Below are 50,723 nucleotides of genomic sequence, written 5' to 3' on the forward strand. Positions count from 1 at the left end.
GCCGCCGGCGCCTGCTGCGCCACCGCGTCCGCCGGCGCCCGCCATCGCCGCTGCGCCGGGACCATCATCGGCCGGGCCGCGATGGGTCAGGTACCAGGCCAGGCCGCCCAGGACCAGCATTCCGGCCAGGGCAGCGGCACCGCCGATCCAGCGCGCACGGCGGCTGGCCTGCGGTTTCGTACGTGCATCAGGTGTTGTTGGAGTCTCCATATGGCGACCCTTTCTTATTGGAGTGATATCTGAATTGACTCTAGCACACGCCTGTTGCCCGAATAAGTTAGGCACGAAACATCAGAAACAATTCGGCTACTTCGAGAGCAGCCCGCGCCGCTTGCAGGGGGCGTGTCTGACCCTGCGGGTCAGACATGGGGTTACCGGTTTTCGTGGGTATGTGGACAAAAACCGGCAAGGCGGTGTCTCACCCACAGGGTCAGGCGCCCGGCAGGGCCGGCGGCGCGGGCCGGCAAAAGAAAAACCGCCGGACGGGCCGGCGGTTTTTTGGGCTGTAACAACTGCTTACAACGCTGCTACAAACTAGTCAGGTGAACTGCAGAGGCAATGGGTCAGCGCCATGAACGGCTTGCGCTGTGCAGTCATTTCATTCAGCCAGCCCAGGTCCTGCACCACTTCGGTCGCCACGCCGGCAGGCACGCCGGCCGGCAGCAGCGAACCGCGCGCCTGCTCGCCGAAGGCCTTGGCGGCAGCCGCCTTGGCCGACGAAGCACCGAAGAATTCCAGTACCTTGTCGAAGCGCGTCTGTTCACGCTCGATGTACACCACGCGCGGCTCGCCCGTGATCTTGGCGCGGCGCGCCGCAGCCTTCAGCGCATCCTTGTAGCCGCCCAGCGTATCGACCAGGCCGCGTTCCTGCGCCTGGGCGCCGGTCCACACGCGGCCCTGGCCGACGGCATCGATCTTGTCCGCGGTGGTATTGCGCGCCTTGGCCGCCTTGCTGGTGAATTCCTCGTAGGTGTGGCCGATTGCGCCCTGGATCAACTGGCCGAAGCGCGGGTCCATCGGACGCAGCGGATTGGCCGCATCGCCCAGCCAGGTGGTGGTCTGGCCGGCGGTGTGGATGCCCAGCTTGTCGATCACCTTGTCCACGGTCGGGAATAGTGCGAAGACACCGATGGAACCGGTCACGGTGGCCGGATCGGCAATCACCTCGTCCGCCGCCATCGAAATCCAGTAACCGCCGGATGCCGCCACGTTACCCATCGAAACGATCACCGGCTTGCCCGCTGCGCGGGTCAGTTCCAGCTCGCGGCGAATCAGCTCCGAACCGAAAGCGCTGCCGCCAGGTGAATCGACACGCAGCACGACTGCCTTGATCGAGCTGTCTTCACGGGCCAGGCGCACCAGGCGTGCAGTGGACGTGCCGCCGATCTGGCCGGCCGGCGCGTCGCCGTCGCTGATCTCGCCCACCGCCATCACGACGCCGATCGCATCGCCCGTCAGTTTAGGGAATACGCGGGCCAGGTAATCGTGGTAGCTGACCTGGCGGAAGGACTTGACCGAAGGATCGTCCACGCCAAGCTTGGTCATCATCACGCGCAGTTCGTCCTTGGTCTTCAGCCCGTCGACCAGTTTCGCATCCAGCGCCACCTTGGCCAAGTTGCCCTTGGCCTCGGCCACCAGGGCCGGCAGGTTGTCGATCGCCTTCATCAAGGAGCCTTCCGGCATCTTGCGCGATTTCTCCACCTGGGCGGTGTAGCGCGCCCACAGGTCGTTGTACAGGAAGGCATCGGCTTCCGCCGCCGCCGGCGACGGGCCGTTGGCAATGTACGGTTCGGCGAAGCTCTTGTAGGTACCGACCTTCATCAGGTTGACGGTCACGCCCACCTTGTCCAGCGCATCGCGGTAGTAATTGCGGTATTTGCCGAAGCCTTCCAGGAACACCGCGCCCATCGGGTGCAGGTAGACTTCATCGGCATGCATGGCGATCTGGTACTGGCGCTGGTTGTAGCTCGAGCCCCACGCCACCACCTTCTTGCCGCTGGCCTTGAAACGGTCCACCGCGGCGCCGATCTCGCGCAGCATGGCCTGGCCGCCGCCCTGCATCTCGTCCAGCACCAGCACGGCGCCGCCGATTTGCGGGTCCTTGGCTGCCGCATCGAGCACGTTCAATACGTCGCGCAGCTGCACGGACTTGTGCACTTCGCCGCCGGCCAGTCCGGCCATCAGCGCATCACGGCTGCTGCCGGCCGATTGTTCAACCAGCGCGCCTTCCAGGTTCAGCACCAGCATGGTCTTGTCGCCAAGGGGCTTGACGCCGCCGCCGGCGATGGCCGCGATCAGGAAAATCACCACCAGCAGGAAGATGAAGTTCATGGTCGCGCGGCGGCTGCTGTCGACCGCACGCCAGAACCAGGCGAAACCACCTCGGATATACGAGAAAACAGAGCAAGACATCACTACTCCTAATGCAAAAAATGTAACTACCTCACACTATAAGCGACATTCGCCTTATCGGGTGAAGAAATGAGATACAGCCCAGCCATGACCAGCATCCCGTTGATGACCAGCAGTTCCAGGCCAATGCGATAGCTGCCGAACAGCGCCTGCTGGTTGAAGTCGGCCAGTGCGCACAGCAAAGGTCCCGCCAGCGCCACCCACGGCACCCGCTTGTCGTTCACCGCCCGTTTGCTGAGCAGGCCGAAGGCAAACAGGCCAAGCAGCGGCCCGTAGGTGTAGCCCGCAAGCTTCAGGATCACGCCGATCATGCTGGCGCTGTCGATCCATTTGAAAGCCATCACCAGCAGGAGGAACAGCGCGCAGAACCCAAGGTGCACGCGGTGGCGGATGCGCAATTGCGCGCCCTCGCCCAAGTCAGTGCGCCGTTTCAGGCCGAGGATGTCGATGCAGAAGGATGAAGTCAGCGCGGTGATCGCCCCGTCCGCGCTCGGGAACAAGGCGCTGATCAGGCCGAGCATGAAGACCAGCTGCAATGCGGCCGGCAAATGGCCCATCGCCACGGCAGGGAAAATCTTGTCGCCGCTGGCGCTCACGCCCACTTGCGGCGCATACAGGTGCAGCAGCCCGCCCAGGAACAGGAACAGCGCCAGCACGCCCGCCAGGATCAGGTTCAGCGCCAGCATATTCTTTTGCGAATCGGCCAGCGTACGCACCGAGATATTCTTCTGCATCATTTCCTGGTCCATGCCGGTCATGGTAACCACGATGAAGGCGCCCGCCAGCACCTGCTTCCAGAAATAGGCCGGGCTGTCGATATCGCTGGTGAATACGCGCGCCAGTCCGCTGGAGCGCATATGCTCCAGGCTTTCCAGCACGCCCAGGTTCATTTCGTGCAGCAGGAAGACGGTGCACGCCACCAGCCCAAACAGCATGCCGATGGTCTGCAGGGTGTCGGTCCAGACGATGGTCCTGACGCCGCCTTCGTAGGTGTACAGCAGGATCATGGCCAGGATCACCAGGCTGGTGAGCCAGAACGGCACGCCCAGGCTATCGAGGATGGTCGCCTGCAGGATGTTCACCACCAGGTAAAGGCGCGCCGACGCACCCAGGGTGCGCGACAAAATGAAGAACGCCGCCCCGCTCTGGTAGGAACGGCGGCCGAGGCGTACGTCAAGATAATGGTAGATTGAAGTCAGTTTCAGGCGGTAGTACAGCGGCAGCAGCACATAAGCCACCGCGATATAGCCGATGAAATAGCCGATCATGATCTGCAGGTAGCCAAAGCCGTCGCGCCCCACCGCGCCCGGCACGCTGATGAAGGTCAATCCGCTCAGCGTGGTGCCGACCATGCCGAAGGCCACCAGCATCCAGTTCGAATTCTTGTTACCGATGAAGAAGCTGTCGTTATTGGCGTTGCGCGAAGTGGTCCAGGCGACGCCCAGCAGCAGGCCGAAATAGGCCAGCACCACAATGAAGAGTGAAACAGGTGACATGTTTTATCCAGCGATGAAACAAATTTGGGCTGCAATATACACCCGAATGTACAATCGCCCTCATGTACGATCAAACCACCATCGATTTTGCCCGCGCCCAGGAGGCGCTGGTACTGCCGCTCGAATACCGCGTCCACAGCCAGGCCGACGGCCGCAGCGAGGGCCGCGAGGAATGCATGCGCGATTACGCACGCGTGCTGTATTCGTCCTCCTTCCGCCGCCTGCAGGGCAAAATGCAGCTGCTCGGGGTCGACGCCAACCGCTTCAACCGCAACCGCCTGACGCACAGCCTGGAAGTGGCGCAGATCGCCCGCTCCATCGCCGCCGACCTGGGCCTGGAGCGCAGCGTCGTGTCGGAAACCTGCTCGCTGGCGCACGATATCGGCAATCCGCCCTTCGGCCATTACGGCGAAAAGATTCTGGACGAACTGGTCGCCGAACATGGAGGCTTCGAAGGCAATGCCCAAGCCTTCCGCACCCTGCGCACGCTGGAGAAAAAGCATCACGCCTACGCGGGCCTGAACCTGACCGTGCGCTCGCTGCTCGGCATCACCAAGTATTTCCAGCGCCGGGCCGACAATCCGAAGAAATTCCTGTACGACGAGGATTACGATTTCCTGTCGGCGCAGCTCGCCGCGCACGGCGTCTCGCTGCGCAAGAGCATCGACGCCCAGATCATGGACCTGGCCGACGAAATCGCCTACGCCGCACACGACGTGGAAGACGCCCTGAGCTTCGGCATCATCACCTGGGGCGAGATCGTCCACGAATTCAGGATCAGCAAGGACTTCTCCGCTGCCTACGAGCAGTTCGCCAGCATCGCCAACCACGCCCACGAAGAAGCACTCAAATGCGATATGCAGGAAAGCTCGGAAGAATATTCCATCGTGCTGCGCAAGGAGTTGACCTCGCAGATCGTGCATGAACTATGCCGCGACATCGCCGTGACTGAGGGCAAGCATGGTCCGGAACTGGGCTACCGCAGCAAGGGCCTGCTGGCGCGCGGCCTGAAAAGCCTGCTGTGGCGCGCCATCCTGCGCAAGAAAGACGTGCAGCTGTACGAAAAGCGCGGCGAGAAAATCATTCGCGGCCTCTTTGAAGTCCTCACCGACAAACACTACAACAAGGGCGGCATCCTGCTGCCACCCGCCATCCGCAGCCTGAAGGATTCGCGCGAGCGCCTGGTGGCCGACTACATCTCCGGCATGATGGATTCCTACGCCGCCAAGGAATACGAAAAGTATTTCGGCCCCGGCAGCCTCGATCGCATCTACCCGCTGGCATGAACGATCCGCGCAGCGAATACGAGCGCCGCATGAACCGCGTGCTCGACTACATCGACCGCAACCTGGACGGCCAGCTGGACCTGCCCGGCCTGGCCGACATCGCCAACTTCTCGCGCTACCATTTCCACCGTCTGTTCGCGGCATGGATGGGCGAGACGCTGGGCGACTATGTGCGGCGGCGCCGGCTGGAAGTGGCTGCGCACAAGCTCGCCGCCGGCGGCGCCGTGCTGGAGGTCGCACTGTCGACCGGTTTTGGCTCGGGCGAGGCGTTCGCGCGCGCATTCAAGCTCCGCTTCGGCAGCACCCCGACCGAATGGCGCAACAATACGCCGGCGCGCATCGCCGCCTGGCTGGCGGAGATCGACGCGCAACATAGCAATCCTGATCAGGCGAACAGCAAACACGATCAGGACGGCGGTGGCGCGGCGGGCGAACATCTGGGCTCCAACAACCACCATGGAGCTCGAAAAATGGAAGTCAAAGTCATCGACCTGCCGCCAGCCCGCATCGCCTACCGCCGCCACATCGGCCCGTACGGCCCGGCCATCGGACAATTCTGGGACGCCACCATCATGCCCTGGATCCTCGGCAACGGCCTGGCCCACGCCACCTGCTACGGCATCGGCCACGACGACCCGAGCGTCACGCCGGCCGACAAATGCCGCTACGACGCCTGCGTTGAAATCCCGGAAGGCTTTGAGCCGGGCGGGCAATTCAGCGTCGCCAGCCTCCCAGGCGGACGCTACGCGGTCACCCGCTACACTGGATCGCCGCGCGATATCGGTCCGGTGTGGAACCGGCTGATGAACGAATGGCTGCCATCCAGCGGCCTGCAATGCGACGAACGCCCATGCTTTGAACGCTATGAAAGCCTGGCCACGCAGACCGGCGGCAGCTTCACCTGCGACATCTGCATCCCTGTGAAAGCACTGTAATGAACCCTGAATACCTGGCAATGCTGGTGGCGCGCGATATGCCTTACGGGAAGTACAAAGGCCGCAAGCTGGCGGACTTGCCAGGGCATTACCTTGGCTGGATGGCGCGCGAAGGCTTTCCGAAAGGAGAGCTGGGCGCGCTCCTGGCCCTGATGTACGAGATCGACCATAACAACCTGCGCGCCCTGCTCGATCCGCTGCGCTGCGGGCGGCGCTAAGCCGCCGCTAAGCCGCCGGAGCCGGCCGTATCGCCAGTTCCGCAAAACCGGTCAGCGGATCGTGCTCGCGCGAGAAGCTGTGCGCAGGCAGCAGCACCAGCAGCAATTCCGCCGTCGTACGCACGATGCAGCCGCGCCCCACGTGCCCGCCGAACACGCGGCCGCGCGCATCGGACAGCATCATGTGCAGGTGCGCCCCATCGGGCGCCACCGATCCGGCCAGCGTCAGGATCTCAAGGTCGCCCAGCAGCTCAGTCGGCTGCGCCAGGCCCGCATAGCGGATCTGCGCCACCGACAGGCTGCCGATGCCCTGCACCAGGTAACCCGCCATGGCGCCCGCATCGCGCAAGGCCTGCTCGACGGCGCCGCGCAGGTCGTCGCCTGGATTCAGGCGCAACGGCAGCGCCTCCATCATGCCGGCAGGCGCGGCGCCACCATGGCAGTGAACTCGCCCGTTTCGACCAGGCGTTCCAGGTCGGAGAAGCCGCCGATCAAGACGCCGTCGACGAAAATCATCGGGAGGGTCGGCCATCCAGTCCACATCTTCAAAGCCGTACGGCGGCGCCACATGCTGAAGTAGCTGCCGTATTCCAGGTAGGCATGCGGCACGCCTTGCGCATCGAGCAGCTTGCGCGCTTTTTTCGGGAACGGATTCCCGCGCATGCCCACCACCACTACGCGGTTGGCCGCGACGGCAGCCTGCACCTCGGCCACGATATCGGCGTGGTTCCTGGCCACGCGCTCGCGGATGGCCGGATGCAGGTGTGCGTCGTCGAGAATCTTTCGGGTCATTGTCTTTCCTTGTCCAGTAAATCAAGCGTGGCCTGGTCGGGCACGCCGCCAAAATATTTGTCGAGGCAATCGCGGAACAATGCGTCCCCGGGCGACGCCTGTGCAAACAGCGTCATCGAGGAATGGAACTTCATATTGTCCGGCGACCCGAAGATACCATGGACCGTGGCTCCCTGGACAGCCAGCACCAGCGCACTGCATTCACGCAAGCGCGGCCCGAGCACGGAATGCGCCAGGTAAGCGCGCGCCTCGGCCAGCCCACTGATCGCGTAATGCTGCGCTGTGGCGCTGTAACCCAGGCCGGCCAGCTGCGGAAAGATGAACCACATCCAATGGCTGCGCTTGCGTCCAGCCGACAGTTCCTTAACCGCCTGTTGGTAGACGCCTTCCTGTGCAGTGACAAAGCGCTCGAGGCCGAACATGGCGCCTCCTGAAAAATTTCATTTCAATTAGCCATTGTCCTACAAACACTGGTAGCGTGTTCTGATTAATTGGCGCCGCCTGCGCGCCTACCATGACGACTCCTTGAACCGAAATGGGAGATGATCATGGCATCCAGTAACCAAGACAACCGCGGCGGCAATAAACAGTCGGGCGACACCAGCAACCGTGGCTTCGCTTCGATGGACCCGCAAAAGCAGCGTGAGATCGCCAGCGAAGGCGGCAAGGCAGCCCATGCTTCCGGCAATGCACACGAGTTCACCTCGGAAGAAGCACGCAAAGCCGGCAGCATGAGCCACAAAAATGACGGCAACCGCCAGTCCGGCTCCTCCGACTCCGGCAGCCGCCAGAGTGGCAGCGGTGGCAGCAGCGGCGGTACCCGCGGCGGCACGCCTGAACAGCATGCCGAAGCTGGCCGTCAGAGCCACAAAAACGATGACAAGCGTTAAACGCGCCGCGTCATGAACGGGACCGTCCAACGCGACGGTTCCGGCAGCAGCCCGGTGGTCAGCGCACATCCCGCGAGGATCACCAGGCAGCTCCCCGCCATCTGCCACGTCAGCGACTCACCCAGGAACAGACACCCCCACAGCACGCCGAACGCCGGAATCATGAACAGCGCGCTCATCGCCTTGCTGGCGCCCAGCCGGGCAATCAAGCCAAAGAACAGCACATACGCAAAGGTCGTGCACAGCGCCGCCAGCGCCAGCACAGCGCCCCAGGCCTTGGCCGAAGGTGCCTCGGCAGGCCACAAGGCCAGCGCCGGACCGGCGAGCAGGATGGCCGCCACCACCTGGCTGCCTGTCGCCACCGCCAGCGGCGGCGCTTCCGACAGATAGCGCTTGCTGAAATTACCCGAGATCCCGTACAGCAGCGTCGCCACCAGGCAAGCCAGCGAAGCCAGCGCGGTGTTCAGTACATCGTGCTGTGGCAGGAAATGCAACTTGCCCGCCACCAGCAGCACCACGCCGCCAAAGCCCAGCGCCAGCCCGGCCATGCGGCCCAGGGTCAGGCGATCGCCCAGCCAGATCGCGCCGAGCAGCGCCGCGAACAAGGGCGTGGTCGCGCTCAGGATGGAAGACAATCCCGCCGGGATCGTCAAGGCCGCGTAATTGAACAGCAGGAAAGGCAGCGCGGCATTGCTCACGCCGACGAAAGCGATGCCGCGCCAATGCCGGCGCAGCGCCGCCAGTTGTCCGCGCCAGAGCAGCAGCGGCAGCAACAGCAGCGCCGCCGCCACAGCACGCACACCGCCCATGGCCACCGCGCCGAACGCCGGCGCGCCAACGCGAATGAACAGGTAAGACGCGCCCCAGATCGCCGCCACCGACACCATTTTCCCCGCATCGCCGCGCCTCATGGCAGCACCCCATCCAGTTCGGGGGCGGTCTGCGAGCTGCTCAGCCATTGGCCTGCCAGCGCCAGTGTCGCAGGCTGTGGGAGACGCCTGTAGGGCAAACCGTTCTCTTCCAGGATCATCAGCAATTGCTGACCCGGGGGCGTTGCAAGGTAGTAGTAGTCCAGCATGGCAATCCCTTTCGATTTTCGTCAGGGATAGTTTGCTCCGCAGGGTGGCCCCACAAAAGATCCACGATGAGCAAATTTTATAGAGCCAGCGTTGACTGCCGGCCCGTGACGGCCAGACGCTTGCCCTCACCCAGCATGCGCTCGAAGTCCGCCGCGGGAATAGGCTGGCTGAACAGGTAGCCCTGCAACTGGTCGCAGCCGAGCTCGCGCAGGAAACTCATCTGCTCGATGGTTTCCACGCCCTCGGCCACAATCTCCTGCCTCAGCTGTTTGGCCATGGTCACGATGGCGCGCGCAATGGCGCAATCGTTTTCTTCGAACGGCAAACCGATGACAAAGGCGCGGTCGATCTTCAGGGTGCTGATCGGGAATTTCTTCAGGTAGGCCAGGCTGGAATAGCCAGTGCCGAAATCGTCCAGCGCCAGCGACAAGCCCATCGCCACCAGCTTGTTCATGATGGCGATCACATTATCGGCCCCGCGCACCAGCAGGCTTTCGGTCATTTCCAGCATCAGCTGCTCGGGCGGGACCTGGTGGCGCGCCATCACGTCGGCCACGCGCTGCGGCAACTGGTTGTCGAACTGGCGCGCCGACAGGTTGACGGCAATCGGCGGCATCATCAGGTTGGCGTCGCGCCAGGCCGCGATCTGGCGGCAGGCTTCCTCCAGCACCCAATTGCCCAGGTCCAGGATCAGGCCCGTTTCTTCCGCCACCGGGATGAACACGCCCGGCGACACCAGCCCGCGCACCGGATGGCGCCAGCGCAGCAGCGCCTCGGCGCCGACCACGCGCCCGCTGCGCAGGCTTACCTTCGGCTGGTAGTACAGCAGCAGTTCCTTGTTGGCCAGCGCCTGGCGCAGTTCGCTTTCGATGCGCAAATGCTCCTTGGCGCGCTGGTTCATTTCTTCGCTGTAGAACAGCAGGGCCGGCGCCTGGCCCGGCATCACGCGCGACATCGCCGCTTCGGCGCCGCGCACAAGTTCCGATGCCTCCTGTGCGTCTTCCGGATAAACGCCAATGCCGACGTGGGCGCTGACCTGGAGGCTGTGCGTGCCTACCTGGATGGGCGCCTCCAAGGCTGCGATCAGTTTTTGCGCGACGATCGCGGCGTGCTCGCGCTTTTCAATCTGCGGCAGCGCAGCGGCGAACTTGCCGCCGTCCAGGCGCGCCAGGATATCCTCATCGCGCAAGACCTGGCGCAACACGCGCCCCACTTCCACCAGCAGGGAGTTGCTGACCTCATGGCCCAGCGAATCGCTGATCGCGCTCAGGCGATTGATCTCGATAACCAGCAGCGCGCCGTGCTCCTGCTTGCGGCGCGCCTCGGTCATGGCCTGCCCCAGCAACTGCAGCAACAGGCCGAGATTCGGCAGGCCGGTCAAGGTGTCGTAATTGGCCAGCCGCTGCATGCGCGCCTCGGCATCCTTGTGCACGCTGATGTCGGAGAACAGCGAAAAAGTGTGGCTGATCGCGCCGTCTTCGCCGCGCACGGCGCTGACGGTGACCGCCTGCGGGAACAGCTCACCATCCTTGCGCCGGCCCAGGATCTCCCCGCGCCAAGGCGGCGCGCCCGCCATGGCCGCCTTGACCCGCGCCGGGAAGTCTGCATCCGGCAGGCCGGAGCGCAGCAAATCCGGCGTCTTGCCCAGTGCTTCCGGCGCGGTGTAGCCGGTGATGCGCGTGAAGGCGCTGTTGAGCGATACGATGCGCTCCTGTCCATCGGTGATCAGCACCCCCTGGTCTCCTTCTTCGAGGATGCGCGCGTGCAGGCGGGTCTTCTCCTGCAGCGTCAAACCCTCGACCAGCGGCGCCACCAGCACGCGCATGCCGTCCGGCTGGCCGGTCTCGTCGCGCAGCAGGGCAATGTCCAAGCGCACCCGTATCGTTTCACCGGACTTTTTGCGCCGGCGCACGTCGGCCACAGCATGACCGCCCATCTCCGCGATGTCGCCGTCTTCGTCATCTTCGGCATACAGGAACAGTACGTGCTGGCCCAGCGCTTCGGCTGCCGGATAGCCGAACAACTGCTCGGCGCCTTCATTCCACCCGGTGACGTAGCCCAAGTGATCGAGCATCAGCTGCGCAGCGACCGGCGTTGCCTGCGCCGCGGGCTGCATGCCCCACAGCGCAGCTTCCAGTTCTGCCAGCGTAGCCGCCTGTGCCTCGCCCTGCTGGCCGCGCGCCAGCTGGCTCAGGGCCAGGCAATGGGCAATGCGATCCTTATCCATGGCCGCTCATTTCGCTGGTCATCTCCAGCATCCACAAGTTCGCCGCCACCACCATGCGGTTGAACTCCAGCGCCGGCAGCTGCAAAGCCTCCAGGCCCATGGCCACGGCCACCAGGTCGCTGTGCTCCGCTGCTTCCACCAATGCCAGCAGCTCACCCAGTTCGCCCGACTTGGCCAAAAGTGCGCGCTGTGTCGCATCGCCCAGGTTCAATGGCGCCAGCAGCTCGCCAAGCGGGACGCCGAACAGCACACCCAAAAGCGAAAACATGCCGGCCATGAAGGCCTGCTCTTGTACCTGCTTGCCCAGCCCCGTTTCCCGCGCCAGCAGTTCCATGGTGCGCGCCCGCACCGCCACGCGCGCCAGCAGCATGGGCGAACGCACGTCGTCGCTGCGGGCGGCGAACAGCATCAGGTTCAGCCAGCGCCGCAATTGCTGGCGGCCCAGGATCAGGATCGCCTGGCTGAAGCTCGTCACCTTGCGGCCCGCGCCCATGGCCAGCGAATTCACAAGCTTGAGCAGTTGGTAGGACAGCGTCGGGTCGCGCCGCAGGATGTCTTCGATTTCGTGGGTGGCGGCGTCGTTGACCACCAGCTGCACCAGTTGCAGCGCCGTCGCGCGCGACGCTGCCTGCGCGACGCTGGACCTGGCTGGCGCGCGCAGCGGCCAGTCGCCTTCCACCCACAGGGCCTCTGGCTGCAGCGCCAGTTCGGTATCGCTGCGCTGCAAAGCCGCCACTTGCATGCGCTGGAAGCCAAGTTCGGCCAGTCCCGCCGCCAATTGCCCATCCAGCTGCTGCCGGTAAAAGCACGGCAGCTTGACGGCCAGTTCGCGCAATTCCACAGGCAAGGCCGGCTCCCCGCTGCCGCAAAACAGCAAGCCGCCCGGTTTTCCCTGGCGGTTGGCCAAAAGCTTCAGGAACACAGGAGTTGCAAGCTCGGACATGCGCACTGGCTCTCAATGAAACAAATCTTATGGTACTCCGAAACAGTTGGCTGGCGTCAACACGAATGCCGCCGCATCGACGCGCTTATTGATCGTGCGCAACAGTAGGCAGGTGGTGGCAAAGCCGGTCGAACATGCCGGGTTCGGACATGCGCTGCCGCCACCAGCGCAAGGCCGCACCGGACTCGCCGCTGCGCCAGGCCAGGTAGAAGGTTTCGTCCGGTTTCGGCTCCTCGACCTCCTTTTCCACCAGCAGGCCGGCGGCGATGGCTTCGCGCGCGCAGCGCTCGGGCAGGAAGCCGAATCCCAGCCCCGCGCGCTGGCAGTCGAATTTGGCCTGCATGGTTGGCACGGTCAGCGTGTCCTGCCCCAGCACCAGGCCCACCGTGCGCGGCGCCAGCAGGCGCGAAGAATCGGCAGTGGCGATGGCGCGGTGCAGCTGCAGTTCGTTGCGCCCCAGGCGGCCCCGGACCTGCGCCAGCGGATGCTGCGGCGCGACCGCAAACACCCATTTCAACTGGCCGATCGGCTGCGACACGTAGCCGCCGCCCGCCGGTCCGTCGCCCGGCGCGCCGACCACGATGTCCACGCGCCGCTCCAGCAAGGCTTCCCAACTGCCGCCCAGTGTTTCCTGCGCCAGCCGCAGGCGCGTCTGCTGCGTCACCTCATAGAAGGCACGCACGTCGTCCATCAGCACGCCGGCGCCGAACATGGAATCCAGGCCGACGGTCAGTTCCGTCTCCCAGCCGGACGCCACGCGCCGCACGCGCTGCTCCAGGTCGCCCGCCGCCTTGAGCAGGTAGCGCCCTTCCTTCAGCAGCTCGCGCCCGGCCGGGGTCAGCTCGACCCGCGGGCCGATACGTTCGAACACCTGCACGCCCAGCTCCTCTTCCAGCTTGCCGACCGTGTAGGAAATTGTCGATGGCACGCGGAACAATTCACGCGCAGCGGATGCGAACGAGCCGCCGCGGTCGATGGCATCCACGATCTGCAGGGCTTCCAGGCTTAATCTGAGCATTCGAAATTTTCGATCATATGAAGGCAAATTATTCGCTTTTTAACATCATAAAGCGGGCCTATACTGTGAAACATCTGATCGAAATTATCGCACAAGGAGATAAACATGTTACAAGTTCGCAAATCTGAAGAACGTGGTGTTGCCAATTTTGGCTGGCTGGATTCCCGTCATAGCTTCTCCTTTGGTCACTACTACGATCCGAAACACGTTGGTTTCGGCCCGCTGCTGGTGATTAACGAAGACAAGGTGGCGCCAGGCCAGGGCTTCGGCACCCACGGTCACCGCGATATGGAAATCATCTCCTACGTGTTGAGCGGGGAACTGGAGCACAAGGACAGCATGGGTAACGGCTCGGTGCTGAAGTATGGCGACGTGCAGCGCATGACGGCAGGTACCGGCGTGCGGCACTCGGAATACAATCACTCGAACCGCGAGGGGGTGCATTTCCTGCAGATCTGGATCCAGCCTTCGCAGGGCGGGATCGAGCCTGGGTATGAGGAGAAGCATTTCACGCCCGAGAGCAAAACCGGCGCCTTGCGGCTGGTCGCGTCTCCGGACGGGCGGGATGGGTCGGTGCTGGTGCACCAGGATGCCTTCATCTATGCCTCCATCCTGAATGGCGGCGGCGATGTGGTGCATACGCTGGCAGAAGGCCGCCAGGCTTATGTCCACGTCATCCGCGGCGCGCTGACTGTCAACGGCACCGCCTTGAAAGGTGGTGATGCTGCCAAGATTACCGGCGAGACGACGGTGACCTTGTCCGGCGCGGAGGAAGTTGAAGTCCTGCTCTTCGACTTGCCTTAAACCCGGCAAACCTGGGTCTGACCCAAGGGTCAGACCCTGTCTGCTCACCTGCCAGCATCCGCTAAAACCGCCGTCCTGGAGACCGTAGGGGGGCAGACGGGACGGCCATCCGGCTTGGGGCTGACCCCTCTTCCGGGTTTTTGTTATGATTGCAGGGTTCCACAATACAAAGATCGAAAGAGCAACATGCAGCCCGCAGCAGAACAACCGGTAAAAGAAGAACTGGACTACGTGACCTCATGCGCCTTGCCGACGCCATGGGCCCAGTTCACGCTGCATGCTTTCGTCGAACATGCCACCGGCAAAGAGCACCTGGCGATGGTGCTGGGCGATATCGGCAACGGCGAGCCAGTGCTGGCGCGCGTCCACTCCGAATGCCTGACCGGCGACGTGCTGTTCTCCCAGCGCTGCGACTGCGGCGCCCAGCTTGAAGGCGCGCTGAAGCGCATCGCCGAAGAAGGCCGCGGCGTGCTGCTCTACCTGCGCCAGGAAGGCCGCGGCATTGGCCTGATCAACAAGATGCGCGCCTACCGCCTGCAAGAGCAAGGCGCCGACACCGTGCAAGCCAACGAACAGCTGGGCTTCAAGCCAGACCAGCGCAACTACGGCCTGGTGGAACCGATGCTGAAGCAGTTCGGCGTGAAGAGCCTGAAGCTGATGACCAACAACCCGCGCAAGATCGCTGCCATGGGCGCCCTCGGCGTCGAAGTGGCGGAACGGGTGCCGCTGCTGGTCAACCGCAACGCCTTCAACCAGCACTACCTGAATACCAAGGCGCTAAAATTGGGGCATATGATGACCCCGGTGACGCCGCCGGCCGCCGAAGACGGCTCGCTGTAACCGGGCCCCGCCCCACGTCGAAGATAGGATTAGATGAAATTCTCTAAACTGGCATTCATACTGACTTTGACCTGGGGCTGCGCAGCAGCCAATGCGCAGCAAGTCCCCCCTCCCGATGCCGTCGCACTGCCCACGCCTTCGAGCACCGCGCAAAAACTCTATTCCGCCGCCAAGGCCGACCTGTTGCAGGTACGGTCGCTGCTCAAGACCGGCCGCACCCAATCCTCGGTGGGTTCCGGCTTCCTGGTCGGCACCTCCAACCTGGTGCTGACCAACTACCACGTCGTCTCGCAATTCGCGCTTGACCCGGACACCTACACCGGCGAGTGGGTTGATACCGCCGGCCAGCGCGGCAGCATCGAGCTGCTGGCGGTGGACGTGCTGCACGACCTGGCCGTCGTCCGCGTCAACCGTTACGGCACCGGCTACTTCAAGCTGGGCGACAAGCCTGTCACGCTGACCCAGGGCCAGTACCTGTACTCGATGGGCAACCCGCTCGACCTGGGCTTCGCGATTTCGGAAGGTTCGTTCAACGGCGTGATCGCGCGCAGCTTCTACGAGCAGCTGATGTTCACCGGCCCGATCAACGCCGGCATGAGCGGCGGCCCAAGCGTGACCGTGGATGGCGCCGTGGCGGGCATCAACGTTTCCAAGCGCCTCGATGGCGAACTGGTGTCCTTCCTGGTGCCGGCACGCTATGCGCAGGAACTGCTGAAAAAAGTCGAGCCGGACGCCAAGCCGCCGAAGGATTTCACCGCCATCGTCGCCCAGCAGTTGCTGGTGCACCAGAAGGCCATGATCGACCAGCTGCTGGCCAAGCCCCTGACCGCCAAGGCCATGGGGCCCTATTCGGTGCCGGTGCGCGAATCGGAGCAGATGCGCTGCTGGGGGCGTTCCAACGACCGCGATTCCTTCTCGGTGGAAGTGACCAACTGCCAGATGGAGTCCTCGCTGTTCGTCTCCGGCTCGCTGCAGACTGGCCAGGTGCAGATCCAGCACCAGTTCATGAAGAGCACCGGCCTCGATGCAGTGCGTTTTGCCGTCCTCTCGAGCAACTCGTTCAAGAACGAGGACTTCGGCAACTACAAGGACAAGCGCCTGACCGGCCCTAGCTGCACCGAACAATTCGTCAAGAACGGCAACCTGCCGATGCGCGCCGTGATGTGCGTGCGCGCCTACCGCAAATTCGACGGACTGTACGACTTCGCCCTGCTCACCTCCAGCACCGACGATGGCAAGATGAACCTGCAAAGCCGCCTCGACGCACGCGGCGTTTCGTATGAGAACGGCCTGCGGGCCTCCCGCGCCTTCCTCGAATCGCTGTCGCGCGGGGGCAAGAAATGAACGGCCCTTTCTACATCGAGACCCTGGCGCGCAATGGCGACGTGCTGCACCGCCACCGCGTCGATAAGCTGCCGATCACTATTGGCCGCGGCTACAACAACGATTTCATCCTCGACGATGCGCACACTGCTGCGACCCACGCGGTGGTGGAACTGGCCGAAGACGGCGCCCTCACGATGCGCGACCTGGGCAGCCAGAACGGCATCGTGGTGCACGGCAAACGCGAGGCGCGCGTAGCGATCAACGGCACCACCGTGGTCCGCCTCGGCCACACACGCCTGCGCGTACGCGACGCGGCCTTCCCGGTTGAAGCCGAAGTCACCGACACCACCATGCACGCATGGGAAGGCGGCGTGCCTGCGCTGGCAGGCATGGCTTTGATCGCCCTCTTCGTTGGCGCAACGGAAGCGCTGGCCGACACCGGCGCTTTCCAGGCCATCCGCTACCTGCTGGTGATTGCCACCGGCATCGGCGCCGGCATGGTGTGGAGCGGCGTGTGGGCGCTGGCGAACCGCCTGTTCAGCGGCCACGCGCGCCTGGGGCGCCACCTGTTCATCCTCGGCAGCGGACTGGTGGCGATCGGCGCCTGGAAGGCTTTGAGCGGCGTGCTGGCTTATGCCTGGTCGGCCGAAGTGTTCACGCGCTACGGCAACCATGTGGTGATGCTGATCCTGGTCGCGATGATCTACAACCACCTGCGCACCATCAAGCCGCTCAAGCCGCGCGCTTTCATTACGTCCTGCGCGGTGTTCCTGGCGTTAGGCTCTGGCATGATCCTGATGCGCAATTATGAAGGCGCCGGCCGCCTGCGCGATGAGCTGTACATGTCCGTCATCCTGCCGCCATCGATGCGCCACAGCGAGGACCACAGCATCGACGAATTCATGGGCGACGCGGCCAAGCTGAAGGCCGATGCCGACAAGGCTCGCAAGTCCTCGAAGCTCAAGAAAGACGACGAGGACGACGACGATTAAGAAGCGTAAGCTGCGCCGCGCAGTTCGACGGTGTTGCCTTCCGGGTCGTTGACGTAGATCGACGGCCCCTCGCCTTCCGCACCGTAGCGCGATTCGGAAGGACCGTTCGGCACGTCGTGCGCGCTCAGGTGGGCGCGGATCGCCGCTTCATCGAACGGCTCGACGCGGAAGCAGAAGTGGTCGACGTTGCGGCCTTCCTTGCCTGGCGCGGCGCCGCCCATCTTGCCCAGCTTCTTATCAATCGGCACCAGGTCCACCAGCGAGCTGCCGGCGCGCAGCTGGATCAGGCCAATCTCGTCCTGGCGCCGCTCGATGGTGCAGCCCAGCACCTCGGTGTAGAAACGGATCATGCGGTCGGCGTCGACAACGCGCAGCACGATGTGGTCGATTTCGCGGATTTTGATCAACTTGGGTCTCCTGTTCTGTTAGATACGCAAGCGGCGGCGGTCGTTCAAAAAAGCATCCAGCTGCTCGCCAGACAGCACCTTGACCGGGTCGCCGTGGAAGACATACAGGTAAGGCTCCCCGCCTAGCCGGTCAGTCATTTTCGCCAGCACCAGGAAGCAGGTTCCGAGCGGATAAACATCAGTATCACGCAACGCCTGCGAACACTGCACCCGCATCTCCGGGCTGAACGCCTGCCCATTCACCGGCCGCACCACTACCCGGCCGCCCTCCTCCAGCGACTCCACCGCCACGTCGCGATAGTCAAAAGTGTCTCTTGTCATCCCCGCATGTTACCTGATCCATCCCAAGACGTGTTTTGGCGCGGGCCAGGACAATCCCCTACCCTGGCGCCTCCGAGGCTTTATGAATTACGCTGCAATGCAAACGGCTTGCCGCGCGCCCAGCGGTTGGATGAGAGGGAGAACGTCAGCGCGCGGACCTGGTGGTACCAGCCGGCAGGGACGTACAGCATGTCGCCCGGCTGCACAATGACTTCGATCAGCGCGGCTTGGCGCGCCAAGGGGTAGCGCTCGAAGTCGGGGTTTTCGGGATCGAAAGGACTGCCGAACAAGACCGGATTCGCCTCGCGCGTGTAAAGGAATTCGTCGTGATGTGGCGGCGCCAGGAAGATGCGTTTGGCACCCCATACTTGCGCGAAGATGTTGTCGTCGAAGTCGCTGTGCAGCGGCGTCACGGTCCCAGCGGGGCCGATCCAGAAGCGCGGCGGTCCCATTTTCTCGAAATACGTCGGCCAGTGGCAAAGGCTGTTCAACTCGCGCAGCTCCAGGTTGCCGAGGTACGGCGGCAGCCCTTGCGTCGCTTCTGCGAGGTCGAGATATTCGCGCATGGTGGTGTCCAGCATCGCACGATCCGGCGCGAAGGCGGTGCCGATGTAGTCCCCCACGCGGGCGCGTACGTGCACATCGCCAAAGCGCTGGCGCAGGATCTCCGGGCCAAGAGCGCTGATCGGCCAGCGCGCGATGGCGCCCGGGATCAGGAATGGATATCCTTCAAGTGCGCGGGCGCGAAAGCCGGCGGCGTTCGCGATGCGCACACGCGGCAATTCAGCGATGTGAGGCAGCAAGCGCGAGGCCTGTTTGATCGCCTCGCGCATCTCTTCCATCGATGAAACGCCACGCACCTCGGCATCGCGCCGGGCGCGTGCGTCAGCCCTCGCGCGCTGGTCCGCCGCATCGGACGGCACAGTGCGGGAGGCTTCAAGCGGCGGCAGGCGCGATGCGGACGGAACTGGCGCGACTGGCGGCGGTCCGCCCGCCTGCTCCGGCGCCTTGCTCTTCGTCATGCGCTCAAGCACCCTGTCGCAGAACCAGCAGCGCCACGGCCTCCGCGTTGATGCCTTCTTCGCGCCCCAGGTAGCCGAGCTTCTCGTTGGTCTTGGCTTTCACGTTCACGTGGCCGGCCGGCACACCCAGGTCGGCCGCAATATTGGCCGCCATGGCGGCGATATGCGGCGCCATCTTCGGGCGCTGCGCAATGATGGTGCAGTCCACGTTGCCGATATCGTAGCCGGTGGCGCGCACGCGCTTGGCCGCCTCGCGCAGCAACACGCGCGAATCGGCGCCGCGGAATTCTTCGGCGGTATCCGGGAAGTGCTTGCCGATGTCACCCAGCGCCGCAGCGCCAAGGATGGCGTCGGTGATCGCATGCAGCAACGCATCTGCATCCGAGTGGCCGAGCAGGCCGCGTTCGTGCGGGATCTCGACGCCGCCGAGAATCAGCTTGCGGCCTTCAACCAGGCGGTGCGAGTCATAACCCTGGCCGATACGGAATGGAAGTTGCGTCATTTTGAATCCTGTCTCAAGTACATTTCTGCGATCGCGATATCGGTCGGCAGCGTCACCTTCATATTGCGCGGATGGCCCTCCACCAGCATCGGCGAGAGGCCCAGCATCTCGATTGCGCTGGCGTCATCGGTGATGGCGTTCGGGTCCGGCGCCAGCGCCAGTGCACGCACCAGCAAGGCATACGAAAACATCTGCGGCGTCTGCGCCAGCCACAAGCCGTCGCGCGGCGTAGTCTGCACGGCGCCGGTGCGCGTGGACTTTACCGTGTCCACCACCGGCAGCGCAAGCAGGCCGCCGCCTTCATGGTCGCCAACCGCTGCAATCAGTTTCGCAATCAGCTGCGGTGTCAGGCCGGGACGCGCGGCATCGTGCACCAGCACCATGTCGTCGTCGCCCAACTCGGAGCGCATGGCGCGCAAGCCATTCAGGATCGACTCCATGCGCGTGGCGCCGCCGCAGCGCAGGATCGTCACACTGCGCTCCGGCGTGATCGAATCGATATAGCCATCGTCCGGGCTGACCACCACGAAGGTGTGCGCGATCTGGTCACTGTGGTGGAAGGCATCCAGCGTATGCTGCAGCATCGGCACACCGTTGATCGGCAAGTACTGCTTCGGGGTGGCAGCGGCCATGCGCGCGCCAATGCCGGCGGCGGGGATCAGTGCAAAGTATCGCTTCATTTTATGCTGCGTGTCTTCCTCAAAATATTCTGTATCTCGCCGTTGCACGCCTTGCTCAAGCGGGCGTATTCGGCGGGCGAATCGATCTTTGCCTGCAACACCTCCACCTTGGCCATTTCGGCCTTGATATAGGGCATCCAGCCGCTGTCGATTTCGTGCTCCAGCGCTGACCGCGCGGTGCCCGCCGGCGCATACAGCGGTTTGGCTTCAAAGCGCCGCGCCAGCGCGGAACGCACGATCTTTTCTACTTTCGCCAGATGGTCCATGTAGGCATTCATGTGCCGCAGTTCGTGCGACAGGATTTCGGCATAGCCGCAGGTCCCTGGCGGAAACTCGTTGCCGACATAGATGCGCACCGGGGCGTACGTCAGCTGCACCTTAATCTGGGGCGCCACACATTCGTAGCCGCTGGCCGGGTCGGTCAGCATCGGTCCGTCCAGGCCGATCTGCACGCGCGACTCGGTGCGGGTCAGGCCCAGCACGTAGCCGGTGGCCGGCATCCTCTCGGTCCGCATGGCCGACAACTGCTTGTACGACAGCTGGGTATTGACGGTGTAGCCGCTCTGGCGCGCCGACAACACCGAGACTGTCTTGCTGATCGTGTCTTCGCAGCGGATCTGGAATGGCGTGCGCTGCACCTGCGCTGCCTGCGCCTGGTTCGCCGCGAGGGCTCCAACCAGCATCAGGCTGCGCGAGGTGTTCATGGCGTCAGTCCAGTTTCCAGTCGCCGGAGCGCAGCTTGTCGAGCCAGAAGGCGCCGATCACCGTCTTGACGTCGGTGATCTTGCCGCTTCGGACCCAGTCCAGCATTTCATCCACGGTGGCGGTGATGGTTTCGATGAACTCGCCGTCATCCAGCTTGGCCGCGCCGGCGGTCAGGCCGCGCGCCAGGTAGATGTCCAGGTGCTCGTCCGAGTAGGCGATGGCGTTGTGGATGGTGCTGACGAATTTCCATTCGCTGGCGGTGTAGCCAGTTTCTTCTTCCAGCTCGCGGATGGCGCAGGCTAACGGGTCTTCGCCCGGGTCGATTTTGCCGGCCGGGAGTTCAATGAAGACGCGGTCGTTGGGGTAGCGGTATTGGCGCTCCAGCAGGATTTTGCCGTCGTCCAGCACGGGGATGATGACCACCGCGCCGGGGTGGCGGATGTATTCGCGCTTGGTGCGCTTGCCATCGGGCAGGCTGACCGTGTCGCGGTGGACTTTGAGGAAGCCGCCGTTGTAGGCGATTTCGCCGTCTATTCTGGTTTCTTTTAGGTGCTTGTCCATGTTCTTTTTAACCCGGTAAACCGGGGTCTCACGGCCACGGGGTTGGTTCTAGGTTTTTGACTATTTAAGAAGATCAAAGGCCTCGACCCAAACCCCGGCCTTAAGACCGTTGGGGGTCTGACCCTTGGGTCTGCCCCCGGTTTACCGGGTTCAATCAGTGGTGTTTACGCAGGTAGCGTACCACGAAGCCAGGGAATGCAAACACCAGGAAGGCAAACGCCGCGACCCAGTAGAACTCCCAGTTCTGTGGAAACGCGGTGCCGATGCGGGATTCGAGGGCCATGCCAATGCCGCCGACGGCGACATACAGCACAGCCAGTTCCGCCAGCCGCAGCAAGAATGGCTTGCGGGCGGCCTTGAGCGGAACCAGGCCAAACACCTTCTCGTTCAGGAAAGGCAGGTTGGCGGCCACCACTGCAAGCAGGATGACCAGCCAGGAAGATGCATTCACATCCATCGAAGATCAGGTTGCGAGGGTCTTCGACATCGCCGACAGGCAGGCGTTCAGCAGCGGGCCTGGCATCATGCCCAGCACCACGACGGCAACGCCGTTCAATGCCAGCACCATGCCATTGTCGCCGCTGACGGTCAGCGGAGTATTGTCGGCAGCTTCGTCGAACCACATCACCTTGACGATGCGGATGTAGTAGAACGCGCCCACCAGCGAGAACATCACGGCGAATACGGTCAGCCACACGGCGCCGGTCGCCAGCACCGATTGCAGCACCGCGAACTTGGCGGCGAAGCCCATCATCGGCGGCACGCCGGCCAGGGAGAACATCAGCACCGACATCAGCGCGGCGTATGCCGGGCTGCGCTTGGCCAGGCCCTTGAAGTCGTCGATTTCTTCGGCTTCGAAGCCCGAACGGGCCAGCACCATGATCATGCCGAACGAGCCAACAGTGGTCAGCACGTAGGTGATCGCGTAGTACATCGCAGCCGAGTAGGCAGCGGCAGCGTGGCTGCTGTCGTGACCAACAACGCCGGCCAGCAGGCCAAGCAGCACGAAGCCCATTTGCGCGATGGTGGAGTAAGCCAGCATGCGCTTCAGGTTGGTCTGTGCGATGGCGGTCAGGTTACCGATCGCCAGCGACAGCACGGCCAGGATCATCAGCATTTGCTGCCAGTCGTCGGCGCGCGGCAGCATGCCTTCCACCAGCAGGCGCACGCAGATGGCGAAGGTCGCCAGCTTCGGTGCGCCGCCCAGCAGCAAGGTCACGCCGGTTGGCGCACCCTGGTACACGTCCGGTACCCACATATGGAATGGAACCGCACCGAGCTTGAAGGCCAGGCCAGCCACCACGAACACCAGGCCGAACACCAGGATCGACTTGTCGACGGTGCCGGTGCCCAGCTTGCGGGCCACTTCGGAGATATCCAGCGTGCCGGTCGCGCCGTACAGCATGGACATGCCATACAGCAGGAAGCCGGAAGCCAGCGCACCCAGGATGAAGTACTTCATCGCAGCTTCGGTAGCGCGGGTGTTATCGCGGCGCAGCGCCACCAGGGCGTACAGCGACAGCGACATCAGTTCCAGGCCCAGGTAGACGGTCAGGAAGTTGTTGGCCGAGATCATCACGTTCTGGCCCAGCAGGGAGAACAGCGCCAGGACGTAGAACTCGCCGCCCAGGTTACCGCCCAACATGCCGCGGTCGGTGGAGTACTGGCGTGCATACACCAGCGTCATCGCCATGGTCAGGTAGGAGAACAATTTCAGCAGGTTGCCCATCGGGTCGTTCAGGAACATGTTCGAGAACGCGTAGATGGTGGTGCCGGCACTGTAGTCGGCAAAGCTGAACAGGGCCGCGCCCACCAGGGTCGCCAGCGTCAGCATATAGGTGATCGCACGCTTGCCCTCATCGAGGAACATGTCGATCAGCAGGATCGCCGAGGCAGCGATCAGCAGAAAAACTTCTGCGTACATCGGGATCAGGTTAGTGGTATTCATGAAAACTTGGTCCTATCAGTGCGCCACAACTGGCAGCTTGGTCTGGGCGACGTGCGCCAGCAGGTCGGCCACGGAAACTTGCATCACGTCGGTGAACGGCGCCGGGTACAGGCCCATCACCAGAACAGCGATTGCCAGGATGCCCAGCATCAGGAACTCGCGGTTATTGACGTCGGTCAGTTCTTCCACGTGCGGGTTGGTCACAGCGCCGAAGATCACGCGCTTGGCCATCCACAGGGAGTAAGCGGCGCCGAAGATCAGCGCGGTCGCGGCAGCGATACCGGTCACGAAGTTGAACTTCACCGCACCAAGGATCACCATGAATTCGCCCACGAAGCCGGAGGTTGCCGGCAGGCCGCAGTTAGCCATGGAGAACAGGATGAACAGGGCAGCGAACTTAGGCATCTTGTTCACGACGCCACCGTAGTCGGCGATCTGGCGCGAGTGCATGCGGTCGTACAGTACGCCGATGCACAGGAACATTGCGCCGGAGATGAAGCCGTGCGACACCATCTGCACAATACCGCCCTGCACCGACATGTCGTTGAACATGAAGAAGCCCAGGGTCACGAAGCCCATGTGCGCGATGGACGAATACGCCACCAGCTTCTTCATGTCTTTCTGCACCAGGGCCACCAGGCCGATGTAGATCACGGCGATCAGCGACAGGCCGATGATGAACCAGGCGTATTCGCGCGATGCGTCAGGCGCGATCGGCAGGGAGAATCGCAGGAAGCCGTAAGCACCCAGCTTCAGCATGATCGCGGCCAGCACTGCGGAACCGCCGGTCGGCGCTTCCACGTGCACGTCCGGCAGCCAGGTGTGGACCGGGAACATTGGCACCTTCACGGCGAAGGCCATGAAGAAGGCGAAGAAGATCAGGGTCTGCTCTTTCATCGTCAGCGGCGTTTTATGCCACTCCAGGATGTCCCAGCTACCGGACTTGTTGTACAGGTAGATGATGGCAACCAGGGTCAGCAGAGAACCGAAGAAGGTGTAGAGGAAGAACTTGAACGCTGCGTAAATGCGGTTCGCACCGCCCCACACGCCGATGATGATGTACATCGGGATCAGGGTCGCTTCGAAGAAGAAGTAGAACAGCAGGCCGTCGGTGGCGCTGAACACGCCGATCATCAGGCCGGACAGGATCAGGAACGCGCCCATGTACTGCGCTACGCGCTCGGTGATCACCTGCCACGCCGAAATCACCACGATGACGGTAATGAAGGCGGTCAGCGGGATGAACCACATCGACAGGCCGTCAATGCCCAGCGAGTAGAAGATGTTGAAGCGCTCGATCCAGGCCGACTTCTCGGCGAACTGCATGCCGTGAGCCTGGGTATCGAACTGCGTGATCAGCGGGATGGTCGGCAACAGCGAGACCAGCGAGCCGGCCAGCGACAGCACGCGCACCATGCCGGCGCGCGAATCGCGGCCGACAGCCAGCACGATCAGGCCGAAGATGATCGGCACCCAGATCGACAGGCTCAAATAAGTAGAAAGATTAGTCGTTGACTGCATTTGTTATCTCTTTTGCGTCAGCTGTTAGCCTGCCAGAACGGCAGGAAGTACACGAGGAAGCCCAGGATGCCGATGATCATTACGAATGCGTAGTGATAGATGTAGCCGGTCTGGAACACGCGGGTGATGCTGGAGAACCAGCCCACCACTTTCGCCGAGCCGTTCACGAACAGGCCATCGATGATGGCGCGGTCGCCGGCCGACCACAGGCCCTCGCCCAGCAGGCGTGCGCCGCGTGCGAAGACAGCTTCGTTGAACTTGTCCATGTAGTACTTGTTGTCCAGCAGGGTGTGCAGGAACTTGAACTTGTCGTAGAACCAGGCAGGAATCGCAGGTTTGACCATGTAGCAGACATAAGCTGCGACAACGCCGGCCAGCGCCAGGATGAATGGCAGCGAAGTGAACGAATGCAGGCCCATGGCGACGGCGCCGTGGAACTCTTCCGCCAGTTCGTGCATCGCTTCGTGGTTTTCGCCGACGAAGATCACGCCCTTGAAGAAGTCGCCGAACAGCATAGGCTTGATCGCGATCGCACCGATCACCACCGAAGGGATGGCCAGCAGGATCAGCGGCAGGGTCACTACCAGGCCTGGCGAATGCGGCTTCTCGCCTGGCGCCAGGCCGTGGTGGCCGTGGTCGTCCTCTTCCGCTTCGTCCGCGTGGTGCGAATCATGCGCATGGTGGTGTTCCTTGCCGAAGTTTTCCGGGCCGTGGAAGACCAGGAAGTACATACGGAAGGAGTAGAACGCGGTCACGAACACGCCGCAGATCACGGCGAAGTAGGCAAAGCCCGAACCGGCGATATGGGTCGCGGCCACGGCTTCGATGATCGAATCCTTGGAGTAGAAGCCGGAGAAGAACGGGGTACCGATCAGCGCCAGGGAACCCAGCAGCGAGGTAATCCAGATCACTTTCAGGTATTTCTTCAGGCCGCCCATATTGCGGATGTCCTGGTCGTGGTGCATCGCCATGATGACGGCGCCGGCGCCAAGGAACAGCAGCGCCTTGAAGAAGGCGTGGGTCATCAGGTGGAACACGGCCACGGAGTAAGCCGAGCAGCCCAGCGCAACGGTCATGTAGCCCAGCTGCGACAGGGTCGAGTAAGCCACCACGCGCTTGATGTCGTTCTGGATGATGCCCATGAAGCCCATGAACAGCGCGGTAATCGAGCCGATCACCAGGATGAACGACAGTGCGGTGTCCGACATTTCGAACAGCGGCGACATGCGGGTGACCATGAAGATACCGGCGGTAACCATGGTTGCCGCGTGAATCAGTGCCGAGATCGGGGTCGGGCCTTCCATCGAGTCAGGCAGCCAGACGTGCAGCGGGAACTGCGCCGACTTGCCCATTGCGCCGATGAACAGGCAGATGCATGCCACCGTGATCAGCATCCAGCCGGTGCCAGGCAAGGTGCCGTTGACCAGGATGTCCTTCTTGGCGAACACTTCGGCGTAGTCCATCGAGCCGGTGTAGGCCAGGATGATGCCGATGCCCAGGATGAAGCCGAAGTCGCCCACACGGTTGACCAGGAAGGCCTTCATGTTGGCGAAGATTGCGGTCGGGCGGGTATACCAGAAACCGATCAGCAGGTACGACACCAGGCCCACGGCTTCCCAGCCGAAGAACAGCTGCAGGAAGTTGTTGGACATCACCAGCATCAGCATGGAGAAGGTGAACAGCGAGATGTAGGAGAAGAAGCGGTTGTAGCCTTCGTCTTCAGCCATGTAGCCGATGGTGTAGATGTGCACCATCAGCGACACGAACGTCACCACGTTCATCATCATCGCGGTCAGCGAGTCGATGTGGAAGCCGACAGCCAGCTTGACGCTGCCCACGGTCATCCAGCGGTAGATATCGCCGGTGTAAGTTGCGCCGTCCATCACCTGCATCAGGGTCTGGAAGGAGATCAGGAAGGCGATCAGCACGCCCAGGATGGTCGCGCTATGCGACACCTTGCGGCCGACGACATTGCCGAAGAACTTGGTGCCCAGCAGGCCCGCGATTGCGGAACCTGCCAATGGCGCCAGCGGAACGGCCAGAAGGAGGGTTGGGTTAAGTTGCCCCGTCATGATTTACCTTATCTATTTTTCGAGGATTTAACTTAGCCTTTGAGGCTGTCCAGGTCTTCGACGTTGATGGTGTCCAGGTTACGGAACATCACCACCAGGATCGCGAGGCCGATTGCCGATTCGGCAGCCGCCACGGTCAGGATGAAGAAGACGAAGATCTGCCCGGCCGCGTCGCCCAGGTAGTGCGAGAACGCGATGAAGTTCATGTTCACTGCCAGCAGCATCAGTTCGATGGCCATCAGCAGGACGATGACGTTCTTGCGGTTCAGGAAAATACCGACGATCGAGATCGCGAACAGGATCGCGCCCAGGATCAGTACCGAGGATAAAGTCATGGTGCCTCCTTCGTTTCTGCAACGGCGACCGGAGCGTGGACGGTGGCGTCCATCTTCACGATCTTCAGGCGGTCGTTACGCTTGACGCGCACTGCCAGGCCAGGATTGATCGCCTTGGTGTCTTTGCGCTTGCGCAGGGTCAGGGCCACGGCGGCAACGATTGCCACCAGCAGCACCACTGCCGCGATTTCAAACGCGTAGATGTACTCGGTGTAGATCTTCAGGCCCAGGGCCTTGGTCTGGCCGATGGTGTTGGACGCTGCTGGCACCGCAGTGCCGGTGCCCGGGAAGGCGCGCCAGATCACAGCCGACATTTCGATCACGATCACGCTGCCGACGCCGGCAGCCACCGGCAGGTAGCTCCAGAAGCCCGCACGCAGCTTGTCCATGTCGATGTCGATCATCATCACAACGAACAGGAACAGCACCATCACGGCGCCGACGTACACCAGCACCAGCACGATGGACAGGAATTCGGCTTTGAGCAGCATCCAGATGCCGGCCGCCTGGAAGAAGGCCAGCACCAGGAACAGTGCAGCTTGCACCGGGTTGCGGGCCGTAATGACGCGCAGCGATGCCAGCACCAGGATGGCAGCGAACACGTAGAACAGGATAGTAGTAAAGGTCATTATTTATCCTCGGCGATCAGCGGTACTTGGCGTCGGCCGCGCGGTTGGCCGCGATTTCCGCTTCGTAGCGGTCGCCTACAGCCAGCAGCATTTCCTTGGTGTAGTACAGGTCGCCACGCTTTTCGCCGTGGTATTCCAGTACGTGCGTCTCGACGATCGAGTCCACCGGGCAGGATTCTTCGCAGAAGCCGCAGAAGATGCACTTGGTCAGGTCGATGTCGTAGCGGGTGGTACGGCGGCTGCCGTCGTCACGCTGCTCCGACTCGATGGTGATCGCCATCGCCGGGCAAACTGCTTCGCACAGCTTGCAGGCGATGCAGCGCTCTTCGCCGTTCGGGTAGCGGCGCAGTGCGTGCAGGCCGCGGAAACGCGGCGAGATCGGGGTTTTCTCTTCAGGGAACTGGACGGTGATCTTCTTGGCAAACATGTATTTGCCGGTCAGCGCCATCCCCTTGAACAGTTCGGTCAGCATGAAGCTGCCGAAGAAGTCTTTCAATCGGTCCATTCTGTATTCGCTCTCTTACTTCCAAATATTCCAGGAGGTCTGCATCCAGGTCGCCACGAACACCAGGTACACCAGGGTCAGTGGGATGAACACTTTCCACCCCAAACGCATAATCTGGTCATAGCGGTAACGCGGGAAGGTGCCGCGCGTCCAGATGAACAGCGATACGATGATGAAGGTCTTGAGGAACAGCCAGAAGAAGCCGCCGAACACGCCGCCGATATCCAGCGCTGCGATCGGAGCAGACCAGCCGCCCAGGAACATGATCGAAGCCAGCAGGCCAATCAGGATCATGTTGGCGTATTCCGCCAGGAAGAACATTGCGTAAGCCATGCCGCCGTATTCGACCATGTGGCCGCCGACGATCTCGGATTCGCCTTCCACCACGTCGAACGGGTGACGGTTGCATTCAGCCAGGCCGGAGACCAGGTACACGACGAAGATCGGCAGCAGCGGCAGCCAGTTCCAGGAGAACAGGTTCCAGCCATGGGCAGCCATGACGCCCTTCTGCTGGCCGGCCACGATTTCCGACAGGTTCAGCGAACCGGAAACCATCAGCACGATCACCAGGCAGAAGCCCATCGCGATTTCGTAGGACACCATCTGTGCCGATGCACGCATCGCGCCCATGAAGGAGTACTTCGAGTTGGCGGACCAGCCGGCGATGATGATGCCGTACACCTCCATCGAGGCGATCGCCATGATCAGCAGCAGGCCGGCGTTGACGTCGGCCAGCGCCGCGCCATTGGCGAACGGCACCACCGACCAGCAAGCCAGTGCCGGCATGATGGTCATCACAGGACCGATGAAGAACAGGGACTTGTTCGACTTGGCCGGGACGATGATCTCTTTGAAGAGCAGTTTCAGCGCGTCGGCGATCGGCTGCAGCAGGCCGTTCGGGCCGACACGGTTGGGGCCGATACGGATCTGGATCCAGCCCAGCAGCTTACGCTCCCACAGGGTCAGGTAAGCGACGAGGCCCATCAGCGGCAAGGTCACGCACAGGATCTTGGCCATGGTCCAGATGAACGGCCAGAAGGTCCCGGTGTGCGCTTCGCCGAACACCTTAATCGATTCAATCATTTCTGGCAGAGCCATTATTTGCCCTCCCCTGCTTTAGCAACGGTGATGTCACCGAACATTGCGCCCAGCATCGAGGTCGATGCGTGTGCGGCGGACACGCGCACCACGTTCGCCGGCAGGCCGGCGTCGATGGTGGCTTCCAGGATCGCAAAGCCGGAGCCCTGCTTCACTTCGACCTTGTCGCCAGCCTTCACACCGATCTGCTGCGCGGCGGCTGCAGACAGGTGCGCTTTAGGCGCGGCGCCATCGACGGTCGCCAGCAGCGGGCCGGAACGGCGCGCCAGGGCGTCAGCGAAGTAGATCGGCACGTCGGCCAGGCGTTGCAGGCCGGTCGCGGCGCCAGCGGCACCAGCAGTCGGCGCGCGGCGCGCGGCGTTGTTCAGTTTTGCGGACAGGTCGGTCACGCCCTTTTCGAACAGCTCGTCGCGGATCGATTCGGAAGTCTCGTAGTCGAAGCCGCCCAGGCCCAGGATGTTGCCCAGGACGCGCAGCACCTTCCATGCCGGGCGGGCATCGCCCGCTGGCTTGACGGTGCCGTTGAACGACTGCAGGCGGCCTTCGGCGTTGACGAAGGAGCCGGAAGTCTCGGCAAACGGAGCGACCGGCAGCAGCACGTCGGCATAGTCCATGCCGTGCTTGAAGGCCGACATCACGACCACCATTTCGGCGGCATTCAGCGCGGTCCTGGCAGCTTGCGGGTTCGCAGCGTCCAGTTCCGGCTCGGCGTTCAGCAGCACGTAGGCCTTCTTCTGTTGCGAGAAGGCTGGAGCAGCGGACTTCGCGGTCGCGCCAACCAGGTAGCCGCCCACGGTGTTGGCTGCTTCGGTCAGGTAGCCCAGCTTGGCGCCGGTCTGTTCAGCGATCCACTGCGCGGCAGCGTGCAGCTTCGACGCTTCAGGGTGCGCCACGGCGGCGTTACCCAGGAACACAGCCTTGCGCTCGCCGGAAACCAGCGAATCAGCCACGGCTTGCGCTTCGGCCGAAGCCGCAGCGCCTTCGAAACCGGCAGGAGCGGCCACGCCCTTCGCCTTGGCGACGGCGGCAACAACGCCGGACAGCGCGGCCAGCCAGTCGGACGGCGCAGCGATGATCTTGTTGGCGGTGTTGATCAGGTTTTCGGCGTCGGCCGCGTGCAGCACGGACAGCTGGCCGCCAGCCTTCACAGCCGCGCGGATGCGGGTTGCGAACAGCGGGTGATCCTTGCGCAGGAAGGAACCGATCACGAACACGCGCTGCAGCGAGCTCAGTTCAGCGATCGGCATGCCCAGCCATGGCTTCACTTCGCCGTCCAGGGCGAAATCGCTCTGGCGCAGGCGGAAGTCGACGTTCTCGGAACCGACGCCGTGCATCAGCTTCTTCAGCAGGGCCAGTTCTTCCACGGTGGAGTGCGCAGTGCCGTAGGCAGCCAGCGAGTCCGCACCGTGTTCGTGCTTGATGTTCTTCAGGCCGTGCGCCACGTATTCCAGCGCGACTTGCCATTCAACTTCTTTCCACTCGCCGCCCTGCTTCAGCATTGGCTTGGTCAGGCGCTCGGCGCTGTCCAGCGCTTCGTAGGAGTAGCGGTCCTTGTCGGAAATCCAGCACTCGTTGACTGCTTCGTTTTCCAGCGGCAGCACGCGCTTCACGGAGCCCTGCTTCACTTGCACGATCAGGTTCGCGCCGGTGGAGTCGTGCGGGGAGACCGATTTGCGGCGCGACAGTTCCCAGGTACGGGCGCTGTAGCGGAATGGACGCGAGGTCAGCGCGCCCACCGGGCACAGGTCGATCATATTGCCCGACATTTCGGAGCTCACTGCTTCGCCGACGAAGGTGGTGATCTCGGAATGCTCGCCGCGGCCCAGCATGCCCAGTTCCATCACGCCGGCCACTTCCTGGCCAAAGCGCACGCAACGGGTGCAGTGGATGCAGCGCGACATTTCTTCCATCGCCACCAGCGCGGAGCCGGCCTTTGGCGGCACCACGCGCTTCTCTTCTTCGTAGCGGGACTCCATCTTGCCGTAACCTACGGCCAAGTCCTGCAGCTGGCACTCACCGCCCTGGTCGCAGATCGGACAATCCAGCGGGTGGTTAATCAGCAGGAATTCCATCACCGACTTCTGTGCTTGCACAGCCTTGTCGGAGGCGGACTTCACAATCATGCCCGCCGATACCGGCGTGGCGCATGCTGGCAAAGGCTTAGGCGCCTTCTCAACTTCGACCAGGCACATACGGCAGTTCGCAGCGATCGACAATTTCTTGTGATAGCAGAAGTGCGGGATGTAGGTACCCAGCTTGTTGGCGGCGTCCATCACCATGCTACCAGCAGGGACTTCTACCTTTTTGCCGTCAATTTCGATTTCAACCATGATAATCGCAGCTTAGTAAGCCGATACAGGCACCAGACAGTGCTTGTGTTCGACGTGATATTCAAATTCTTCGCGGAACTGCTTGACGAAGGCGCGTACCGGCATAGCGGCAGCATCGCCCAGCGCGCAGATGGTGCGGCCCTGGATGTTGTCGGCGATGGAGTTCAGCATGTCCAGGTCCGAAGGACGGCCCTGGCCGTTCTCGATACGGTGGATCATGCGGTACATCCAGCCGGTGCCTTCACGGCACGGGGTGCACTGGCCGCACGACTCTTCAAAGTAGAAGTAGGACAGGCGTTCCAGGGCTTTCACCATGCAGCGCGTCTCGTCCATCACGATCACGGCGCCCGAACCCAGCATGGAGCCGGCTTTGGCGATCGAATCGTAATCGAGATCGGTCTGCATCATGATCTCGCCGCGGATCACCGGAGCGGACGAACCGCCAGGGATCACGGCCTTGATCTTCTTGCCGCCGCGCATACCGCCGGCCAGCTCCATCAGCTTGGCGAACGGAGTGCCCAGCGGGACTTCGTAGTTGCCCGGACGCTCAACGTCGCCCGAGATCGAGAAGATCTTGGTGCCGCCGTTGTTAGGCTTGCCCAGGCCGAGGTAGTTTTCTGCGCCGATGTTCAGGATGAACGGGACGGCCGCGAAAGTCTCGGTGTTGTTGATGGTGGTCGGCTTGCCGTACAGGCCGAACGACGCCGGGAAAGGCGGCTTGAAGCGCGGCTGGCCCTTCTTGCCTTCCAGCGATTCCAGCAGCGCGGTTTCTTCGCCGCAGATGTAGGCACCGTAGCCATGGTGGGCGTGCAGCTGGAAGCTGAAGTCCGAGCCCATGATCTTGTCGCCCAGGAAGCCGGCGGCACGCGCCTCTTCCAGCGCTTCTTCAAAGCGCAGGTAATCCTGGAAGATCTCGCCGTGGATGTAGTTGTAGCCCACGGTGATGCCCATCGCGTACGCGCCGATGGCCATGCCTTCGATCAGCGAATGCGGGTTGTAGCGGATGATGTCGCGGTCCTTGAACGTACCCGGTTCGCCTTCGTCGGTGTTGCAGACGAGGTATTTCTGGCCAGGGAACTGGCGCGGCATGAAGGACCATTTCAGGCCGGTCGGGAAACCCGCACCGCCGCGGCCGCGCAGGCCGGAGGTCTTCAGGTCGGCGATGATCTGCTCTGGCGGGATCTTCTCTTCGATGATACGGCGCAGCGCGGAATAGCCGCCACGCTTGACGTAGTCGGCCAGGCGCCAGTTGTCGCCGTTCAGATCCTTCAGGATCAGGGGATTGATGTGACGGTCGTGCAGCGAGGTCATTTCTTCAGTTCCTCCACCAGGGAGTCGATCTTGTCGTTGCTCATGAAGCTGCACATGCGGTGGTTGTTCACCAGCAGCACCGGTGCGTCGCCGCAGGCGCCCATGCACTCCCCTTCCATCAGCGTGAACTCACCGTCGTCGGTGGTGCCGCGGAAGTCGATGCCCAGCTTGGCCTTCAGGTGCTCGGCCGCTTTCACGCCGCCGGACAGTGCGCATGGCAGGTTGGTGCACACGGTGATCTTGTGCTTGCCAATCGGCTTCAGGTTGTACATGTTGTAGAAGGTCGCGACTTCCTGCACGGCGATGGCCGGCATGCGGATGTAGTCCGCGATTTCCTTCATGGTTTCTGGCGACAGCCAGCCCAGTTCAACCTGGGCGTGGGCCAGCGCGGCCATCACGGCCGACTGGCGCTGGTCGGCCGGATACTTGGCCAGCTCGCGGTCGATTTTTTTATAGCATTCTTGGGATAACAGCATTTCTTGCCCTTAGCGGTCGATTTCACCGAAAACGATGTCCTGGGTACCGATGATGGTCACGGCGTCGGCGATCATGTGGCCGCGCGACATTTCGTCGAGACCCTGCAGGTGGGCAAAGCCCGGTGCACGGATCTTCATACGGTATGGCTTGTTGGCGCCATCGGAGATCAGGTAGATGCCGAATTCGCCTTTCGGGTGTTCCACCGCGCTGTACGCTTCGCCCGGCGGCACGTGGAAGCCTTCGGTGAACAGCTTGAAGTGGTGGATCAGCGATTCCATATTGGTCTTCATGTCCACGCGGTTAGGCGGAGCGACCTTGCGGTTGCTGGTCATGACAGGACCCGGATTGGCTTTCAGCCATGCCACGCACTGCTTGATGATCCTGTTCGACTGGCGCATCTCTTCGATACGCACCAGGTAACGGTCGTAGCAGTCGCCGTTGGTACCGACAGGGATGTCGAAGTCCATCTTGTCATAGACTTCGTACGGCTGCTTCTTGCGCACGTCCCAGGCGATGCCCGAGCCGCGCAGCATGGCGCCGGTGAAGCCCATGGCCTTCGCATCTTCCGGCGACACCACGCCCACGCCGACGGTACGCTGTTTCCAGATACGGTTGTCGGTCAGCAGGGTTTCGTATTCGTCGACATAGGTCGGGAAACGCTTGGTGAAGTCTTCGATGAAGTCCAGCAGCGAGCCCTGGCGGTTTTCGTTACGCTCGGCCAGCTCTTTCGCGTTGCGGATCAGCGATGCCTTGTACTGCGGCATGGCGTCCGGCAGGTCGCGGTAGACGCCGCCCGGACGGTAGTAAGCCGCGTGCATACGCGCGCCGGAAACGGCTTCGTAGCAGTCCATCAGGTCTTCGCGGTCGCGGAAAGCGTACAGGAACGGGCCCATGGCGCCCACGTCCAGCGCGTGCGCGCCCAGCCACAGCAGGTGGTTCAGCAGGCGGGTGATTTCGTCGAACATCACGCGGATGTACTGCGCGCGCACCGGCACTTCCAGGCCCAGCAGCTTCTCGATCGCCATCACATAGGCGTGTTCGTTGGACATCATGGACACATAGTCCAGGCGGTCCATGTAAGGCACGGATTGCAGGTAGGTCTTCTGCTCGGCCAGCTTTTCGGTCGCGCGGTGCAGCAGGCCGATATGCGGGTCGGCGCGCTGGATCACCTCACCATCCAGCTCCAGCACCAGGCGCAGCACGCCGTGCGCCGCAGGGTGCTGCGGACCAAAGTTCAGGGTGTAATTCTTAATTTCAGCCATTTCTTACTTCCCGTAGTTTTCTTCGCGGATCACGCGCGGCACGTTTTCGCGCGGCTCGATGGTCACAGGCTGGTAGACAACGCGCTTCTGCTCCTGGTCATAGCGCATTTCAACATAGCCCGACACTGGGAAGTCCTTGCGGAATGGATGGCCGATGAAACCGTAGTCGGTCAGGATGCGGCGCAGGTCGTTGTGGCCTTCGAAAATGATGCCGAACAGGTCGAACGCTTCGCGCTCGAACCAGTTGGCGGCGCGCCAGATTGTGGCCACGGAGGCCACGATCGGCAGGTCTTCATCCGATGCGAACACGCGCACGCGCAGGCGCCAGTTCTTTTCCACGGACAGCAGGTGGGTCACGGCTGCGAAGCGCAAGCCGTCCCAGGTGCCTTCACCGTAGGTCGAGTAGTCAACGCCGCACAAGTCGATCAGCGTATCAAAACGCAAAGCTGCGTCGTCGCGCAGCTCTTGCATTACCTGGTAGTAGTCCCCAGATTTGACTGTAATCGTCACTTCGCCCAGCGCGACGACGATGGAGGCCCGCTCGCCCAGCTTTTGCTCAAGGGCGGAGACCAGTGTTTGCAGATGTGTATTCATGTGGTCTTAGCGCGCGATCGTGTTGGTCTTCTTGATCTTGTTGTGCAGCTGCAGGATGCCGTACAGCAGTGCTTCTGCGGTCGGCGGGCAGCCAGGCACGTACACGTCAACCGGCACGATACGGTCGCAGCCGCGCACTACGGAGTACGAGTAGTGGTAGTAGCCGCCGCCGTTGGCGCAGGAGCCCATGGAGATCACCCAGCGCGGGTCAGGCATCTGGTCATAGACCTTGCGCAGCGCAGGGGCCATCTTGTTGCACAGGGTGCCTGCCACGATCATCACGTCGGACTGACGTGGCGACGGACGGAACATGAAACCGAAACGCTCCAGGTCGTAACGGGCAGCACCAGCATGCATCATCTCCACTGCACAGCAAGCCAGACCGAACGTCATCGGGTACATCGAACCCGTACGCGCCCAGTTGATTACCGTGTCAAAGGTAGTGGTGATGAAGCCTTCGTTAAATACGCCTTCAATAGACATGGCTTATTCCCAATCAAGGGCACCTTTCTTCCAGATATACCAAAAACCGACCACGAATTCGGCGATGAACACCATCATCGTCACGTAACCCTGCCAGCCCAGTTCACGCATGGAGACGCCCCATGGGAAGAAGAATGCAGTTTCAAGGTCGAACAGAATGAACAGAATTGCGACGAGGTAGTAACGCACGTCGAATTTCATGCGCGCGTCTTCGAAAGCTTCGAAGCCGCACTCGAATGGGGAAAGCTTGGCCGCATCAGGCTTGTTCGGGCCCAGGATATGGCCCAGCACTTGCGGGACGACGCCGACGCCAAGGCCGACGAGAAGGAACAACAGGACGGGGAAGTAATTTTCGAGGTTCACGATGGGTAAGCAGCTTAGTTGAAATACGCTCGACCCCAATCACTTAATGCTGAGACCAGGATCAAACGACACATCCTCGTAAAAAAACCAGCTAAGCCCTGAATCAATGATTCAAACGACCAGCTGGCTTTTGATCTTTTTTGGTGCCGACGACGAGACTCGAACTCGTACAGCTTGCGCCACTACCCCCTCAAGATAGCGTGTCTACCAATTTCACCACGTCGGCAATAGGCCGCTATTCTACACTGTGATCATCGCTTTGTTAATGCACATTGCGCATAATCAAGAAGAAAAACGGCAAAAAGTTCAAAGTTGCCAGTTTTACTTCGCTGGAGAAGCGGCCGAGGCAGCCGATGCTGCTGCCGAAGCAGCAGGAGTTTCCACTGGAGCCGGGGTCGCAGCAGCCGGAGCTGGTGCAGCAGCCGGCGCCGGAGCAGCCGATGGAATCGCAGCAGCGCCGCCCACCGGGGCAGGCGCTGGAACAGGAGCCTTGACGTTATCCATCACGCCCGCGCCAACCGTGGCGTTGCCCTTGCTGGCCAGGACCGACAGGCCCAGGGTGGAAGCGAAGAAGATCGCTGCCGCCAGGGCGGTCGACTTGGACAGGAAGTTCGAGGAGCCGGAAGCGCCGAACAGGCTGCCGGAAGCGCCGGAGCCGAAGGCCGCGCCCATGTCGGCGCCCTTACCATGCTGCAGCAAGACCAGGCCCACGATGGCGATTGCCGACAGGACCTGCACTACGATGACCAGATTGAACAAAGAGTTCATGCTATTCCATTCTCAATTAAAGAAATTTCAACTTACGCAGCAGCGATAATGGCGAGGAAATCCGCCGCCTTCAGGGCTGCACCGCCAATCAGGCCGCCGTCGATATCCGGCTGGGCCAACAACTCCTTGGCGTTTTCCGGCTTCATGCTGCCGCCATACAGGATCTGCATGCCGGCGGCCGCAGCCGCATCCTTCTTCGCCACCCGGGCGCGCAGCAGTGCATGCACTTCCTGCGCCATTTCCGGGGTGGCGGTCTTGCCGGTGCCGATCGCCCATACGGGCTCGTACGCCAGCACAATCTTTGCCAGCTGTTCGGCGCTCAATACTTCCAGCACCGCATCCAGCTGCTCGCCGACCACGTCGGCAGTCTTGCCCGCTTCACGCTCCTGCAGGGTCTCGCCCACGCAAACCACCGGCACCAGGCCGGCATTCACGCCGGCCAGCGCCTTCTGCGCGACCAGGGCGCTGCTCTCCTGATGGTAGGAGCGGCGCTCGGAGTGGCCGACAATGGCGAATTTGCTGGCGAAGTCCAGCAGCATGGCTGCCGAGATCTCACCCGTGTAGGCGCCCGACGCATGGGCGGACACATCCTGTGAACCCCAGGCAATTGCACTGCCGGTGAGTTCAGCCTGACATTGTGCCAGATATGGGGCCGGGACGCAGACCGCGGTATCGGCCCTTGCATCTCCCAGGCCAGCCTTGATACCAGCCAACAGGATAGTGTTGGCGGCACGGCTGCCGTTCATTTTCCAGTTACCGATGACGAGTTTGCGGCGCATAGTAGCTTAATTTTTAATAACCCGTAATTGTAGCTCGGGCCGCTGCCCTCGGGCAAGGAATGCACCCCGGCGTTACAACACTTGCAACATAATTTTGCCCACGTGGTGGCTGCTTTCCATCAGCTCGTGCGCCTTGGCCGCCTGCTCCAGCGGGAAGCTCTCATAGATCACCGGCTTGATGTCGCCAGCCTCGATCAGCGGCCATACTTTTTCGCGCAGCCGGCGGGCGATGGCCCCCTTGAATGCCACAGAACGCGGACGCAGCGTGGAGCCAGTAACGGTCAAGCGGCGCCGCAGCACCTGCCCCATGTCCAGCGTGCCTTTGGCGCCGCCCAGCAGCGCAATGATGGCGATGCGGCCGTCATCAGCCAGGCAGTTGATCTCGCGCGGCAGGTAGTCGCCGCCCACCATGTCCAGGATGACGTCGACGCCCGTATCGCCGGTCAACTCGCGCACCACGGCCGCAAAGTCCTCGGTCCGGTAATTAATACCGCGCGCCGCGCCCAGCGCCTCACACGCCCTCGCCTTCTCATCGCTGCCCGCCGTGGCGAACACGCGGTGGCCGAGCGCCCGCGCCAACTGGATCGCCGTTACGCCGATGCCCGAGGTGCCGCCCTGCACCAGCAAGGTCTCGCCCTTGCCCAGTCCTGCGCGGTCGAACACATTGCTCCACACAGTGAAGAAGGTCTCCGGCAGCGAAGCCGCCTCCAGCGGCGACAAGCCATGCGGCACCGGCAGCACCTGCTCCACTGGCGCGGTCACGTACTCCGCATAGCCGCCGCCCTGCACCAGCGCGCACACCATATCGCCGATCTTGAAACCGCTTGCCGCCATGTCGCCGTCAATGATTTCGCCCGCCACCTCAAGGCCAGGGATGTCGGTGGTGCCGGGCGGCGGCGCATAACTGCCCATGCGCTGGAACACGTCCGGACGGTTGATGCCGGCCGCATGCACGCGGATGCGGACCTCCCCCTCCTTCGCCACCGGCAGCGGGCGTTCGCACAGGCGCAGCACCTCCGGGCCGCCAGGTTTCTGGATTTCGATCGCTCGCATCATGGCATCACCTCTCTGGGAAAGAGGCGATTGTAGCGCTTACAGGCCGAAGCGCGCGCCCATGCCGAGCAGGGTCGCCAGGCCCAGTGCCGCAAACATGGCGGCGGCGATGCCGTGCACCAGCTTGAGCGGGATCTTCGCTGCCAGCTTGTCGCCGGCAAAGACGGCGGGCACGTCGGCGATCAGCATGCCGAGCGTAGTGCCGGCCACCACCATCAGCGGGTCCGGGTAGTGGGCGGCCATGGCCACCGTAGCAACCTGGGTTTTGTCGCCCATTTCGGCCAGGAAGAAGGTCACCAGGGTGGCGCCGAATACGCCAAAGCGGCTGGCGACATTGGCTTCGTCTTCCTCGATCTTGTCCGGGACCAGGGTCCAGGCGGCCATGCCGAGGAAGGAGATGCCCAGCACCCAGCGCAGCACTTCGGGCGTGAGCATGGACGTGATCCAGGTCCCAAGCGCACCGGCCAGGCCGTGGTTGAAAATGGTGGCGATGAAGATGCCGGCGATGATGGGCAGCGGCTTTTTGAAGCGGGCGGCGAGCAGGAAGGCCAGGAGCTGGGTCTTGTCGCCGATTTCTGCCAGGGCGACGACGCCGGTTGATACGAGAAGTGCATCCATTATTGTGTTTCCAGGCCGGGCACGGACGAATGACCACAGCTCGCCCCCGGCCTAAATCGGCGGCGCTGTGGTCAAAGGTCTTGCCAAGTTTGGGACCGCATATGCCATGGCCTGTGGGCCAAGTGTGTTGACATATGCCTCCTCCGTTGCGGAGGAGAGGCTACTCCCCGATGACGGGGGGCATTTTAACCCAAAACCGGTAAACCTGGGTCTGACCCAAGGGTCAGACCCTCAACGGTCTTAAGGCCGGGGTGAGGGTTGTGCGATGTTGATCTTCGTCGAAAGTCAAAAGCTTAGAACCAGCCCCGCGGCTGCGCCGCAGACAGGGTCTGACCCTTGGGTCAGACCCTGGTTTGCCGGGTTTCCTCAGCCGCCCCCAGTCCGCGACGACCTCGGCAACGGCGATCCTCTCTTCCAAGAAGACGACAACGCCTGCCCCTCCTCAATCTGCTCCTGCGTCATCCCCTTGGCCACAGCCGCCCGCTGCTCCGCCGCATTCGAATTCCCGCCGGCCGCCGCCAGGTTCCACAGCATATAAGCAATCACATTATCCTGCGGCATCCCGCCAATGTGATACCGGTACATCAGCCCCAGCACCTGCTGCGCCTCCGGATGCCCCTGCTCCGCCGCCTTGCGGAACCAGGTCACCGCCTCCTTATGATCCTGGATCACCGCATTCCCGGTGTAATACATGGCCCCGACCACATACTGCGCATCCGCCTTGCCCTTCACAGCCGCCTTGCGATGCCAGTACAGCGCCTCCTTGTAATCCTGCGGCACGCCGCGGCCCATGTAGTACATCAAGCCGAGCAAATGCTCGGCATCCGTATTACCCGCCTTGGCCAACGGCAGGATCTCCTTATAGGCCAGCGCATAATTCTTGTTGTTATACGCCGTCGCCCCTTCCGCAAACCCGGCATGCGCATTGGCCTGTAGCCCCAGTGCGATGCCAAGCGCGCATAACACGCCTCGTAGTTTTTTCATGGTGCTTTGAATTGTTCTGTCTTTTGCACTACTAACGAATTACTTCCAGCTCACCTTGCCCAGCCCGTCCACACTGACGTTACGTTTGGCTGGCTTGCCGTACACGGTCACCGATCCAAGCCCGCTCAAACTCAGGTTGGCATTATTGGTCGCATTGATGGTTGCGTTGCCCAGGCCGCTCAGTTCCAAGTCCACGTCATCCGCCTTGAACTGCTGTGCATTCAGGCCGCCCAAGCCGCCCAGCACCGCCTTCAGGTTCTTGCTGCGGCCACCGATGGTGATGTAGCCCGCGCCCTGCAGATCGAGGTCGACATTCTCGTTCTCGGTCACCCACACATGCATGCTGCCCACGCCGCCCAGGTTGGCCTTCAGCTTCTTGTAATCGCAGACCACCTTCATGCTGCCCGCGCCATCCAGCGTCAGGTCGATGTTGTCGCCGCTGAAGCCACTCACCTCGGTCGAGCCCACGCCTTCCGACACCAGCTCGCGCAGCTGCGGCAGCACCAGCTCCACCTTCACCGCCGAAGTCTTCAGCTTGACGCCGCGGCTTTCCGTATCGAGATAGAGCGTGTCGCCGATCTGCACCGCCGTGACCTTGTTCACGTAGCGCTTGTCGGTGGTGACGGTGAGCGCAGCGGTATCGCCACGGCGCAGCTTGAGGTCGATGACGCCGTCAAGCTTGACGCGCACCACACGGGCATCGATGGGCCGGTTTTCCGTGGTCGTGTCGTCGGCGCGGGCCAAGCCCAGGAACATGCAGAAGGCAGTGAACAGCAAGCCGATCTGGAATGATTTCTTCATCTTGCATCCTTTATAAGTCACCAGCGCATTATATGACCGGTTTTTCATGGTTTCATCATATCGATGGCCCCGCCCCCCGTCCTGCCGTATGCGACGAAATGCAAAAAACAGGGAACAGGCGGATAATTCGCCTGCCTTTCCGTCATTCCAGAGAGAAATAAAATGAACAATACGCTCCCGACGCTGGCCCTGGCCGCCGCCCTGCTCTCCTCGAACGCTCTGGCCGCCCCTGAAGGCATGGCCGCGGCCCACAAGCTCTACCAGGCCAATTGCGCCCAATGCCACGGCAAGGACCTGGAAGGCGCCGCCGGCCCCAGCCTGGCCGATTCCACCTGGCTGCACGGCCAGCCAACCAGGGCCAACCTGGTGCGCGTCATCAGCAAGGGAGTGACCGACAAGGGCATGCCGGGCTGGGCCGGCCAGCTGAGCGCCTCCCAGATCACCCAACTGGCCGAATACCTGATGCCGGCCAATGCCGCTGCCCGCAAGGCTGCCGCCGGCGCCGGCGATGCGCCAACGGCAGCCGCGCCAGCCAAACCAAGCGCACTAAGCTCGCTCAAGCTGCCCAAAGGCTTCCAGATCGCCGTCTACGCCGACAAGGTGGAAGGAGCACGCGAACTGGCCGTCACCGACAGCGGTCTGGTTTTCGTCGGTTCGACCAAGGCCGGCAAGGTCTACGCCCTGGTGGACGCCAACAAGGATGGCGTGGCAGAAAAGGTGGTCACCGTTGCCGAAGGCTTGAACAATCCGAATGGTGTCGCCCTGCTCAATGGCGCCCTGTATGTCGGTGAAATTTCGCGCATCATCAGGTTCGACGACATCGAAAAGACTTACGCCAGCAAGCCATCCTACAAAGTCGTGAAGAACGACCTGCCCACCGAGACCTGGCACGGCGCCAAGTACATCAAGGCCGGCCCGGATGGAAAGATCTACGTGCCCATCGGCGCGCCGTGCAATATCTGCGACAAGGAAGACGCACCGCATTCCAAGATCTGGCGCATGAACCCGGACGGCAGCAACTGGGAAATGTTCGCGCGCGGCGTGCGCAACACGGTCGGCTTCACCTGGCATCCGCAAACGAAGGAAATGTGGTTCACCGATAATGGCCGCGACGAACTGGGCGACAACATGCCGTCCTGCGAACTGAATGTCGCGCCCAAGCCCGGCCTGCACTTCGGCTTCCCTTACTGCCATGGCGGCGTGCTGCCCGATCCCGAATTCGGCAAAGGCAAAAGCTGCGACGCCTATGTGCCACCGGCCGCCGCACTTGGTCCGCACGTCGCACCGCTCGGCCTCGCGTTCTACACCGGCAAGCAATTCCCTGAACAGTACCGCAACCAGCTGCTGATCGCCGAACACGGATCATGGAACCGCAGCAGCAAGATCGGCTACCAGGTGCGCCTGATTACGCTTTACGGCAACAAGGTAGTCAGCGATACCGCCTTCATCGACGGCTTCCTGCAGAACGAAGAAGTCAGCGGCCGGCCGGTCGATATCGCCAATATGCCTGATGGTTCGATACTGGTTTCCGACGACCACGCGCACAAGGTGTATCGCGTTACCTACCGTCCTTGATGGGGGATATGCGCAAGGTATCGCCACCGAGAGTTCCATCAAAATATTGAAATTCCGTCGGCCTCCGTCGAAGCTATAGTGGATAGTAGCCAGTCATAAAAAGAACTGGCACCTTGGTTCCAAACGGAGGCTGTCATGAAGCGATACCTCGCCTCAGCCGGGTTGTGCGTGCTGGCTGCAACCGCAGCAGCACAAAGCAGCACCGGCGCTGACCAATCGGTGGTTGTGCCCGCGCAGAAGCAATCGCAGCTTGTACGCAAGCTCATCTCACCGCAAGAGTTCTACCAATACCAGGGCAGCTATGCCCTGTCCAACGGCCAAACCCTCACCTTGTCGCGCAAAGCTGTCCGGCTCTACGCACAGATTGGCCAACAACCCCGGCAGGAAGTCCAATGGTATGGCGACGGCAGATTCAGCGCAGCTGATGGCAGCCTGGCCATGAACATCGTCTGGATCGACGACGATACCGCCACGGGCGACCTGAATTACATGCCAAGCCTGGCCGGCGCCCAACCGGTACATGCCAGCCTTACCTTAGCCTCGCGCTGAGGCAGACCCGGGACTATAGTGAAATAGCCAGGCAATCTTAAAGACCTGGCCACACACCTGAAATGGAGGCAATCATGAAACAGCTAGTGGCTGCTGGCAGTCTGCTTGTGTTCGCCCTTACGGCGTACGCAGATGGCTCCGGCGAACAAAAAGTGTTGATCCCAGCCGCAAAGGAAGTTCAGCGGCACTATATTACGCCTGACGAATTCCAGCAATACAAGGGCGCGTACGAACTCTCCAACGGCAAGACGCTCTGGCTCATGCGCAAGCAGACGCGCATCTATGCCAGGGTGGACGACCAATCCGAACACGAAATCACCCGCACCGGCCTTGGCAAGTTCACAGCCCTCGACGGCAAGATGGATATGGACCTGGTGTTCGCACCTGATGAATCGGTAAGTGGCCACTTGAGCTATGTAGACGAATCGCCCGCAGTTGCAGGAGTAGCGCCAAAGGTTATTGAAATCCAGTTCGCCTCGCGCTAGGTTATCGAGGACCTGCCGGATCAACCGCCGGCCTAAGCCTCCCCTCATGACGCGCTAGCCGCGGGCACGTCAGGGCCGCCAGCCCTTGTGTAGGCTGGCGGTCTCTTTTTAGTTGACGATGCGCTCCGCGCTTTCGTCGCCCGACGTGCCGTGCAGCGTGAAGCCGGTGACGGCTCCATCGGGCCCGCGCATGAAGTCGAGCGTCGTGAGGGAACCTTCGACGAAGAATTTGTCCACCCCATACGGGCGCAGTCCAGCCGGCCTGCGCCCTTTTCGTTCGAAGCGCAAGCCGCCGCCATCAAAGCTGATGGTGCGGATGCCGCTTTCCGATAAGCGGAATGTGCCGACGAACGCGGTCATCGCAAGCTTGGTCATCGGGATGGTCTTCTGCGGCGGGAACGGATCGCCCACCGCGATGGCGGCAGCGGTAAATGCCACCTTGTCGGTGTTCAGCATATTGCGGTTGCTGTTGCCCAGCACCGCGACGAATACCTTGTCGTCCGGCAGACGGATCGCTTCCGCGTTGAAGCCAGGGATATCGCCCGCATGCGCCACGATCCGGTGGCCGCGCATGGTGCCAAGCTGCCAGCCCAGGCCATAGCTGCATTTCACGCCATTCGGCAAAGGACATGGCGTGAAGGCCTGTCTCCAGCTCTCCGCATTCAGCAGCTTGCCGGAGGAAATGGCTTCGTCCCAGCGCGCCAGGTCGTCCACAGTGGAGACCAGGGCGCCCGCCGCATAAGGCTGCGTCATGCTGACCTTCTCCGCCTGCCGGTAGCCACTCAGGAAGCCTTCGCGATATCCGGCCACACGGCGCTTGGCGCTGCGCTCATGGCCTTCGTACGCCGTATCCTGCATGCCCAGCGGCTCAAAGATGTTCTTCGCCATGAAGTCGGCATACGTGGTACCGCTAACTTTTTCGATCACAGCACCAAGCAGGATATAGCCGGAATTGCTATAGGACCAGCGCTCGCCTGGCTCGAAATCCAGCCGCTCGTCCTTGAAGTAGTCGATCATCTGCTGCACGCTGCGCTCCCGGTCCGACGAAAGACCGAACGTCATCATCGCAGTGTAATTGGGGATGCCAGCTGTGTGCTGCAACAGCCGTTCAATCGTGATGTGCTTGCCCGCGGAGGGGTAATCAGGCAGGAAGCGCGTCACATCGTCCTGCAAGGAGAGCTTGCCCTGTTCCGCCAGCATCAGGATCGCGACGGCCGTGAACTGCTTCGTGATGGAACCGAGGCGCAGCTGCATCTCCGGCTGCATGGGCATGTTCTTGTCTACGTCAGCCAGGCCATAGGCCTTGCGGAAGACCGGCGCACCATCCTTCATGACGATGACAGTGGCCCCGGGCGCATCCGCCCTGAACATCGGCTTCAACGCCTTGTCGATGCGTTCATCCAGCGGCGCTTCGGCATGCGCCGCGCCTGCAAGCACCAGGGCCGCGAAAAACAGCGACTTCATTTTGCTGCCGGCTTCGAGATCTGGGAATGGACCTGGTTCACCATCATCAATCCGGCCGAACCAAAGTGCATATGGTATTCCGCCACCATCTCGCCTTTGATGATGACAGGATCGGTCGCAACCAGTGCCTTTGCCTCGTCGATGCTGTCGACGGCAAAAATAAAGATGCCGCGCGCGCCATCCACGCCGTCCAGCGGCCCCGCATAGGCCAGCTTGCGCTCATTGGCAAGGCGCTGGATATTCGCCATATGGCCGGCAAACATCTCCGTGCGCTCCTGCCCTGCCGGCACCTTGTTCGGCCCCGTACGCAAGACGACGAACACGTACTTGCGCATGCCGTTCTCATTGCCGCCAAGCGACTTCGCCAGCTCGGCGTCATAGCTCACGGGCACCGTGGTCTGCGCCTGCACAGAAAATCCCGCCACTGCCAGCAGCGCTGCACCAAGAATTTTTTTCACAGTTCTTCCCTCATTTCCGGCGTATCCCTGCATAGGGCGCAATGCTGCTTCCTGCTCGCCTGCCTGTATCGAACTGCCGTGAATATCGCCGCGCTGATCACGCCCCAGATTGCGGCCTGCGTAGCCGAATACTCAAGGCCGTGTCCCTTCAGCAGCTGTGCCGCGCAGATGATCGCAAAGGCGCCCATCAGCACCACCAGGAAACGCTTGATCCAGAACGCAATTCCCATATGAGCTCCTTTATTGAAGTGCGATCTTGAGCTTACGGCCGCCGCTAATGGCGAAGCCTTCGCGCTCATAGAACGCCAGCGTTTTGTCGAATTCCGGCAGCGGCGGGGTCGTGACTTCCAGCCGTGTCCAGCCACGCGAACGGCCAAAGGCCTTTGCTTGCGAAATCAGCTGGAAGCCAAGCTCCTTCGAGCGATATCCGGGACGGACATACAGCTCGGGAATCGTTCCGAACGCGCCCTCGGCGTAAAGCGCATAGCTTTCGTATAGAGCGATGAAGCCGACCGGAATCTCCCCATCGCATGCCGCAAAAACAAAATATTTTTCCTGGCTGATGAAGGTGCCGAGACGGTCGGTGGTTGCGGCCAGGTCAAAGTTGAAAGCCTGTTCCCCGATCCTGGCCATGATTTCGGCCAGCAGCTCGCCGGCCATCCCGGCAATCTGAGGAACGTCGTCAATCGTGGCAGCGCGGATGATCATGTGCGCTCCACGGCAGTCTTGATGTCGTTCAGATCCTGCATGATGGCCTTCCTGATGGCGCCTTTGAAAAACACGAGCATCGTGATTTTCTCCCGCTGGGCAATGGGCAGCCATGATAGCATCAGCCAAGCTCGTGGGAATAAACAATGAAGCCAATATGCTTGGCGACCTTATCGTACAAGGCCCGCCCGGCCTCGTTGGTGTTTAGCGTTTGCCAGTAAACACGCGAGCTGTGCGCCTTGACCGCAGCATCGTACACCGCTTCAATCAACCGGCGTCCAACGCCAAGCCCCCGCATTGTCTCCGCCGTGAAAAGGTCCTGCATGTAGCAGACCTCATTCAAGCGCGTCGTACTGCGATGGAAAATATAATGGGCAAGTCCGACCACCTGGCCCATTTCCTCCGCGACTAACGCGTGCACTGGCTCCGACGAATCGAAGAACCGCTCCCACGTCGCACGCGTAATTTCCTCCGGCAGCGCCGTGGGTCCGCTTCGGCCATAGAAGGCGTTGTAGCCGTCCCAAAGGACACGCCAACCATCGTAATCCGATTGCCGTATCGGCCTGATGTCAAGATTTCTTCTTCCGTTCATTTAAATGGCGCCTTGAATGCTTGAGGGCTGAGCCAGGCCAAGACTGCGGCAACGATGAACAACGCAGGCACGTCGCCAATCAAATGCCCAGCGTGCATCGGATTGGACAGAGACTGCAAGGCCATGACGCCGCCGTGGACGATGCTGGACCAGATCGTGAATGAAATAAGGCTGATATGCCGTTCAGGATTGCGCGACGCCAGCAAAAGAAACACGCCCAGCGTGGCATAGATCGCGATGATCATCTCAAGGTACTCCGACCTCCCGTGATGCCATGCCCAGCCAGAAGGCCACAAGACCGTCAGCGGATATACGGCAAAGAGAAATATCGCCCCAAAGGCGAGCAGTGCGATCCGAAGGCACCTCGTCCGATTGGCTTCAATCATGGCGTACTCCAGCGTTGGTCCGGGAAAAATCGAGCTGCTTGTTCGCAATCTGCTGCAGTTCCATGGCAGTTAGCGGGACCTTGGCCTGGAAGATATCCCATCCACGGCCAATACTTCCACCTGGAGGGCTGAGGTCCGAGCCGTAAAGTACATGACCGATCCCCACTTGCCGGAGCCGCCGTGCCACCAGTTCCGCGTCGACAGGCGTGATATCCTCGGTGACGTTGGTAGCGACGTCAAAATAAACCTTACGTAATCGGGGATCCGCACGCTCCGCAGCAGCGGCAAATATCGCCATCACTTCATCGTTTTGCGGCGTATAGCCAGGCCCTGCTCCCCCAAGGTGCGCTACAACGATCTCGATGTCACGCGCCACCGGCAAGACCTTATCCAGAAAAATCCGCGCATCTTCTGCACCGAAATCGCTGCCGCCACGGGCACGCATATGAACAAGGACCGGCGCGCCACGGCGCTGCGCAAGTCCGAATACTCCCTGCACCACCGCGAGTTGGGTAGGGTCGCGCAAGCTGATCCCGCTATTTCCAAGGTGGAGCTTGATGCCGGCCATTCCTGGAAGTCCCAGGCACCGTTCCAGCTCCGCCAGTGCAGCGCCGCGAAGCGGATTGGCGCTGCAGAATCCAATGAGACGAGAAGCGTGCTTGGCCACCTCTGCGGAAGTCCAATTGTTTTCCTCGCGTGTCAGACGGTCCGGATCACTCAAGCCCTTGCGTTCGTCGGCAAAGCTATAGCCCACGGAAAGGACGACCGCACGCGAAATACCCGCCGCATCGAGTTCGTGCACCAGCGCTGCCCCATCCCTGACAGGGAGTTTGACTATCGGTGCAAAAGCAGGACTGACCAGGTGCTGGTGATAGTCAACAAGCGGCGCGGCGCGGGGCGTAACCGGCGTGAAGGAATGGATCGGGTCACATGCAGCCAGCAATAATGCTGCGGCCATGGCGGCAGAAAGCTTCATACGCCCGCTCATTTCCCGCAGTACTCTGCCCGCTTGCTGGGCACGCGCAGCACCTGGTCGACATAGTAAGTCAACGCCTCCTCCGAGTATCTCGGATCAGGATGCATGGCGACAAAAGCAGCCCCCTTCTGCATCCAGGTCGCCACGCAACTTGCAGTAGGCAGGCTTCCCTCGGCACAGACCGTGAAATCATCGAATGCGCTGCGATATTTGGAAAACGCCGCATGGTCCATCGGCAAGCCATGGCCCGGCACCAGTGTCTGGAAATCCAGCTTGTCGATTTCGGCCAGCGCCTGGCGCCAGCCTTCCGCGCAACCCGTATCGAAGAAAGGCAGCGGCACCACGACCAGGTCGCCGACGAAGACGGTCTTGCTGGCCGGATCGTGAACCCAGACATCGCCCTCGGTCGCGGCATATTTGGCCAGGTGAAGTTGCAATTCGCGCTCGCCCAGTTTGAGCGACATCGGGCCCTTCACCGGCTGGTCGGGAATCAGGTTTGCAGGATCATTGATCGCGCCAAGGTAGAGCCGCGTATCGGCCTTTCGCGCCTCCGGCACGGAAGGATCTTCCAGCCTGGCTTTCGCCTTGTCGACGTTCCGGATCAGGAAGCCTTTCAACGCCCCTTCCACCGCCGTACTCGCATAGATCTTCGCGCCTGGGTAAGCGGCCCGAATGCGTGCGTTTCCCGTCGCATGATCCAGATGCCAATGCGTGTTGATAATGGCGGTGATCGGCTTGTTCCGCGCCTTGGCCAGGGCAATGATCTTGTCGGTGTGCTCGGGATGGCGGCCGGTGTCAATGACCAGCATTTCCGTCGGTCCCTCGAACACGATCGAGTTCCCGTCCGGCTGAACATCCTCAGGCAGTTTGCCTTCAATGAACGTGTACGGCGCGGCGGCCAGTCCCATGGTCAACGTCAACGCAGCGATCATTCCCATTCTAGCTCCTCGGTTTGTAACGCAATGCCACTGCCCCTGATTGGAAGTCATGCCGCCCCACGGGCATCAGGTCGACATATTTCGAAAGCCCACCGAACACCGCCGGACCATGGCCTGCCAAGCGAGGATGCAGCACGAACTCGTACTCGTTGATCAGTCCCTGCTCGGCCAGGGCGAGAGGGAGTTTCACGCCGCCCAGATACAGGCCCCTGCCCGGCTCGTTCTTCAATTCTCGAACGGCCGTTACCAGGTCGCCGTGGACAAGCTGCGCATTCCAGTCGACCCTGTCCAGTGTCGTCGACACGACGTATTTCTTTGCCGCGTCCATAATTTTGGCAAAGGGATGCATCCAGTCGGCCATCCAGTCAGGCCAGACGCCTGACGCAGGCAAGCGCCACGCCTCTTCCATCATTTCGTAAGTTACCCGGCCAAACAGAAGTGCATCGGCCTCCGCGAGGCGGTCGGCAAAGTAGATATGCAACTCCTGGTCGGCGGGAATCGCACGATGGTCGCAGCAACCGTCCAGCGTGATGTTGATTGAGTACCGAAGGGGACGCATCTCGAGCTCCTTGGGTTGAAAATCGTGTTGGCGCCGGCCGAAGCCCAAGGCGTCATCTTGCAACGCCTGTTCCCACGACGATGCAGTCTATCTCAATTCTGCGAGGGACCAATCGGCCATCTATAAGCTAGAACCATCGCCCTGGGATAGAAGTGCTCTCGTACCTGCCCAAGCTGATTCCCACCCAGGAGGTAGACGAATTCTTCGTCTTCTCGCAAATAGAAACCAACATGCCCTTTCCAACTGGCCGGGTCGTCCCGCCAAAGCACTGCGACGCAGCCAGGTATGGGATCTTCAAGCGCTTGTCCCCAATGAAGCCACGATCTGGCAAGAGCGGATGCCGTACCGGAGAACCCCGCCTGGGTGAGCGACCAATTGACGAATGACGAGCACCAGGATGCCTTGTCGTCGTAGCCCTCGATATTAGTGCCAACGTGGTATGAGGTAATGCGTGGGTTGCTGGAACCAGCTGGATGTGCTGCGATTCCCAACTCTCCGAAAGCAACTTCGAGCCAACGCGTGTGCGTTTGCTCGCAGAATTGACCCACTCCAGTTGACCCGTCTTCCACTGCCTGGCAAAGGCTGCTACGCGGTCGTATGACCCTTCATAGCCGAGTTCTTTGAGATCCAGGTGGATCTGCTTCAG

The 50,723-nt window shown here is 61.8% G+C and carries 60 protein-coding genes, 1 tRNA gene, 1 pseudogene and 1 riboswitch; of the genes and pseudogenes, 11 read left to right on the forward strand and 51 right to left on the reverse strand.

What is annotated here, in order from left to right; all coding sequences use genetic code 11:
• The 3 genes and pseudogenes from GM658_RS25410 to GM658_RS25420 form a co-directional block, all read right to left on the reverse strand.
• Positions 1–210, reverse strand: a pseudogene (locus tag GM658_RS25410) (efflux transporter periplasmic adaptor subunit); the annotation flags it as partial.
• A 324-nt stretch (positions 211–534) separates the two neighbouring features.
• Positions 535–2,412: a signal peptide peptidase SppA gene (gene sppA / locus GM658_RS25415; protein ID WP_155456870.1), complete on the reverse strand. Its 1,878-nt coding sequence runs from the start codon at positions 2,410–2,412 to the stop codon at positions 535–537.
• 26 nt (positions 2,413–2,438) lie between these two features.
• The gene (locus GM658_RS25420; protein WP_155456871.1) at positions 2,439–3,908 is read right to left on the reverse strand and encodes a sodium:solute symporter; all 1,470 of its coding nucleotides are present in this window, start codon (positions 3,906–3,908) and stop codon (positions 2,439–2,441) included.
• Positions 3,909–3,970: 62 nt separating this feature from the next.
• Here GM658_RS25420 and dgt point away from each other — a divergent pair, with 62 nt between their 5' ends.
• The 3 genes from dgt to GM658_RS25435 are packed head-to-tail and all read left to right on the forward strand — an operon-like array spanning position 3,971 to position 6,347.
• Positions 3,971–5,194, forward strand: coding sequence for a dGTP triphosphohydrolase (dgt, locus tag GM658_RS25425; protein ID WP_155456872.1), 1,224 nt, complete (start codon positions 3,971–3,973; stop codon positions 5,192–5,194).
• Complete coding sequence (locus GM658_RS25430; protein WP_211841935.1) at positions 5,191–6,129, forward strand: AraC family transcriptional regulator; 939 nt, start codon at positions 5,191–5,193, stop codon at positions 6,127–6,129. The genes dgt and GM658_RS25430 overlap by 4 nt, the downstream gene beginning before the upstream one ends.
• Positions 6,129–6,347, forward strand: a complete 219-nt coding sequence (locus tag GM658_RS25435; RefSeq protein ID WP_155456873.1) for a DUF3820 family protein — start codon at positions 6,129–6,131, stop codon at positions 6,345–6,347. The genes GM658_RS25430 and GM658_RS25435 overlap by 1 nt, the downstream gene beginning before the upstream one ends.
• A gap of 7 nt (positions 6,348–6,354) precedes the next feature.
• Here GM658_RS25435 and GM658_RS25440 read toward each other — a convergent pair whose 3' ends face one another.
• From GM658_RS25440 to GM658_RS25450, 3 genes are read right to left on the reverse strand one after another with little or no spacing between them, the layout of a single operon-like run.
• Positions 6,355–6,759, reverse strand: a complete 405-nt coding sequence (locus GM658_RS25440; protein WP_155456921.1) for a PPC domain-containing DNA-binding protein — start codon at positions 6,757–6,759, stop codon at positions 6,355–6,357.
• Positions 6,759–7,139 carry a glutaredoxin gene (locus GM658_RS25445; RefSeq protein WP_155456874.1) on the reverse strand — a complete coding sequence of 127 codons (381 nt, stop codon included), beginning with the start codon at positions 7,137–7,139 and terminating at the stop codon, positions 6,759–6,761. The genes GM658_RS25440 and GM658_RS25445 overlap by 1 nt, the downstream gene beginning before the upstream one ends.
• Positions 7,136–7,561, reverse strand: coding sequence for a DUF1810 domain-containing protein (locus GM658_RS25450; RefSeq protein WP_155456875.1), 426 nt, complete (start codon positions 7,559–7,561; stop codon positions 7,136–7,138). Before GM658_RS25450 ends, GM658_RS25445 begins: the two co-directional genes overlap by 4 nt.
• A gap of 126 nt (positions 7,562–7,687) precedes the next feature.
• Between GM658_RS25450 and GM658_RS25455 the strand changes: the two genes are divergently transcribed.
• Positions 7,688–8,029 (forward strand): KGG domain-containing protein, encoded by a 342-nt coding sequence (locus GM658_RS25455; RefSeq protein ID WP_155456876.1) that lies wholly within the window; start codon positions 7,688–7,690, stop codon positions 8,027–8,029.
• Here GM658_RS25455 and GM658_RS25460 read toward each other — a convergent pair.
• The 5 genes from GM658_RS25460 to GM658_RS25480 all read right to left on the reverse strand — a co-directional run bounded on the left by GM658_RS25460 (position 8,026) and on the right by GM658_RS25480 (position 13,296).
• Positions 8,026–8,940 (reverse strand): DMT family transporter, encoded by a 915-nt coding sequence (locus GM658_RS25460; protein ID WP_155456877.1) that lies wholly within the window; start codon positions 8,938–8,940, stop codon positions 8,026–8,028. The two genes, GM658_RS25455 and GM658_RS25460, sit on opposite strands and share 4 nt — an antisense overlap.
• Positions 8,937–9,107, reverse strand: a complete 171-nt coding sequence (locus tag GM658_RS25465) for a thioredoxin domain-containing protein (RefSeq protein ID WP_155456878.1) — start codon at positions 9,105–9,107, stop codon at positions 8,937–8,939. The genes GM658_RS25460 and GM658_RS25465 overlap by 4 nt, the downstream gene beginning before the upstream one ends.
• Before the next feature lie 77 nt (positions 9,108–9,184).
• A complete protein-coding gene (locus tag GM658_RS25470) occupies positions 9,185–11,335 on the reverse strand; it encodes a putative bifunctional diguanylate cyclase/phosphodiesterase (RefSeq protein WP_155456879.1) in 2,151 nt (716 codons plus the stop codon).
• Positions 11,328–12,278, reverse strand: a complete 951-nt coding sequence (locus GM658_RS25475) for an EAL and HDOD domain-containing protein (protein WP_155456880.1) — start codon at positions 12,276–12,278, stop codon at positions 11,328–11,330. Before GM658_RS25475 ends, GM658_RS25470 begins: the two co-directional genes overlap by 8 nt.
• An 85-nt stretch (positions 12,279–12,363) precedes the next feature.
• On the reverse strand, positions 12,364–13,296 hold the full coding sequence (locus tag GM658_RS25480) for a LysR substrate-binding domain-containing protein (protein ID WP_155456881.1): 933 nt from the start codon (positions 13,294–13,296) through the stop codon (positions 12,364–12,366).
• Between the two features lie 105 nt (positions 13,297–13,401).
• Here GM658_RS25480 and GM658_RS25485 point away from each other — a divergent pair, with 105 nt between their 5' ends.
• The 4 genes from GM658_RS25485 (at position 13,402) to GM658_RS25500 (ending at position 17,258) form a co-directional block, all read left to right on the forward strand.
• The gene (locus GM658_RS25485) at positions 13,402–14,100 is read left to right on the forward strand and encodes a pirin family protein (protein WP_155456882.1); all 699 of its coding nucleotides are present in this window, start codon (positions 13,402–13,404) and stop codon (positions 14,098–14,100) included.
• A 186-nt stretch (positions 14,101–14,286) separates the two neighbouring features.
• Positions 14,287–14,940, forward strand: a complete 654-nt coding sequence (gene ribA / locus GM658_RS25490; protein WP_155456883.1) for a GTP cyclohydrolase II — start codon at positions 14,287–14,289, stop codon at positions 14,938–14,940.
• Positions 14,941–14,973: 33 nt separating this feature from the next.
• Positions 14,974–16,284, forward strand: coding sequence for a S1 family peptidase (locus GM658_RS25495; protein ID WP_155456884.1), 1,311 nt, complete (start codon positions 14,974–14,976; stop codon positions 16,282–16,284).
• Positions 16,281–17,258, forward strand: a complete 978-nt coding sequence (locus tag GM658_RS25500) for an FHA domain-containing protein (protein WP_155456885.1) — start codon at positions 16,281–16,283, stop codon at positions 17,256–17,258. The genes GM658_RS25495 and GM658_RS25500 overlap by 4 nt, the downstream gene beginning before the upstream one ends.
• Here GM658_RS25500 and GM658_RS25505 read toward each other — a convergent pair.
• The 29 genes from GM658_RS25505 to GM658_RS25645 form a co-directional block, all read right to left on the reverse strand.
• The gene (locus tag GM658_RS25505; protein ID WP_155456886.1) at positions 17,255–17,665 is read right to left on the reverse strand and encodes a VOC family protein; all 411 of its coding nucleotides are present in this window, start codon (positions 17,663–17,665) and stop codon (positions 17,255–17,257) included. The genes GM658_RS25500 and GM658_RS25505 overlap by 4 nt on opposite strands.
• An 18-nt stretch (positions 17,666–17,683) precedes the next feature.
• A complete protein-coding gene (locus GM658_RS25510; RefSeq protein WP_155456887.1) occupies positions 17,684–17,986 on the reverse strand; it encodes a hypothetical protein in 303 nt (100 codons plus the stop codon).
• A gap of 80 nt (positions 17,987–18,066) precedes the next feature.
• Entirely contained in the window at positions 18,067–19,008 is a 942-nt protein-coding gene (locus GM658_RS25515) for a cupin-like domain-containing protein (RefSeq protein ID WP_155456888.1), read from the reverse strand.
• 4 nt (positions 19,009–19,012) lie between these two features.
• Positions 19,013–19,510: a 2-C-methyl-D-erythritol 2,4-cyclodiphosphate synthase gene (gene ispF, locus GM658_RS25520; RefSeq protein ID WP_155456889.1), complete on the reverse strand. Its 498-nt coding sequence runs from the start codon at positions 19,508–19,510 to the stop codon at positions 19,013–19,015.
• Positions 19,507–20,190, reverse strand: a complete 684-nt coding sequence (gene ispD / locus GM658_RS25525; RefSeq protein ID WP_155456890.1) for a 2-C-methyl-D-erythritol 4-phosphate cytidylyltransferase — start codon at positions 20,188–20,190, stop codon at positions 19,507–19,509. Before ispD ends, ispF begins: the two co-directional genes overlap by 4 nt.
• Entirely contained in the window at positions 20,187–20,894 is a 708-nt protein-coding gene (locus tag GM658_RS25530; protein WP_155456891.1) for a hypothetical protein, read from the reverse strand. Before GM658_RS25530 ends, ispD begins: the two co-directional genes overlap by 4 nt.
• A gap of 4 nt (positions 20,895–20,898) precedes the next feature.
• A complete protein-coding gene (locus tag GM658_RS25535; protein WP_155456892.1) occupies positions 20,899–21,456 on the reverse strand; it encodes an NUDIX domain-containing protein in 558 nt (185 codons plus the stop codon).
• Positions 21,457–21,610: 154 nt separating this feature from the next.
• A complete protein-coding gene (locus GM658_RS25540) occupies positions 21,611–21,913 on the reverse strand; it encodes a DUF2818 family protein (protein WP_155456893.1) in 303 nt (100 codons plus the stop codon).
• Positions 21,914–21,919: 6 nt separating this feature from the next.
• A complete protein-coding gene (gene nuoN / locus GM658_RS25545) occupies positions 21,920–23,404 on the reverse strand; it encodes an NADH-quinone oxidoreductase subunit NuoN (RefSeq protein ID WP_155456894.1) in 1,485 nt (494 codons plus the stop codon).
• A 15-nt stretch (positions 23,405–23,419) separates the two neighbouring features.
• Positions 23,420–24,925 carry an NADH-quinone oxidoreductase subunit M gene (locus GM658_RS25550; RefSeq protein WP_155456895.1) on the reverse strand — a complete coding sequence of 502 codons (1,506 nt, stop codon included), beginning with the start codon at positions 24,923–24,925 and terminating at the stop codon, positions 23,420–23,422.
• 17 nt (positions 24,926–24,942) lie between these two features.
• The gene (gene nuoL, locus GM658_RS25555; protein WP_155456896.1) at positions 24,943–26,997 is read right to left on the reverse strand and encodes an NADH-quinone oxidoreductase subunit L; all 2,055 of its coding nucleotides are present in this window, start codon (positions 26,995–26,997) and stop codon (positions 24,943–24,945) included.
• 32 nt (positions 26,998–27,029) lie between these two features.
• A complete protein-coding gene (gene nuoK, locus GM658_RS25560; protein ID WP_057259369.1) occupies positions 27,030–27,332 on the reverse strand; it encodes an NADH-quinone oxidoreductase subunit NuoK in 303 nt (100 codons plus the stop codon).
• On the reverse strand, positions 27,329–27,961 hold the full coding sequence (locus GM658_RS25565; protein WP_155456897.1) for an NADH-quinone oxidoreductase subunit J: 633 nt from the start codon (positions 27,959–27,961) through the stop codon (positions 27,329–27,331). Before GM658_RS25565 ends, nuoK begins: the two co-directional genes overlap by 4 nt.
• A gap of 16 nt (positions 27,962–27,977) precedes the next feature.
• Positions 27,978–28,466 carry an NADH-quinone oxidoreductase subunit NuoI gene (nuoI, locus tag GM658_RS25570; protein WP_130311253.1) on the reverse strand — a complete coding sequence of 163 codons (489 nt, stop codon included), beginning with the start codon at positions 28,464–28,466 and terminating at the stop codon, positions 27,978–27,980.
• Between the two features lie 15 nt (positions 28,467–28,481).
• Positions 28,482–29,564 (reverse strand): NADH-quinone oxidoreductase subunit NuoH, encoded by a 1,083-nt coding sequence (nuoH, locus tag GM658_RS25575; protein ID WP_155456898.1) that lies wholly within the window; start codon positions 29,562–29,564, stop codon positions 28,482–28,484.
• Positions 29,564–31,894, reverse strand: coding sequence for an NADH-quinone oxidoreductase subunit NuoG (gene nuoG, locus GM658_RS25580; RefSeq protein ID WP_155456899.1), 2,331 nt, complete (start codon positions 31,892–31,894; stop codon positions 29,564–29,566). Before nuoG ends, nuoH begins: the two co-directional genes overlap by 1 nt.
• A gap of 12 nt (positions 31,895–31,906) precedes the next feature.
• A complete protein-coding gene (gene nuoF, locus GM658_RS25585) occupies positions 31,907–33,205 on the reverse strand; it encodes an NADH-quinone oxidoreductase subunit NuoF (protein ID WP_155456900.1) in 1,299 nt (432 codons plus the stop codon).
• Positions 33,202–33,681 (reverse strand): NADH-quinone oxidoreductase subunit NuoE, encoded by a 480-nt coding sequence (gene nuoE / locus GM658_RS25590; RefSeq protein ID WP_155456901.1) that lies wholly within the window; start codon positions 33,679–33,681, stop codon positions 33,202–33,204. Before nuoE ends, nuoF begins: the two co-directional genes overlap by 4 nt.
• 9 nt (positions 33,682–33,690) lie before the next feature.
• Complete coding sequence (locus GM658_RS25595; RefSeq protein WP_155456902.1) at positions 33,691–34,944, reverse strand: NADH-quinone oxidoreductase subunit D; 1,254 nt, start codon at positions 34,942–34,944, stop codon at positions 33,691–33,693.
• Positions 34,945–34,947: 3 nt separating this feature from the next.
• On the reverse strand, positions 34,948–35,538 hold the full coding sequence (locus GM658_RS25600) for an NADH-quinone oxidoreductase subunit C (protein ID WP_155456903.1): 591 nt from the start codon (positions 35,536–35,538) through the stop codon (positions 34,948–34,950).
• A gap of 6 nt (positions 35,539–35,544) precedes the next feature.
• The gene (locus tag GM658_RS25605; RefSeq protein ID WP_028104278.1) at positions 35,545–36,021 is read right to left on the reverse strand and encodes a NuoB/complex I 20 kDa subunit family protein; all 477 of its coding nucleotides are present in this window, start codon (positions 36,019–36,021) and stop codon (positions 35,545–35,547) included.
• A gap of 3 nt (positions 36,022–36,024) precedes the next feature.
• Positions 36,025–36,384, reverse strand: a complete 360-nt coding sequence (gene ndhC, locus GM658_RS25610) for an NADH-quinone oxidoreductase subunit A (RefSeq protein WP_170298974.1) — start codon at positions 36,382–36,384, stop codon at positions 36,025–36,027.
• Between the two features lie 141 nt (positions 36,385–36,525).
• Positions 36,526–36,610: transfer RNA gene (locus GM658_RS25615), tRNA-Leu, on the reverse strand.
• Positions 36,611–36,705: 95 nt separating this feature from the next.
• Positions 36,706–37,152 carry a preprotein translocase subunit SecG gene (gene secG / locus GM658_RS25620; protein ID WP_155456905.1) on the reverse strand — a complete coding sequence of 149 codons (447 nt, stop codon included), beginning with the start codon at positions 37,150–37,152 and terminating at the stop codon, positions 36,706–36,708.
• 32 nt (positions 37,153–37,184) lie between these two features.
• On the reverse strand, positions 37,185–37,931 hold the full coding sequence (gene tpiA, locus GM658_RS25625; protein ID WP_155456906.1) for a triose-phosphate isomerase: 747 nt from the start codon (positions 37,929–37,931) through the stop codon (positions 37,185–37,187).
• Between the two features lie 72 nt (positions 37,932–38,003).
• Positions 38,004–38,984: an NAD(P)H-quinone oxidoreductase gene (locus tag GM658_RS25630; protein ID WP_155456922.1), complete on the reverse strand. Its 981-nt coding sequence runs from the start codon at positions 38,982–38,984 to the stop codon at positions 38,004–38,006.
• Positions 38,985–39,023: 39 nt separating this feature from the next.
• On the reverse strand, positions 39,024–39,602 hold the full coding sequence (locus GM658_RS25635) for a TMEM165/GDT1 family protein (RefSeq protein ID WP_155456907.1): 579 nt from the start codon (positions 39,600–39,602) through the stop codon (positions 39,024–39,026).
• 6 nt (positions 39,603–39,608) lie between these two features.
• Positions 39,609–39,783: riboswitch (yybP-ykoY riboswitch) on the reverse strand.
• 185 nt (positions 39,784–39,968) lie between these two features.
• Entirely contained in the window at positions 39,969–40,586 is a 618-nt protein-coding gene (locus GM658_RS25640; protein WP_155456908.1) for a tetratricopeptide repeat protein, read from the reverse strand.
• Positions 40,587–40,625: 39 nt separating this feature from the next.
• Positions 40,626–41,387: a GIN domain-containing protein gene (locus tag GM658_RS25645; protein ID WP_155456909.1), complete on the reverse strand. Its 762-nt coding sequence runs from the start codon at positions 41,385–41,387 to the stop codon at positions 40,626–40,628.
• A gap of 162 nt (positions 41,388–41,549) precedes the next feature.
• Here GM658_RS25645 and GM658_RS25650 point away from each other — a divergent pair, with 162 nt between their 5' ends.
• From GM658_RS25650 to GM658_RS25660, 3 genes are all read left to right on the forward strand, one after another.
• Positions 41,550–42,962, forward strand: coding sequence for a DUF7133 domain-containing protein (locus GM658_RS25650; RefSeq protein WP_211841936.1), 1,413 nt, complete (start codon positions 41,550–41,552; stop codon positions 42,960–42,962).
• 135 nt (positions 42,963–43,097) lie between these two features.
• Positions 43,098–43,511: a hypothetical protein gene (locus GM658_RS25655; protein ID WP_155456910.1), complete on the forward strand. Its 414-nt coding sequence runs from the start codon at positions 43,098–43,100 to the stop codon at positions 43,509–43,511.
• Between the two features lie 74 nt (positions 43,512–43,585).
• Positions 43,586–43,996 (forward strand): hypothetical protein, encoded by a 411-nt coding sequence (locus tag GM658_RS25660; protein ID WP_155456911.1) that lies wholly within the window; start codon positions 43,586–43,588, stop codon positions 43,994–43,996.
• Positions 43,997–44,104: 108 nt separating this feature from the next.
• On the opposite strand, the gene GM658_RS25665 is transcribed toward GM658_RS25660, so the two are convergent.
• Genes GM658_RS25665 through GM658_RS25710 form a run of 11 tightly spaced genes read right to left on the reverse strand, consistent with a single transcriptional unit; the run spans position 44,105 to position 50,646 of the window.
• Positions 44,105–45,460, reverse strand: a complete 1,356-nt coding sequence (locus GM658_RS25665; RefSeq protein ID WP_155456912.1) for a serine hydrolase domain-containing protein — start codon at positions 45,458–45,460, stop codon at positions 44,105–44,107.
• On the reverse strand, positions 45,457–45,918 hold the full coding sequence (locus tag GM658_RS29435) for a YciI family protein (protein WP_170298975.1): 462 nt from the start codon (positions 45,916–45,918) through the stop codon (positions 45,457–45,459). Before GM658_RS29435 ends, GM658_RS25665 begins: the two co-directional genes overlap by 4 nt.
• Positions 45,915–46,148, reverse strand: a complete 234-nt coding sequence (locus GM658_RS25675; RefSeq protein WP_155456914.1) for a hypothetical protein — start codon at positions 46,146–46,148, stop codon at positions 45,915–45,917. The genes GM658_RS29435 and GM658_RS25675 overlap by 4 nt, the downstream gene beginning before the upstream one ends.
• A 10-nt stretch (positions 46,149–46,158) precedes the next feature.
• Positions 46,159–46,626 carry a GNAT family N-acetyltransferase gene (locus GM658_RS25680; RefSeq protein ID WP_211841937.1) on the reverse strand — a complete coding sequence of 156 codons (468 nt, stop codon included), beginning with the start codon at positions 46,624–46,626 and terminating at the stop codon, positions 46,159–46,161.
• A complete protein-coding gene (locus GM658_RS29580; protein ID WP_267875001.1) occupies positions 46,623–46,748 on the reverse strand; it encodes a hypothetical protein in 126 nt (41 codons plus the stop codon). Before GM658_RS29580 ends, GM658_RS25680 begins: the two co-directional genes overlap by 4 nt.
• Positions 46,748–47,218 carry a GNAT family N-acetyltransferase gene (locus GM658_RS25685; RefSeq protein ID WP_155456915.1) on the reverse strand — a complete coding sequence of 157 codons (471 nt, stop codon included), beginning with the start codon at positions 47,216–47,218 and terminating at the stop codon, positions 46,748–46,750. Before GM658_RS25685 ends, GM658_RS29580 begins: the two co-directional genes overlap by 1 nt.
• Positions 47,215–47,604: a DUF6632 domain-containing protein gene (locus tag GM658_RS25690; protein WP_155456916.1), complete on the reverse strand. Its 390-nt coding sequence runs from the start codon at positions 47,602–47,604 to the stop codon at positions 47,215–47,217. The genes GM658_RS25685 and GM658_RS25690 overlap by 4 nt, the downstream gene beginning before the upstream one ends.
• Complete coding sequence (locus GM658_RS25695; RefSeq protein WP_170298976.1) at positions 47,597–48,580, reverse strand: amidohydrolase family protein; 984 nt, start codon at positions 48,578–48,580, stop codon at positions 47,597–47,599. Before GM658_RS25695 ends, GM658_RS25690 begins: the two co-directional genes overlap by 8 nt.
• 8 nt (positions 48,581–48,588) lie before the next feature.
• Complete coding sequence (locus GM658_RS25700; RefSeq protein ID WP_170298977.1) at positions 48,589–49,518, reverse strand: MBL fold metallo-hydrolase; 930 nt, start codon at positions 49,516–49,518, stop codon at positions 48,589–48,591.
• Between the two features lies 1 nt (position 49,519).
• Positions 49,520–50,140, reverse strand: a complete 621-nt coding sequence (locus GM658_RS25705) for a dihydrofolate reductase family protein (RefSeq protein ID WP_229417071.1) — start codon at positions 50,138–50,140, stop codon at positions 49,520–49,522.
• Between the two features lie 29 nt (positions 50,141–50,169).
• The gene (locus GM658_RS25710) at positions 50,170–50,646 is read right to left on the reverse strand and encodes a TIGR02594 family protein (protein WP_371865282.1); all 477 of its coding nucleotides are present in this window, start codon (positions 50,644–50,646) and stop codon (positions 50,170–50,172) included.
• Between the last annotated feature and the right edge of the window lie 77 nt (positions 50,647–50,723).

It is taken from the genome of Massilia eburnea (assembly GCF_009720745.1).
Lineage (GTDB): Bacteria > Pseudomonadota > Gammaproteobacteria > Burkholderiales > Burkholderiaceae_D > Rugamonas > Rugamonas eburnea.

Coding starts and splice junctions, on each gene's coding strand:
- sppA (WP_155456870.1), bottom strand. CDS start 2,412: ATGTCTTGCTCTGTTTTCTCGTATATCCGAGGTGGTTTCGCCTGGTTC.
- GM658_RS25420 (WP_155456871.1), bottom strand. CDS start 3,908: ATGTCACCTGTTTCACTCTTCATTGTGGTGCTGGCCTATTTCGGCCTG.
- dgt (WP_155456872.1), top strand. CDS start 3,971: ATGTACGATCAAACCACCATCGATTTTGCCCGCGCCCAGGAGGCGCTG.
- GM658_RS25430 (WP_211841935.1), top strand. CDS start 5,191: ATGAACGATCCGCGCAGCGAATACGAGCGCCGCATGAACCGCGTGCTC.
- GM658_RS25435 (WP_155456873.1), top strand. CDS start 6,129: ATGAACCCTGAATACCTGGCAATGCTGGTGGCGCGCGATATGCCTTAC.
- GM658_RS25440 (WP_155456921.1), bottom strand. CDS start 6,759: ATGGAGGCGCTGCCGTTGCGCCTGAATCCAGGCGACGACCTGCGCGGC.
- GM658_RS25445 (WP_155456874.1), bottom strand. CDS start 7,139: ATGACCCGAAAGATTCTCGACGACGCACACCTGCATCCGGCCATCCGC.
- GM658_RS25450 (WP_155456875.1), bottom strand. CDS start 7,561: ATGTTCGGCCTCGAGCGCTTTGTCACTGCACAGGAAGGCGTCTACCAA.
- GM658_RS25455 (WP_155456876.1), top strand. CDS start 7,688: ATGGCATCCAGTAACCAAGACAACCGCGGCGGCAATAAACAGTCGGGC.
- GM658_RS25460 (WP_155456877.1), bottom strand. CDS start 8,940: ATGAGGCGCGGCGATGCGGGGAAAATGGTGTCGGTGGCGGCGATCTGG.
- GM658_RS25465 (WP_155456878.1), bottom strand. CDS start 9,107: ATGCTGGACTACTACTACCTTGCAACGCCCCCGGGTCAGCAATTGCTG.
- GM658_RS25470 (WP_155456879.1), bottom strand. CDS start 11,335: ATGGATAAGGATCGCATTGCCCATTGCCTGGCCCTGAGCCAGCTGGCG.
- GM658_RS25475 (WP_155456880.1), bottom strand. CDS start 12,278: ATGTCCGAGCTTGCAACTCCTGTGTTCCTGAAGCTTTTGGCCAACCGC.
- GM658_RS25480 (WP_155456881.1), bottom strand. CDS start 13,296: ATGCTCAGATTAAGCCTGGAAGCCCTGCAGATCGTGGATGCCATCGAC.
- GM658_RS25485 (WP_155456882.1), top strand. CDS start 13,402: ATGTTACAAGTTCGCAAATCTGAAGAACGTGGTGTTGCCAATTTTGGC.
- ribA (WP_155456883.1), top strand. CDS start 14,287: ATGCAGCCCGCAGCAGAACAACCGGTAAAAGAAGAACTGGACTACGTG.
- GM658_RS25495 (WP_155456884.1), top strand. CDS start 14,974: ATGAAATTCTCTAAACTGGCATTCATACTGACTTTGACCTGGGGCTGC.
- GM658_RS25500 (WP_155456885.1), top strand. CDS start 16,281: ATGAACGGCCCTTTCTACATCGAGACCCTGGCGCGCAATGGCGACGTG.
- GM658_RS25510 (WP_155456887.1), bottom strand. CDS start 17,986: ATGACAAGAGACACTTTTGACTATCGCGACGTGGCGGTGGAGTCGCTG.
- GM658_RS25515 (WP_155456888.1), bottom strand. CDS start 19,008: ATGACGAAGAGCAAGGCGCCGGAGCAGGCGGGCGGACCGCCGCCAGTC.
- ispF (WP_155456889.1), bottom strand. CDS start 19,510: ATGACGCAACTTCCATTCCGTATCGGCCAGGGTTATGACTCGCACCGC.
- ispD (WP_155456890.1), bottom strand. CDS start 20,190: ATGAAGCGATACTTTGCACTGATCCCCGCCGCCGGCATTGGCGCGCGC.
- GM658_RS25530 (WP_155456891.1), bottom strand. CDS start 20,894: ATGAACACCTCGCGCAGCCTGATGCTGGTTGGAGCCCTCGCGGCGAAC.
- GM658_RS25535 (WP_155456892.1), bottom strand. CDS start 21,456: ATGGACAAGCACCTAAAAGAAACCAGAATAGACGGCGAAATCGCCTAC.
- GM658_RS25540 (WP_155456893.1), bottom strand. CDS start 21,913: ATGGATGTGAATGCATCTTCCTGGCTGGTCATCCTGCTTGCAGTGGTG.
- nuoN (WP_155456894.1), bottom strand. CDS start 23,404: ATGAATACCACTAACCTGATCCCGATGTACGCAGAAGTTTTTCTGCTG.
- GM658_RS25550 (WP_155456895.1), bottom strand. CDS start 24,925: ATGCAGTCAACGACTAATCTTTCTACTTATTTGAGCCTGTCGATCTGG.
- nuoL (WP_155456896.1), bottom strand. CDS start 26,997: ATGACGGGGCAACTTAACCCAACCCTCCTTCTGGCCGTTCCGCTGGCG.
- nuoK (WP_057259369.1), bottom strand. CDS start 27,332: ATGACTTTATCCTCGGTACTGATCCTGGGCGCGATCCTGTTCGCGATC.
- GM658_RS25565 (WP_155456897.1), bottom strand. CDS start 27,961: ATGACCTTTACTACTATCCTGTTCTACGTGTTCGCTGCCATCCTGGTG.
- nuoI (WP_130311253.1), bottom strand. CDS start 28,466: ATGGACCGATTGAAAGACTTCTTCGGCAGCTTCATGCTGACCGAACTG.
- nuoH (WP_155456898.1), bottom strand. CDS start 29,564: ATGGCTCTGCCAGAAATGATTGAATCGATTAAGGTGTTCGGCGAAGCG.
- nuoG (WP_155456899.1), bottom strand. CDS start 31,894: ATGGTTGAAATCGAAATTGACGGCAAAAAGGTAGAAGTCCCTGCTGGT.
- nuoF (WP_155456900.1), bottom strand. CDS start 33,205: ATGACCTCGCTGCACGACCGTCACATCAATCCCCTGATCCTGAAGGAT.
- nuoE (WP_155456901.1), bottom strand. CDS start 33,681: ATGCTGTTATCCCAAGAATGCTATAAAAAAATCGACCGCGAGCTGGCC.
- GM658_RS25595 (WP_155456902.1), bottom strand. CDS start 34,944: ATGGCTGAAATTAAGAATTACACCCTGAACTTTGGTCCGCAGCACCCT.
- GM658_RS25600 (WP_155456903.1), bottom strand. CDS start 35,538: ATGAATACACATCTGCAAACACTGGTCTCCGCCCTTGAGCAAAAGCTG.
- GM658_RS25605 (WP_028104278.1), bottom strand. CDS start 36,021: ATGTCTATTGAAGGCGTATTTAACGAAGGCTTCATCACCACTACCTTT.
- secG (WP_155456905.1), bottom strand. CDS start 37,152: ATGAACTCTTTGTTCAATCTGGTCATCGTAGTGCAGGTCCTGTCGGCA.
- tpiA (WP_155456906.1), bottom strand. CDS start 37,931: ATGCGCCGCAAACTCGTCATCGGTAACTGGAAAATGAACGGCAGCCGT.
- GM658_RS25630 (WP_155456922.1), bottom strand. CDS start 38,984: ATGCGAGCGATCGAAATCCAGAAACCTGGCGGCCCGGAGGTGCTGCGC.
- GM658_RS25635 (WP_155456907.1), bottom strand. CDS start 39,602: ATGGATGCACTTCTCGTATCAACCGGCGTCGTCGCCCTGGCAGAAATC.
- GM658_RS25640 (WP_155456908.1), bottom strand. CDS start 40,586: ATGAAAAAACTACGAGGCGTGTTATGCGCGCTTGGCATCGCACTGGGG.
- GM658_RS25645 (WP_155456909.1), bottom strand. CDS start 41,387: ATGAAGAAATCATTCCAGATCGGCTTGCTGTTCACTGCCTTCTGCATG.
- GM658_RS25650 (WP_211841936.1), top strand. CDS start 41,550: ATGAACAATACGCTCCCGACGCTGGCCCTGGCCGCCGCCCTGCTCTCC.
- GM658_RS25655 (WP_155456910.1), top strand. CDS start 43,098: ATGAAGCGATACCTCGCCTCAGCCGGGTTGTGCGTGCTGGCTGCAACC.
- GM658_RS25660 (WP_155456911.1), top strand. CDS start 43,586: ATGAAACAGCTAGTGGCTGCTGGCAGTCTGCTTGTGTTCGCCCTTACG.
- GM658_RS25665 (WP_155456912.1), bottom strand. CDS start 45,460: ATGAAGTCGCTGTTTTTCGCGGCCCTGGTGCTTGCAGGCGCGGCGCAT.
- GM658_RS25675 (WP_155456914.1), bottom strand. CDS start 46,148: ATGGGAATTGCGTTCTGGATCAAGCGTTTCCTGGTGGTGCTGATGGGC.
- GM658_RS25680 (WP_211841937.1), bottom strand. CDS start 46,626: ATGATCATCCGCGCTGCCACGATTGACGACGTTCCTCAGATTGCCGGG.
- GM658_RS29580 (WP_267875001.1), bottom strand. CDS start 46,748: ATGCTATCATGGCTGCCCATTGCCCAGCGGGAGAAAATCACGATGCTC.
- GM658_RS25685 (WP_155456915.1), bottom strand. CDS start 47,218: ATGAACGGAAGAAGAAATCTTGACATCAGGCCGATACGGCAATCGGAT.
- GM658_RS25690 (WP_155456916.1), bottom strand. CDS start 47,604: ATGATTGAAGCCAATCGGACGAGGTGCCTTCGGATCGCACTGCTCGCC.
- GM658_RS25695 (WP_170298976.1), bottom strand. CDS start 48,580: ATGAAGCTTTCTGCCGCCATGGCCGCAGCATTATTGCTGGCTGCATGT.
- GM658_RS25700 (WP_170298977.1), bottom strand. CDS start 49,518: ATGGGAATGATCGCTGCGTTGACGTTGACCATGGGACTGGCCGCCGCG.